50 protein-coding genes and 2 tRNA genes (1 of these 52 running past the window's edge) are annotated in these 57,671 nt (G+C 41.9%); 9 read left to right on the top strand and 43 right to left on the bottom strand.

From position 1 onward, the window contains the following. From JEQ21_RS02135 to JEQ21_RS02090, 10 genes are all read right to left on the bottom strand, one after another. A protein-coding gene (locus JEQ21_RS02135) for a response regulator transcription factor (protein ID WP_199363775.1) crosses the window boundary here: on the bottom strand, window positions 1-318 show its beginning. The gene continues 975 nt to the left of window position 1, outside the view; 318 of the gene's 1,293 nt are visible here — the first part of the coding sequence; it begins with the start codon at window positions 316-318; its stop codon lies beyond the left edge, outside the window. Continuing rightward, complete coding sequence (locus JEQ21_RS02130; RefSeq protein ID WP_199363774.1) at window positions 311-1,957, bottom strand: sensor histidine kinase; 1,647 nt, start codon at window positions 1,955-1,957, stop codon at window positions 311-313. Before JEQ21_RS02130 ends, JEQ21_RS02135 begins: the two co-directional genes overlap by 8 nt. Then, entirely contained in the window at window positions 1,954-2,559 is a 606-nt protein-coding gene (locus JEQ21_RS02125) for a DUF624 domain-containing protein (protein WP_199363773.1), read from the bottom strand. Before JEQ21_RS02125 ends, JEQ21_RS02130 begins: the two co-directional genes overlap by 4 nt. Before the next feature lie 266 nt (window positions 2,560-2,825). Continuing rightward, the gene (locus JEQ21_RS02120) at window positions 2,826-4,313 is read right to left on the bottom strand and encodes an ABC transporter substrate-binding protein (RefSeq protein ID WP_199363772.1); all 1,488 of its coding nucleotides are present in this window, start codon (window positions 4,311-4,313) and stop codon (window positions 2,826-2,828) included. Window positions 4,314-4,337: 24 nt separating this feature from the next. After that, the gene (locus JEQ21_RS02115) at window positions 4,338-5,261 is read right to left on the bottom strand and encodes a carbohydrate ABC transporter permease (protein WP_199363771.1); all 924 of its coding nucleotides are present in this window, start codon (window positions 5,259-5,261) and stop codon (window positions 4,338-4,340) included. Window positions 5,262-5,270: 9 nt separating this feature from the next. Then, window positions 5,271-6,200, bottom strand: a complete 930-nt coding sequence (locus tag JEQ21_RS02110; RefSeq protein ID WP_196091908.1) for an ABC transporter permease — start codon at window positions 6,198-6,200, stop codon at window positions 5,271-5,273. Between the two features lie 644 nt (window positions 6,201-6,844). After that, on the bottom strand, window positions 6,845-8,728 hold the full coding sequence (locus JEQ21_RS02105) for a family 20 glycosylhydrolase (RefSeq protein ID WP_199363770.1): 1,884 nt from the start codon (window positions 8,726-8,728) through the stop codon (window positions 6,845-6,847). A 9-nt stretch (window positions 8,729-8,737) separates the two neighbouring features. After that, the gene (locus tag JEQ21_RS02100; RefSeq protein WP_199363769.1) at window positions 8,738-9,604 is read right to left on the bottom strand and encodes an ROK family protein; all 867 of its coding nucleotides are present in this window, start codon (window positions 9,602-9,604) and stop codon (window positions 8,738-8,740) included. 1 nt (window position 9,605) lies between these two features. After that, complete coding sequence (locus JEQ21_RS02095) at window positions 9,606-12,254, bottom strand: alpha-mannosidase (protein WP_199363768.1); 2,649 nt, start codon at window positions 12,252-12,254, stop codon at window positions 9,606-9,608. A gap of 13 nt (window positions 12,255-12,267) precedes the next feature. After that, a complete protein-coding gene (locus JEQ21_RS02090) occupies window positions 12,268-13,545 on the bottom strand; it encodes a glycoside hydrolase family 125 protein (protein ID WP_199363767.1) in 1,278 nt (425 codons plus the stop codon). A gap of 243 nt (window positions 13,546-13,788) precedes the next feature. On the opposite strand from JEQ21_RS02090, the gene plsY reads away from it, so the two are divergent. Further along, window positions 13,789-14,448 carry a glycerol-3-phosphate 1-O-acyltransferase PlsY gene (gene plsY, locus JEQ21_RS02085; protein WP_199363766.1) on the top strand — a complete coding sequence of 220 codons (660 nt, stop codon included), beginning with the start codon at window positions 13,789-13,791 and terminating at the stop codon, window positions 14,446-14,448. Between the two features lie 238 nt (window positions 14,449-14,686). Here plsY and nt5e read toward each other — a convergent pair whose 3' ends face one another. The 5 genes from nt5e to JEQ21_RS02060 form a co-directional block, all read right to left on the bottom strand. Beyond that, on the bottom strand, window positions 14,687-16,960 hold the full coding sequence (nt5e, locus tag JEQ21_RS02080) for a cell surface ecto-5'-nucleotidase Nt5e (RefSeq protein ID WP_199363765.1): 2,274 nt from the start codon (window positions 16,958-16,960) through the stop codon (window positions 14,687-14,689). A gap of 141 nt (window positions 16,961-17,101) precedes the next feature. Continuing rightward, on the bottom strand, window positions 17,102-17,572 hold the full coding sequence (locus JEQ21_RS02075) for an NUDIX hydrolase (protein WP_199363764.1): 471 nt from the start codon (window positions 17,570-17,572) through the stop codon (window positions 17,102-17,104). After that, entirely contained in the window at window positions 17,569-18,225 is a 657-nt protein-coding gene (locus JEQ21_RS02070) for a uracil-DNA glycosylase (protein WP_199363763.1), read from the bottom strand. Before JEQ21_RS02070 ends, JEQ21_RS02075 begins: the two co-directional genes overlap by 4 nt. Further along, on the bottom strand, window positions 18,212-19,708 hold the full coding sequence (locus tag JEQ21_RS02065) for a hypothetical protein (protein WP_199363762.1): 1,497 nt from the start codon (window positions 19,706-19,708) through the stop codon (window positions 18,212-18,214). The genes JEQ21_RS02070 and JEQ21_RS02065 overlap by 14 nt, the downstream gene beginning before the upstream one ends. 68 nt (window positions 19,709-19,776) lie before the next feature. Continuing rightward, window positions 19,777-20,220 (bottom strand): flavodoxin, encoded by a 444-nt coding sequence (locus tag JEQ21_RS02060; protein ID WP_199363761.1) that lies wholly within the window; start codon window positions 20,218-20,220, stop codon window positions 19,777-19,779. Window positions 20,221-20,330: 110 nt separating this feature from the next. On the opposite strand from JEQ21_RS02060, the gene JEQ21_RS02055 reads away from it, so the two are divergent. Next, a complete protein-coding gene (locus tag JEQ21_RS02055; RefSeq protein WP_196967352.1) occupies window positions 20,331-21,278 on the top strand; it encodes a DHH family phosphoesterase in 948 nt (315 codons plus the stop codon). Window positions 21,279-21,376: 98 nt separating this feature from the next. Then, window positions 21,377-21,619, top strand: coding sequence for a type B 50S ribosomal protein L31 (locus JEQ21_RS02050; RefSeq protein ID WP_135036345.1), 243 nt, complete (start codon window positions 21,377-21,379; stop codon window positions 21,617-21,619). Between the two features lie 256 nt (window positions 21,620-21,875). Here JEQ21_RS02050 and JEQ21_RS02045 read toward each other — a convergent pair whose 3' ends face one another. Then, window positions 21,876-22,205: a helix-turn-helix domain-containing protein gene (locus tag JEQ21_RS02045; RefSeq protein ID WP_196967350.1), complete on the bottom strand. Its 330-nt coding sequence runs from the start codon at window positions 22,203-22,205 to the stop codon at window positions 21,876-21,878. A gap of 252 nt (window positions 22,206-22,457) precedes the next feature. Here JEQ21_RS02045 and JEQ21_RS02040 point away from each other — a divergent pair, with 252 nt between their 5' ends. Both JEQ21_RS02040 and JEQ21_RS02035 read left to right on the top strand, forming a co-directional pair. After that, the gene (locus tag JEQ21_RS02040) at window positions 22,458-22,910 is read left to right on the top strand and encodes a hypothetical protein (protein WP_196967349.1); all 453 of its coding nucleotides are present in this window, start codon (window positions 22,458-22,460) and stop codon (window positions 22,908-22,910) included. A gap of 185 nt (window positions 22,911-23,095) precedes the next feature. Continuing rightward, window positions 23,096-23,293: a hypothetical protein gene (locus tag JEQ21_RS02035; RefSeq protein WP_199363760.1), complete on the top strand. Its 198-nt coding sequence runs from the start codon at window positions 23,096-23,098 to the stop codon at window positions 23,291-23,293. Between the two features lie 1,347 nt (window positions 23,294-24,640). On the opposite strand, the gene JEQ21_RS02030 is transcribed toward JEQ21_RS02035, so the two are convergent. From JEQ21_RS02030 to JEQ21_RS02020, 3 genes are all read right to left on the bottom strand, one after another. Continuing rightward, window positions 24,641-24,979: a YlbF/YmcA family competence regulator gene (locus tag JEQ21_RS02030; RefSeq protein WP_199363759.1), complete on the bottom strand. Its 339-nt coding sequence runs from the start codon at window positions 24,977-24,979 to the stop codon at window positions 24,641-24,643. A 226-nt stretch (window positions 24,980-25,205) separates the two neighbouring features. Continuing rightward, the gene (locus JEQ21_RS02025) at window positions 25,206-25,907 is read right to left on the bottom strand and encodes a type I 3-dehydroquinate dehydratase (protein ID WP_199363758.1); all 702 of its coding nucleotides are present in this window, start codon (window positions 25,905-25,907) and stop codon (window positions 25,206-25,208) included. Further along, on the bottom strand, window positions 25,904-27,067 hold the full coding sequence (locus tag JEQ21_RS02020; protein WP_199363757.1) for a class I SAM-dependent rRNA methyltransferase: 1,164 nt from the start codon (window positions 27,065-27,067) through the stop codon (window positions 25,904-25,906). The genes JEQ21_RS02025 and JEQ21_RS02020 overlap by 4 nt, the downstream gene beginning before the upstream one ends. 404 nt (window positions 27,068-27,471) lie before the next feature. Between JEQ21_RS02020 and JEQ21_RS02015 the strand changes: the two genes are divergently transcribed. After that, on the top strand, window positions 27,472-29,667 hold the full coding sequence (locus tag JEQ21_RS02015; protein WP_199363756.1) for an LTA synthase family protein: 2,196 nt from the start codon (window positions 27,472-27,474) through the stop codon (window positions 29,665-29,667). A 155-nt stretch (window positions 29,668-29,822) separates the two neighbouring features. Here the strand turns inward: JEQ21_RS02015 and JEQ21_RS02010 are convergent, their stop codons facing one another. The 5 genes from JEQ21_RS02010 to JEQ21_RS01990 form a co-directional block, all read right to left on the bottom strand. Continuing rightward, window positions 29,823-30,587 (bottom strand): LytTR family transcriptional regulator DNA-binding domain-containing protein, encoded by a 765-nt coding sequence (locus JEQ21_RS02010; RefSeq protein WP_199363755.1) that lies wholly within the window; start codon window positions 30,585-30,587, stop codon window positions 29,823-29,825. A gap of 551 nt (window positions 30,588-31,138) precedes the next feature. After that, window positions 31,139-32,338: a 30S ribosomal protein S1 gene (rpsA, locus tag JEQ21_RS02005; protein WP_196091985.1), complete on the bottom strand. Its 1,200-nt coding sequence runs from the start codon at window positions 32,336-32,338 to the stop codon at window positions 31,139-31,141. A 152-nt stretch (window positions 32,339-32,490) separates the two neighbouring features. Next, window positions 32,491-32,562: transfer RNA gene (locus JEQ21_RS02000), tRNA-Gln, on the bottom strand. A gap of 10 nt (window positions 32,563-32,572) precedes the next feature. Then, a tRNA-Tyr gene (locus JEQ21_RS01995) sits at window positions 32,573-32,653 on the bottom strand. Between the two features lie 49 nt (window positions 32,654-32,702). Next, window positions 32,703-32,933 (bottom strand): DUF2969 domain-containing protein, encoded by a 231-nt coding sequence (locus JEQ21_RS01990; protein ID WP_196091984.1) that lies wholly within the window; start codon window positions 32,931-32,933, stop codon window positions 32,703-32,705. Between the two features lie 114 nt (window positions 32,934-33,047). Here JEQ21_RS01990 and JEQ21_RS01985 point away from each other — a divergent pair, with 114 nt between their 5' ends. Next, on the top strand, window positions 33,048-34,505 hold the full coding sequence (locus JEQ21_RS01985; protein ID WP_199363754.1) for an alpha-amylase: 1,458 nt from the start codon (window positions 33,048-33,050) through the stop codon (window positions 34,503-34,505). A gap of 35 nt (window positions 34,506-34,540) precedes the next feature. Here JEQ21_RS01985 and JEQ21_RS01980 read toward each other — a convergent pair whose 3' ends face one another. Further along, on the bottom strand, window positions 34,541-35,848 hold the full coding sequence (locus JEQ21_RS01980) for a nucleobase:cation symporter-2 family protein (RefSeq protein WP_199363753.1): 1,308 nt from the start codon (window positions 35,846-35,848) through the stop codon (window positions 34,541-34,543). 193 nt (window positions 35,849-36,041) lie between these two features. Between JEQ21_RS01980 and JEQ21_RS01975 the strand changes: the two genes are divergently transcribed. Then, window positions 36,042-36,623: a xanthine phosphoribosyltransferase gene (locus JEQ21_RS01975; RefSeq protein WP_196092001.1), complete on the top strand. Its 582-nt coding sequence runs from the start codon at window positions 36,042-36,044 to the stop codon at window positions 36,621-36,623. Window positions 36,624-36,838: 215 nt separating this feature from the next. Here JEQ21_RS01975 and JEQ21_RS01970 read toward each other — a convergent pair whose 3' ends face one another. The 11 genes from JEQ21_RS01970 to JEQ21_RS01920 all read right to left on the bottom strand — a co-directional run bounded on the left by JEQ21_RS01970 (window position 36,839) and on the right by JEQ21_RS01920 (window position 46,501). Next, complete coding sequence (locus tag JEQ21_RS01970; RefSeq protein ID WP_199363752.1) at window positions 36,839-37,729, bottom strand: SPFH domain-containing protein; 891 nt, start codon at window positions 37,727-37,729, stop codon at window positions 36,839-36,841. Window positions 37,730-37,966: 237 nt separating this feature from the next. Continuing rightward, complete coding sequence (locus JEQ21_RS01965; RefSeq protein WP_199363751.1) at window positions 37,967-38,563, bottom strand: GNAT family N-acetyltransferase; 597 nt, start codon at window positions 38,561-38,563, stop codon at window positions 37,967-37,969. A 1-nt stretch (window position 38,564) separates the two neighbouring features. Next, entirely contained in the window at window positions 38,565-38,945 is a 381-nt protein-coding gene (locus JEQ21_RS01960; protein ID WP_199363750.1) for a PH domain-containing protein, read from the bottom strand. Between the two features lie 39 nt (window positions 38,946-38,984). Next, on the bottom strand, window positions 38,985-39,680 hold the full coding sequence (locus JEQ21_RS01955; protein ID WP_199363749.1) for a TMEM164 family acyltransferase: 696 nt from the start codon (window positions 39,678-39,680) through the stop codon (window positions 38,985-38,987). Between the two features lie 3 nt (window positions 39,681-39,683). Further along, window positions 39,684-41,039, bottom strand: a complete 1,356-nt coding sequence (locus JEQ21_RS01950; protein ID WP_199363748.1) for a UDP-N-acetylmuramoyl-tripeptide--D-alanyl-D-alanine ligase — start codon at window positions 41,037-41,039, stop codon at window positions 39,684-39,686. Between the two features lie 134 nt (window positions 41,040-41,173). Continuing rightward, window positions 41,174-42,217: a D-alanine--D-alanine ligase gene (locus JEQ21_RS01945; protein WP_199363747.1), complete on the bottom strand. Its 1,044-nt coding sequence runs from the start codon at window positions 42,215-42,217 to the stop codon at window positions 41,174-41,176. A 9-nt stretch (window positions 42,218-42,226) separates the two neighbouring features. Continuing rightward, on the bottom strand, window positions 42,227-42,823 hold the full coding sequence (recR, locus tag JEQ21_RS01940; protein WP_196092127.1) for a recombination mediator RecR: 597 nt from the start codon (window positions 42,821-42,823) through the stop codon (window positions 42,227-42,229). A gap of 9 nt (window positions 42,824-42,832) precedes the next feature. Further along, complete coding sequence (locus tag JEQ21_RS01935; protein ID WP_199363746.1) at window positions 42,833-44,860, bottom strand: penicillin-binding transpeptidase domain-containing protein; 2,028 nt, start codon at window positions 44,858-44,860, stop codon at window positions 42,833-42,835. Window positions 44,861-44,995: 135 nt separating this feature from the next. Then, on the bottom strand, window positions 44,996-45,691 hold the full coding sequence (locus tag JEQ21_RS01930) for a phosphoglycerate mutase (protein WP_179924589.1): 696 nt from the start codon (window positions 45,689-45,691) through the stop codon (window positions 44,996-44,998). Window positions 45,692-45,795: 104 nt separating this feature from the next. Next, window positions 45,796-46,059, bottom strand: coding sequence for a hypothetical protein (locus JEQ21_RS01925; protein ID WP_199363745.1), 264 nt, complete (start codon window positions 46,057-46,059; stop codon window positions 45,796-45,798). A gap of 7 nt (window positions 46,060-46,066) precedes the next feature. After that, a complete protein-coding gene (locus JEQ21_RS01920) occupies window positions 46,067-46,501 on the bottom strand; it encodes a Fur family transcriptional regulator (protein WP_196092124.1) in 435 nt (144 codons plus the stop codon). Window positions 46,502-46,640: 139 nt separating this feature from the next. Between JEQ21_RS01920 and pepT the strand changes: the two genes are divergently transcribed. Then, entirely contained in the window at window positions 46,641-47,867 is a 1,227-nt protein-coding gene (gene pepT, locus JEQ21_RS01915; protein WP_199363744.1) for a peptidase T, read from the top strand. A 22-nt stretch (window positions 47,868-47,889) separates the two neighbouring features. On the opposite strand, the gene JEQ21_RS01910 is transcribed toward pepT, so the two are convergent. The 7 genes from JEQ21_RS01910 to JEQ21_RS01880 all read right to left on the bottom strand — a co-directional run. Then, on the bottom strand, window positions 47,890-49,083 hold the full coding sequence (locus JEQ21_RS01910; protein ID WP_199363743.1) for a chloride channel protein: 1,194 nt from the start codon (window positions 49,081-49,083) through the stop codon (window positions 47,890-47,892). A 50-nt stretch (window positions 49,084-49,133) separates the two neighbouring features. After that, window positions 49,134-49,646 (bottom strand): HdeD family acid-resistance protein, encoded by a 513-nt coding sequence (locus JEQ21_RS01905; RefSeq protein ID WP_199363742.1) that lies wholly within the window; start codon window positions 49,644-49,646, stop codon window positions 49,134-49,136. 72 nt (window positions 49,647-49,718) lie between these two features. Further along, window positions 49,719-50,021 (bottom strand): hypothetical protein, encoded by a 303-nt coding sequence (locus JEQ21_RS01900; protein ID WP_199363741.1) that lies wholly within the window; start codon window positions 50,019-50,021, stop codon window positions 49,719-49,721. A 260-nt stretch (window positions 50,022-50,281) separates the two neighbouring features. Continuing rightward, entirely contained in the window at window positions 50,282-50,467 is a 186-nt protein-coding gene (locus tag JEQ21_RS01895; RefSeq protein WP_233340707.1) for a TetR/AcrR family transcriptional regulator, read from the bottom strand. 433 nt (window positions 50,468-50,900) lie between these two features. Further along, entirely contained in the window at window positions 50,901-52,193 is a 1,293-nt protein-coding gene (locus tag JEQ21_RS01890) for an HdeD family acid-resistance protein (protein ID WP_199363740.1), read from the bottom strand. A 104-nt stretch (window positions 52,194-52,297) separates the two neighbouring features. Further along, window positions 52,298-55,660, bottom strand: a complete 3,363-nt coding sequence (locus tag JEQ21_RS01885) for an SspB-related isopeptide-forming adhesin (RefSeq protein WP_199363739.1) — start codon at window positions 55,658-55,660, stop codon at window positions 52,298-52,300. A gap of 152 nt (window positions 55,661-55,812) precedes the next feature. Beyond that, window positions 55,813-57,671 (bottom strand): mucin-binding protein (locus JEQ21_RS01880; protein WP_199363738.1); only part of this gene is annotated, 1,859 nt, incomplete at its 5' end.

Raw genomic sequence — 57,671 nt, 5'->3', positions numbered from 1 at the left:
AGGCTTCACCAGATAGTCCAAAGCTCCTAAAGAGACGGCTTGGCGGGCATATTCGAATTCCTGATAACCCGACATGATGATGACATGAATCTGAGGATAGGTCTTCTTCATGAGTTGAATCATTTCCAGACCAGTTAGACCCGGCATAGTGACATCTGTTAAAACGATATCGACTGGATTTTCTTCCATGTAGGCCAAAGCTTGCTCGGCACTCTCTGCTGTATAAACAATCTCAATCTGGTAGTCCTCATAAGGTAGAAGGTGCCTCATACCTTCTAAAATCATATACTCGTCATCTACGACCATCATTTTACGCATTCTGACCTCCTTCTTCAAAGACTTGGTCAATACGGATTTTGAACCAGGTTCCTTGATTCAGTTCTGACCCAAGTTCCATCTGATAGCGATCTCCAAATGAAAGAAGAAGCCGCTCATGGACATTGATCAAACCAATTGACCGTAAGCGATTTTCTTGGCTCAGTTGACGTTTACTAAACAGATCTTGGTATACCGCCAGGGTATCTTCCGACATCCCCTTCCCGTTGTCTCGTACAGATAAAATCAGACTCTGCCCCTCCTTACTTACCTTCAAGCTTAAGGCATTGTCATGTCTTCGCAAATCCAATCCATGTACAAAATAATTCTCCACCAGCGGTTGGAGTGTGAAACGAGGAATTTTCAAATCCTCACAACCTGCCTCAATTTGAAAGGCATAGGCAATGGACTTGGGATAACGCATCTGGCAAATATAGCTATGTTTCTCACAAAAGGCTAATTCGTCTGCCACGCTTGTCCAGGGAGTAGGTGAAACATTTCCCCTGAGTAAACTGGAGAATTCATAGATCATATCCCCTAGTTCTTCCATCTCCTTGCTGACTGCATACATGCGGAAAAACTCCAAAGTGTTATAAAGAAAATGCGGATTGATTTGGGCCTGTAAGGCCCTCATATTTGCATCTTTCTGAGCTAACTGGAGCCGATAAATGGCTTGTGTGTGTTGGTCCCGACTATCCAACATCTCATTAATTTCGGAAGCAATCATATGCATCTCTTGCTGCTTATTATCGGTTCGGATGCGCAAATCCTCCTCGCTAGAGGCAATGGCTTGGATACTAGTCACAATATCTTCTACCTGAATCTCATATTGTCGAAAGACTCGACGTAGGACCCAAAGCAAAGTACTTGCCAAGAACAGCCCACCAAATAGAATAACGGCAATCAGAGAACCAATTTCAGTCAAGGCAGCACTTTTAAGAAAGGCGACTGAGATTTCCAAATCACCACTGCTTCGGCGGGTCTGAGATAAACTCTGCCCTTCCTGACCATATTGATAGACCAATCGATCTAAGGAATCTTGGACGCGGACTCGCAAACCATCGCTACTTCTCCCCAGAACAATATCATCCAAGAGCTGCTGATCAACCGTTACATAGACAGTTGCCATTCCCTCTGTTGTAACTGGTGACAGCAGGGTCAATGTCAGACTATTTTCTGGTGCCTGGTAGTTTTCCAAAGCAAGCTTCCTTCCAGATTTCTGATCCTGATTGGAGACAAATACCGTCTCCCCTTCAACTGGTACCAAATCTAGTCCTTTAACAAAGGGATAATAAAGATAGAGGGTTCGAATCGCATCCTGTAGAGAAATATCTTCAGATGAGTTCCGATTTTGATCCAGTAACCAAGACTGATACTGGGATGGGCTTTCTTGAAAATACCGGTAATAGGCCTCCAAGTGCTTGCTATCCGTTAGATAATCTGCCAAATAATTGCCAACACGGCCTTGATAATCATCTAGCTCGACCTTTAAAATATCGGCAACTTCTTGTTGCAGTCCCAAGCGACTTTGTTCATATTGCAGCCAGGTACTGTAGGATAAGATACCGGTAAAAAAGATAACAATTCCTATGACGAGAACAGAGTAGCTCTTTAGTAATCGATGAAAAAACAAGGGTTTCATAGATAGCCCCTTTCAACTTTTTGAAAAAGAGGATGAAACACATCATAGACAAAGAACAACCACAAACACGGTAAAAAGAAGAATAACAAGAGGGGGAGCTTAAAGGTTAGCACCAAACAAATTAGGCTGCCGGCTAAAAAAAGTAAAGGACCTTTCCAATCCAGGAAGAGGGCAATTGTCGCAAGTTTCAGCCCGAGGAATAGTGGAAAACGTAAATGGGTCGCTAACTTTAGAAAAAGTGCATAAAGAACTAGAACAAAACAAAGGCCTAAAAAATTGGTGACCAGTACCACTTGCTGCAGCAAGGACGGTGGAAATTGCAGCAGCAACCATATACCACTAAACAAAAAGACCGATACAGCTAGTAAAATGGCCAAACAAGCATTATGAAGACGGAAATTATTCTTAAAAAGCTGAAATGCTTGGCCAAAGCGATACTGTTTCCCATCCCAACCATAGGCATCATAGAGTTGCAAGAGGGTCGCATTGGCCGGTGAGAGCCCCAAAAGAAATCCTCCGGACAAAACTAATACAAAATAGAGAGCACTGACTTTCATCAGGAAGAAAGATAAGTTGAAAAAAGAATCCATCCACTTTAACATAATAACCTCTCCTTATCTCTATTTTACCAAAATACCGCTGTTTTTGTAAGCGATTAACCAATCTTCTGACTCCTCCTTCACTTTCAAGGAATCTGGCTATTTTCCAAAAGATCAGAAGCGTCTCGACAACAAATAGAAAGAGGAGGCAGGCAAAAATCCAACCTCCTCCTCTAACCCATTAAAAACAATAGCGACTTATTGCCCACACAACGGCTAGTCTATTACAAGACCAATCTGCTGTTACTTGCTGTCTGGGACTTTAACCCCTATTTCTCAGCTAGGAAGGCGTCATATTGTTTTTGCATCTCATCCATAACTTTTTGGTAGGATGGTTCAGACTCTAACTTCTTGATCATTTCTGGAACTGCCTGATCTGGGTCGACAGTACCAGTATTGATGCTGGCTGCATATTGACTCATAATATTTTGAATGCTGGTAATTTCAGTTTTAACTGCATCAGCATTAAAGTTGAAACCTAGAAGTGGAGATTCTTGCGCACTAGCAAGCAATTGCTTAGATTTCTCAATATCCTTATCGGTTACCTTATCAGTGATATAGAGAATTTGGCTATTACCAGTGTTCCATGCTGACATCCGAGTATCATTCATGTAACCATCCAAGAGTTTAATACGATTTTCTGCACTTGGATCCTTTTCCCAGTTAACTCCTTCTGGACCAAAGACTAAACCATTGAGGAGCTCTGGATTGGTGTTCATCAAGGTTAAGACTTCCATAGCCTTTTCTTTATTTTTTGAAGTTTTGGAAATAACAAAATTGGCTACTTGTGTGGAACCATTGGTCTTGTAGGCAGTTGTAATGGCTTGAGATGTAATTGGATACCCAGCCACAGTTGAAAGAAGGCTATCACCATAATCTGCAGGACCTTGGGTTTCTTCGCGCACAAACCAGTTAGCTACATCCAAGTTAAAGGTCGCATCAGTTGTCGCTGCATCGGAAAGAATATATCCTTCCTTGTAATATTTATGAATTGTCCGAAGATCTTCCATTCGACGTTCTACTTGGAAAGGATTCACAATTTTTTTGGTATCCCCTTGCAAGTCAACCGCAAAAGGAAGTTCATTTCCTGCTGGGAACTCTAGACCATCGGTTGAGGGCTTGCTGGACTTAATCCAAGCTAACGGTGTCACATCTTTTTCTTTTTCCTTGATTGTAGCCAACATGGGTTCCAAATCATCGTAGCTATCAACCTTGGAAATATCAAAACCATACTTGTCAACCAGGTCTTGGTTAAAGGATAGCATTTGTTGACTAGCTACATTTCCAAAAACTGGTACGGAGTAAATTTTTCCATCAATGGTTGTCCCCTTGATATAAGCCGGATCGAGTGCGTCATAGAGGGCCTTTCCTTCTTTCTTATAGAGGTCAGTGAGGTCCACGTAAGCACCTTTTTGAGCGTTGGTCAAATAGGTTGGGCTGTCCGCGAAGGCAATATCAAATTCTTCTCCTGATGAGGTAATAATGGCCATTTTATCCTTGTAGTCACCCCAAGAAATGTATTTGATATCCAAGTGGGCTCCAGCTTCCTTTTCAAGAATTTTATTAGCGTTTTCAAGAAGCACATCCAAGTTCTTTGGTGCATCACCTATTTGATACATGAGGATATCGGTTACTCCATCTTTGCCACTGGCACTTTTTTCACTAGACTGATTTCCTGTCAAGGAGCCACAAGCTGCCAAACCAGCGACCGAGGCTAATGCTAGACAAGATAAAGCCATTTTCTTCCACGTTTTCATTGAAATAATCCTTTCTTTTTTCATTTACTCCTTTACTCCACCAATGGTTAATCCTTTTACAAAATACCGTTGGAAAAATGGGTAGAGGCAGGCAATAGGGAGGGTCGATACAACCACAATGGCCATCCGTGTTGCTTCCTTAGGTAGAGTCCCTGATACTGCGGAAGAGACTGTGGCCGCTGCTGCTGCATTTTCGGATAGATACTGAATATTGGCTTGGATTTTCATCAATAGGTATTGCAAGGGATAGAGATTGTCACTCTGAATATACAGGAGTGCATTGTACCAATCATTCCAGAAAGCCAAAGCCGTAAATAGGGCAATGGTCGCAATTCCTGGTAGTGTTAAAGGCAAACAGATCTGGAAAAAAATCCGAAATTCACTGGCACCATCAATCCGTGCCGATTCAATAATAGATTCCGAAATCGTTTTTCGGAAAAAGGAACGCATGACCATGATATTAAAGGGAGATAGAAGCATCGGGAAGATTAAAGCTACCACACTATCCTTTAAATTTAACAGCGAAGTCATGACAATATAAGTCGGGATGGTCCCCGCACTAAACAACATGGTGAAAAGGGCCATCAGGGTAAAAAATCGTCTGTACTTAAAGCTATTTCTAGAAATAGCATAAGCATAGAGTACTGTGAAAAAGACATTTAGACTTGTTCCTACAATGGTTACAAAAAAAGTAATAAAGAGGGCCTGAAAAATCTGATCCTTTAATTGGAAGAGGTATTGATACCCTGCTAAACTCCACTGCTCTGGCCAAAAAGAATATCCATTAATGGCCAAACTTGTTTCATCAGTTAAGGAAATGATGATCACAAAAAGAAAGGGCAGCATGCATGACAGAGCAAAAATCCCCAACAAAGTCGAAAAGAACAAATCCGTCTTTTTACTAAAGGAGTGGATGGAAACAGATGTAATTTCTCTTTTTTCTTTCATAGTTTCCTCCTAGAATAAGGCCGATTCTTTATCAAAACGCCGAACAATCAAATTGGTGGAAACCACCAAGAAGCATCCCACAATGGATTGATAAAGTCCTGCTGCAATCGCCATCCCAATATCTCCAGTCCCGGCAATACCACGATAGACATAGGTATCCAAAACTTGGGTCACATTAAAAAGGGGACCTGAATTCTTAGGAATTTGGTAGAACAAGCCGAAATCCGCCCGAAAGATATTTCCGACTGCTAAAATCGTCAAAATAGTAACTAAAGGCAATAGTTGCGGAATGGTAACGTACCGAATCCGTTGCCACTTACTGGCTCCATCCACAATTGCAGCCTCATAATAACTGGGATCAATCCCCATTATGGTCGCATAGTAAATAATACTGTTGTAACCCAATCCCTTCCAAATTCCTAAAAACAAGAGGATAAAAGGCCAGTAACCTGGACTGCTGTACCATTGGATTGGCTCCATTCCCATATCTACTAAGAGGTTATTAAACAAACCCTTGTCAGGGCTCAAAAAAGCATAGACAAAGAATGAAATAATGACCCAAGACAGAAAATAAGGAAAAAGGGTCGTGGTCTGGTAAAGCTTGACCAATCTCTTAGACCGCATTTCTGAAAAGATAATGGCAATTCCCACTGCAAAAATCAGACCTAAAAGAATAAAACCAAGATTATACAAGAGGGTATTTCGGGTAATGATGTAGGCATCTGAGGACTGGAAGAGAAATTTAAAGTTGTCCAAACCGATCCATTCACTTTTCAGGACACTGTCAATAAAACCTTCACCAGTATGCCGATAATCCTTAAAGGCAATCACATTCCCTAAAACGGGAATATAGAAGAAAAGTATCAACCAGAGGACACCCGGCAAAACCATCAGGAAAAATATGGCATTCTGCTTCAGATTTTTCAGCAAATCCTTCATAAAAACTCCTTTCTATCAAACATCTTCTTCCTTCCTCTTTAGTCTACTCTCTTAGGCCAGCTCTGTGAATTGCCATATTATAGCGAAAATTCTACAAATTATAGTTCTTACTATTTTTGGGGAAAAAAATAGAGGTTGAGACAAAAGTCTTAACCCTCCTATTTTGTTTGGTGAAATCACTTTGACGCAGTGCTTGATTCGCTCAAACAGCTAAAAGACTGTTTGAGGAACGAGATAAAATTTGCGAAGCAAATAACAATTGTTCACTTTTATTGAAAGAAAATTTCATGTTCTCTTATCGAGAAACTAAAAGAAAAAGGGTCAATTCCTAACTCTTTTACCTCCGAAAACAACCTAATCAACATTGACATGAACTTCGTTCATTTCATCTAGAAGCTCTAAAGGCATTCAACATGCCTTTAGACCGGAGGTGGGTACAAACAGTCTGGGAATAGACTGTTTGTACCTGAGCCTTAAATAAAGAAAGCGAAGACAGTCTGGGAAGAGACTGTTTGAACCCGAGCCTAACAATAAAAGAGCGAGGTAGGTTTGGGGAGAAACCGTTTCAGGTTACAACATGAAATAAAGACTTGTAACGAACGTTTTTTACAAATAAAATCGTTCTGTCTCACTCTCTATCTTGCTTAAGTTGTATAGAAGGTTGAGGCCGTCACCAGGGTATGCCACTGGTTGGCTGAGGTAGCCTTAAAGCCTTCTTTAATATAGAGGTCGTCAAATGGCAAGATTTTCTCTTCCAGCTCCTCTAGTTTGTCCAGGTTTCCTACCACATAATCTTGGAGTCTGTTCTGTGCCCGTTGAATCCGAGCTGCAAGCCCTCCCAAACGTAAGTCTAGGGTATCTAAGCCAAAGATTTTGTTTTCCCGCAGCCACTGTTGGCTAAGTACCTGATGGAAGTCTTTTAAATCCTGTTTCAACTGTTCTAGTTCAGGAATCTGTTGCTCCAATAACTCGAGATTCTGGCTTGCATAAGCTTGTCGCAAGACGTGAGTAACCCTCGTTTTTCTAGCCAACAAACGGCAAAGTTTAGCCTGGGTATTAAATAGATAGGACAGGTCATGAGCACTCTTAGCTAGCTGTTCCAACTTTGGAACCAGAGATTCAAAGTACAGAGCATCTGCTACTGCATCCGTATGAACTAGTAGGAGAGGACATAAGACATCCTGATAAAGCAGGTAGCGACTAGGGTTGAAACTATGGTGTTCCTGTCCTGGGTGACTCGGTGTTTGATTAGGGGTATCCAAGAGGAGAAAATCCTCTAAAGTCAGACCAATCAGTTGTTCAAAATGACTGGCGAGCTGCTCCGTGTTCCCTCGGTAATTCCATTCTGCCCAGGCTAAAAGACTGGGGAGGATGGAAAAGCTAGCCGCTTCTCCCCCATTATCTCCCCAAGCAGTAATGGTGACCTCTTGAACTCCAAATTTTTGACAAGCATTATGGGCCTGTCCAGCGATTAGAAGACTGAAGCGATTATCGGGAGTGAAACCAGTCCACTTCCAAGCTCCACTGGCGAAGGCAAGGTCTGTCCCCAGGGGCAGATGAGCTTGAAGTTTTTCGCTGTAACTGTCAGAGTTGGTTTGATAGTAATCCCAGTAGATGAGTTTCACGCGCTTTTTCAAGCCATCTATCTTCTTCTTGACAGCCTCATCCATTTCTAATTTTCCCGTATAATTCATTTGAGTGGATAGAAGTTGAAAGAACATATCACTCCACATGCTGCATTCGAAACCATAGGCATCCGCAAGATCCAAAACCCGTTCCAGGTGCTGACACATGAGCAGACTGCGATTCTGGAATCCATGCTCAATCAAATATCGTCCCAAGCCAAGCAGGTGGGCTTCATCCATACCTATATTGATTTTTCGAGTTTTAAGAGGACTAAGGGCTTGAAACATCTTCTCAATGAGCTTATAGGTCTCCTCTGATCCTACCAGTAAAATATTGTCAATGTCACGAATGGATTGGATGGAGGAAAGATTCCACTTTAGATAACCATGTAGATGGGCCAGAGTTTGGATACAAGGGACAAATTCCATTCCATAACGGTGGCATTCGGCTTCGATCTCCCTTAATTCCGCTGGCGTGTAGGCTCCACGGAAATAACCAAAATAAGGTTGATCTGGAAGTTGATAGGTGTCCTCCATATACAGTTGAAACTGATTGTAACCCATCAAAGCCAAGTATTGAATCATCTTTTTGCAGGAGGCCACAGTTAGAACCGCATTTCGGGAACAATCAAACATGGCCCCTAAATACTGGTAAACAGGCGTTTCCTCAAGTTCTACCTGGCTAGAACCCTGCTGCAGCTGGCTTGCTAAAGACAGGAGGCCACGGTAAAGCATGTGTTCTTTAGGTGCCTCTATCTGATAGCACCCATGATTTCCAGAAATGCGTAGGGAGTCATTTCCAGACAGCACCAATTCGAGGTCGGCATCTAGATGTAGTTGCTGACAAAGTTCAAGGATTTGCTCTGGACTTTGCCCAAGTCCTTCAGGAATGTTTAGGTTCATCTTTTCTCCTTATTGCAGGGTTCGCATATAGGCACCGACCAGATTGGCATTTTCTTTGTAATGACAAGCTCGAATTTCAGGCAAAACTGGAAATTCCTCTGGATACGCTTCTTGAATCAGATGGAGCTGTTCCCTAATCGCTTTTATAAATAGAGGGTTCTGGCTAATCGAACCACCAAAAGCAATCACTTGAGGCTCAAAGAAATAAAAGAGATTCAGGCAGCCAATTGCTATATTTTTAGCCATGGTCTCAATCGCTTGTTTACAAATCACATCTCCCTGATTCGCTTGATCAAAAATCTTCTTCCCGTTCCAGTTTTCTTCCGCTTCTCCAGATTGCTTGGCAACAGACCGAACCAGACTTCCAGTCGACGCTAATTGTGACCAGTTTTTCAAGGGTTCTTGACCCGAATCGATTAACATGTAGCCAAATTCCCCGCCAAAACCACGAGACCCCCGAACCAGTTGGCCGTTCACAAGGAGAGCACCTCCAATTCCTGTCCCCACCACAACACAGGCAAAAGTTGAAGGGGAATCATCTAAGGCCAGTTCACTTAGGCCAACGCAGTTTGCATCATTTTCCAAATAAACCGGACAGGCAAATTCCGCCAATAATTCATACCAGGAAACTCCGTGGATATAGGGAATGGCACTGAGACCCTGAATCACACCTGTCTCCAAATCAACGGCACCTGGAATGGAAAGCGAAATCGCTTCTAAGGACTCTGTGGCATGCATAAAATCCTTCATCTGCTCTAGTAAAATTTGCAAATTTTCTGGAGTAGCCCATTCCTGCCGATTACGCAACTGCTTATGTCCATCTATGAGAGCTGCCTTAATGCCAGTACCACCAATATCAAAACATGCAACTACCATATCAATCACCTTTCAATTGTTTTCCAACCACTTGTGTTCGTATTTCTTGAGCCCTCAAGATCCCCATTTCCTCTGAGAGGGGCTGCTCTAGTAAATCTGTCCACTCCCCATCATCCTGCCTCAAATCAATTGACTCTTGGCTTAAATTGAAATATCGAAGCAAAATCTGGTCTGAGGATTCTGCAACTTTTAAAGAAGTTACAGCTATCCGAGGATTGTCTAAAGCTGGATGTTGCAAACTCTGCCAAACAAGCGGCAGACTACCCGAATGTTTGCCCACCTGTTTTGTGAGGCAGGCACCTTGAAATGCAAAAGCTCTTTGGTAAGAATCATAGCGCTGCTCCACTCTTCCAAGCTCTAAAGCATACTCTACCTGCCAATCGCGCAAACACTGAGCGTCCGGGGTTGGAAAATAACCCCAGTCTCCCATTTCTCCAACTGCTCTTAACAAGGTTAAGGCAATCTTACCCGAATCCAGCACTTCATATTCATGAAGACCCTTACTGGACACGGTATAGAAGGTCTGTGAGTCTGCCATACTAATAAAGGTTCGATGGCGTTGGGGATTGGATGGATTTTCCCACATTTCCGAAGGTTGATTTGGCCGTCTTACCACCTCAAAGATCGAATCCGCTTCGTGTTCTTCTGCTTGGATTCCTAAATCAAATACCAGTCGAAGCCGGTGATCCTTCATCTCATTTTTAAAATTGGTTTGAAAACGGATTTGCGGATTATCTTGGAATAAAGTCAACCTGGTTTCAAGATACAGCTCCTTAACTTGCTGGTTTCTTTGAGACTTGCGATTTTTAAATTCTACCAGTCGCTGCTGCTCCTCCAAGAGGCTCTCTTCCATACCAAGGGGTAGTAGCAAGCGATGAACCATCCGCGCCTGAGCGTAAGTCTGGTCTTGATAAATCACTTGGAAATCCACCAAGTTTCCCAGCAGAGGCTCCTCTCCTTCCGGTGCCTTAAACACATATTCATTTCCGACATCCCCCGAATCCTCAAAATGCATCCAATGTTGATACTGCTCACCAGTCCTTTTATCCTCCAAGATCAAGTCCCCATCCGCCAACTCAAATCGATAATAGCGGTTTTCAAGAATTTTTTCATTCTTATTCTGGGAAGTTTTTTCCTTTTTGGGCAAAAGTTGAAAGGTTTGCCAAGAGAAGGGAGCTTGATTGGCTAAGGCAAAACGGACCCGAACCCTGCGAGCAAACTTAGCTGAACGAAAGGCATCTTTGGGTAAGTCATAGGTGAAGGCTACTCCCAAATCCTCAACCTGGGCCTCTAGCTCCTGCCCCTGACTCGTATAAAGCCCCAACGGAGGAAGCTTGATGTCTGCCATGTCTTGGAAATGGGCTTCTAATTGACCATCCCGAAAGTCTGCCGCATCTACGACCAGTTCTACATCCAGAACCTGGGATTGGGTGTAAGCACTTGGATTTAAAACGCTAAAAGCCAACCCTTGCAGACTCTGACTATCTAGTTTTGTCTCCCAACGATCCAAACTTCGTTGCGCTAAAAATTGGCCAACCTGCTGAACTTTCTGAAGACGAGTCTCCATTTCGGCATGAACAGAATCAACACTACAACCACAAATACTGTCATGGGGAGCATTTTGTAAGAGCAACTTCCAAGCATACCGCAATTCGTCCCTTGGAACCTCATCTCCTGTCAACACAACCAAGGGTTCGACCACCTGCTCCAACAAATGACTCGCTCGGTCAAAAGCCTGCTTGAGATACACTCGTGAGGAGGCTGTATTGGCTAGGGTGTACCAACCGTCAGTTTCCTGACTGGTTAATTCCCCCTTAACAGTCGAAAGATTGTCGGGTAGTTCCGCTCGCACAGCTTCTACGTAGTCTTCTAAAGTCGAATGAACAAAGCTAATCTCAGGATACAGTTTCCGAGCCACAGCCAAGGCTTGACTCAGATTTTTCTGGACCGGTTGATGGTCACAGCCATTCATCAACAGATACTGTGAGGTTGAAGCGTACTTTCTCACTTCTTCTAATTTTTGCTCCCAAAAAACACGCGCCTCTTCTAAATCAGCAGGAATCTCGTTGCCGTTGCTGTACCAATTGGCAAAAAGAATCCCCAAAACAGAGGTGCCATCTGCCCCTTCCCAAATCATCTCTGAATAAGGAGATTGGAAAGCTTCATCGCTAAGAACTTCATTAGCAAAGCCAACTGGCTTAACACCACGACCAAAAAAGGCCACATCAATACCAGCTTGCTGCAAGAGCTGAGGAGCTTGCCCCATGTTCCCAAAGGTGTCAGGAAAATAACCGATTTTAGGAGCCCGACCCCATTTCTTACTTTCCAAATGTCCGATTAAGCTATTACGAACATTGCTTTCACTGGAGATTAAAAAATCGTCTTGTAAGATATAGAAAGGACCAACTACCAAACGTCCTTCATCGATGTATCGCTGAAGTTTTTCCCGATTCTGGGGACGAATTTCCAAATAATCATCTAAAACAATGGTTTGACCATCTAAATGAAAACTCTTAAATTCTGGGTCACTTTCAAAGAGCTCCAACAAATCATCGAACAATTCCACCAAACGCATGCGATGCGCTTCCCAAGGAAGATACCATTCCCGATCCCAATGACTATGTGAAACAATATGCACCGTTTCTCTCATCCGAACGAACCTCCTACTCCACCTGATAATAATCTAAAACCAATTCACAAAACATCATATTAGCCCATGAAAACCATTCTCTTGAATAGAGAGTTGGATTGTCAACATGGAAAGATTCATGCATAAATCCCGTACCACCATCACAAGCAACCATCAAATCCAATAACCTTTCCTTTTCATCGCGATCCTCAGTTGTTAACCCCTGAATAGCCAGGGCAATTGGCCAAATGTAAGACTCAAAAGTATGAGTAGACCCCAGTCCTGAAGCCCATTCGCCTTCATAATAGTAGGGATTTTCAGGACTCAAGATGGTTCTCCGCGTCGCAAGATAGATGGGATGATTCTTGTCACAAAAACCTAGATAAGGTGCAGCTAACAGACTGGGAACATTCGGATCATCCATAATGGACTGGTTGCCTAACCCATCAACCTCATAGGCGAAAATAGGCTCCCCAGCCTTATTTTTTGTGATTCCATAAGTATAAATACCACCGATAATATCTCTAGCTAGCTGCGCAACTTTTTCAGCAAGAGTATTCTGATCTTCACTTGGAAATTCCTCTAAAATCTCTCCCAGATAGCCCAGCACAACCGACGCAAACATATTTGATGGAATTAAATAAGGGTAAACACAGGCATCATCACTTGGCCGAAAACCTGACCAAGTCATCCCTGTATAAGAACAAGCAGGCCCCTGACCGGAACGAGATAAAGTATCCTCTACCCGATCCGTATCCCTTTCAAACTGATACGGAGACTGGTCATGCCTCTGCTCTAAAATCCAAAGGTCAACGATGTTTTCAACCGCCTGATAAAAAGTCTGGTTCAAATGACTCGTCTCCCCAGTTACCTTCCAGAATAAATAGGCCAACTGTATCGGATAACAAAGCGAATCGACTTCATACTTGCGCTCCCAAATCCAAGGACTCATCTCAGTCTGATCCAATTGATGCCCCTGCCCATTTGCTTCCTGATTAAAAGCATTGGCATAGGGATCTAAAAGAATAAATTCCATCTGCCTTTGAATTAGACCTGCAATCATCTGACACAACTTCGGATCCCTCTTGGCTAACCCTAAAAAGGGCTTGACCTGAGCTGTCGAATCCCGCAACCACATAGCTGGAATATCCCCTGTCACGATAAAAGTTGTGCCATCCTCCAAAATCCGAATGGTTTTCTCAAGGGTATCACTGTAACAAGACTCAAATACCCGCCCCCAACTTGGATGATCCTTGGTTAGTTCACGAATATCCGCTAACCATTCTTCTAAAATTTCTTTTGTATAGACCATATAGTCGCTCCTCTTTTCATGTGTACTTCTTGTTTCGAATACCGACAATTTCCTATTCTCATTCTATTGAAATAGTTATCAAAAACCTATACACAAACTTAACCCATTCCTACACAAATATTGGCTATTGGGAGGAAATGGAACTAGAGTTCTTCGAAAAGATTGAATACATTCAAGCTTCAAAATATAAAGTAGGTCAAAGTTTTTTTCATCCAATGAAGCTAACTGTGCTATACTATTTCTATGATTATCTTATGCTTTTTAATCGCCTATCTTTTAGGGTCGATACCGACTGGTCTTTGGATTGGCCAGTACTTTTTCAATGTTGATTTACGGACCGAAGGTTCTGGAAATACGGGTACCACAAACACCTTCCGTGTTCTTGGCAAACAGGCTGGAATCATTACCTTTCTCGTTGATTTCCTTAAAGGTTCTCTGGCTACCTACCTTCCGATCCTACTCGGACTCCCTGTTTCGCCTATCCTATTTGGGCTAGCCGCAGTTTTGGGGCATGTCTTTCCGATTTTTGCCCAATTTAAGGGTGGGAAAGCCGTTGCAACCAGCGCCGGTGCTGTTTTTGCCTATTCCTTCGGCTTTTTTATCTACATGGCCATTATCTTCTTTGGCGTCCTTTACCTCTTTAGTATGATTTCCCTCTCTAGTATGGCAGCAGCTATCGCTGCTATCCTCGGTGTCCTCATTTTCCCAGCCATTCATTTTATGATTCCCGAATACGACACTGCCTTTACCCTAACCATCATCGGAATTGCACTCCTCATCCTGATCCGCCATCGCTCCAATGTCGTTCGTATCCTGGAGCGAAAAGAAAATATTGTCCCTTGGGGCATCAATTTAAGCCAACAAAAGCCTGAAAAGGCTCCCTCAGATGACGAGGAAGAATAATTCCCCTTTTACAAGCCTAGACCAGCTCAATCCAGCTGGTCTTTTTCTATGCAAAAAACTACCCCGTCTTATAGACGAAGGTAGTTTAACAGTTTTATACTCATTAAATTTCAAATGCTGACGTTGTCAAGCCTCTTCGGTGAACTTCAGTTCTACCATCATCGGCTTTCCTAGTCATCTCTTTGAAATCTTTCGAGTATTCCAATTTTGAAGTTAATTAATTATTACATATGTAAAACTAATTTTTACGACGTTTGCTTTGAACAAGGCCGAGTGTGGCGAGAATACCAAGTCCTAGAACAGCTGCTGCTGCATTGTCTTCTGTTCCTGTATTTGGAAGAGATTTAGCTTCAGAAGCTGATGAACTTGTAGCCTGAACTTTAGCTGGTGCTTGGTAACTTGGATTATGTCCCAAGGATACCAGTTTTGTAGCTGGCTTCTGCTTATCTTGTCCAGCTTGACCTTCTTGCTGGACTGGTTTATTTGGCTGGCTAGGGTTGGCTGGGTTAAGCGGCTTGCTTGGACGGCTAGGATTTGTTGGTTTGCTTGGTTGATTTGGATTCGTTGGATTTTCAGGTTGTTCTGGTTTGGCAGGTTCAGTTGGATTAGCCAATTCTTTCCAGTCTTCAATTCCATTTTTATTAGCATCTGCATCTTTTGAAACAGACACAATCCGTGAATTTGGATTCACCACTTCGTATTTGCTGAGATCAGCCGTTTTCAAGAAGTTGGCAAAGACTTCATCCATGGATGGTCCTTCTTCACGCGCACCACCGAGCATATCATAACCATCTCCGCCTGCTGCTACGAAATCATTGGTAGCTAGGTAGTAAGTTTTTTCCAAATCTAAATCTTGATACTTGCCAGATTCTGGATCCAAAATCTGGATCTTCAAAATACGATCCGCAGGTTCTAGGGATGGATCAAAGAAAACACGCGCCCCTGATACATGAAGGAAGTAGCCACTTGGCTCAAGTAGAGGCAAACCATTTTCATCCAAAACAACATTTCCATCCGCATCTTTCTGATGAATAGCAGAAATAGAACGTTTAAACATGTCTTGAATTTGTTGGCCCTTAACCGTGATTTGAGAAATCAAGTTCCCGAATGGAAGAACCGCGATGACATCCCCTTTGGTAATGTCTTTATCTTTAGCAATGGTTTCACGGAGTCCACCACCGTTGGTAACAGCTAGGTGACTTGGATGTTGGAATCCAGTTTGTCCATAAGCATAAAGGGCATCTGTTACAGCATTACCAAGGTTGGTTTCACGAACACGGACATTTTCACGTTTACCGTTGAGTTCTACTGTGTTATTAGCGCGAATGACCACTGCATTGTCCGCATCGTAGGCTTCTTTAATGCGGCTAACCACTGCAGCAATCTCAGGATCAGGTTGTTGATCCTTCAAGTCTGCCGCAGAAATCAAACTAGCTTCACCTAATAATTTATCTGATTTAAGAACGATTTTACCAATGTTATTGAGATAAGAACCTGTTTGATTATAGGTCACATTTTCACCATAAGTTGCTGTCGCAACGGTATGAGAATGACCGTCAATCAGGATAACCCGTTTCCCCTTCAAATTCTCATTCTTAGAAAGGGCCTCTGCAAGAGTATCGCCACGCCACTCTAGTGGAGTTGTAGCATCCACACCAAGGTGAGCTAGAATGACATAGTTCTTATAGGTCTTACCCTCAGCTCGAGCTTCAGATTCAATTTGAGCAATCACATTTTGTACTTCAGTGATTGGCTCAGTAAAGGTCACACCTACCACATTATTTGGGTGAGTTTTGGTCGCTGTTTCAGGTGTAGTTACCCCGATAACGACAAATTCATCTCCTTCAATCGTTTTATCTTTATCGACAATGGTGGATGCCTTAAATAGTCGAGCACCATCTACATAAGTGTTAGCAGAAAGGATTGGGAAGGTAAGCATTTTCTCATACTTACGAAGCTGATCCAAGCCAAAATCAAATTCATGGTTCCCCACAGCAATGGCATCATAGCCAACCATGTTGAGGATTTTCAAACGTTCCTCACCCTTGCTAGAGTTGGAAATTGGAAGCCCTTGAAAAGCATCTCCTGCATCCACAACCAAATCCGCTTTTGTCTCTTTGATAACAGCTGCGGCCTTGGCATCCCCAATAACATTCCGGTCTTCTACAATCCGGCCGTGAACATCATTGGTATGAAGAATCACTAAATCTTTGGACTCTTGGGCAGCCTCAGCGTCAAGACTAACTGCACGTGGTGCCACATCCGCATTTGCAGTGGCTGCACTAGAGTCTGCTGGAGTCACCTCTGGTACCTCAACTACTGGTGGCTGACTAGCCAAGGTTTCTGCGGTAGCGGCAGGTTGTTCAGCAGCAGGATTTTGAACCTGATTAACGGTTTCTGCTGTAGCAGCAGGTTGTTCTGCGCTTACTTCATCAGCCGCGACCCCTGTTGAGAGGAAAAATGGGGCCAAGAGGCCGGCAGATACAAGTGGGAGCAATGATTCTTTTTTCATTGGTACAATCCTTTCCTTTTACTGAAAACATTATAGCACAAGAAGAAGAAAAATCCGAACAAAATCAGAAAAATTTTTAGCAAAAAATACAAAGGTTCGGAAATTGCGAACAAATAAGGCGCAGAATGTGTTTTCTGCGCCTTATTTGTAAAATTGAACTGACCAATCCTGAAGATGATCGCCTTTATAGGCCATCTTAGCTGAGAACAGCGGTTTTTCTTCCAGTATCCACTTGAGAAAGAGGTGATCCCCTTCCCAACTTGGTTTCAAAAGTACTTCATCATAAGGAACCCAAGCCAAACTGCCCTCCGGACTCTCAATTTGCGTCCCCGAAAAATCTTGGATCCGGTAAACATAAGTATACCAATCTGTACCAGGTGTAAAAGCAGGAAAGGTAATCAGACCAACCAGATCCATGTCCCCGACGAGATAGCCCGTCTCTTCAAAGACCTCCCGCTTGGCACAGTCTTCCGGACTCTCACCAGCCTCGACCTTACCACCGACCCCAATCCACTTCCCTTCATGGACATCATTTGGTTTCTTGTTCCGGTGAAGAAGCAAAAACTCCTTCCCATTATCCAAATAACAAATCGTCGCCAGCTGCTGCTTCATGGTTTTCCTCCTAACCAATCAATCGGTTTTTCTAAGAATGCATTTGCTTTGGAAAAAGGCCGACTTCCAAAGAAACCTCGGTATGCCGACAGAGGACTCGGATGGACCGATTTCAAAATCATATGTCCCGGCCCAATAAGGGGCTTTTTCTTTTGTGCAAACTTGCCCCAGAGAATAAAAACGATGGGGTCTGTTTTCCTACCCAAGAGAGAAATCACAGCATCCGTCAAGACTTCCCAGATACGCCCTTGATGACTATTGGCCTGACCAGCCTCTACCGTCAAAACAGAATTCAACAAGAGCACCCCTGACTGAGCCCAATCAGATAAATCCGTCACTGATCTCGGTCCTATGTCCGACTCTAACTCTTTAAAAATATTCCGAAGGGAGGGAGGAGCCGGTACACCAGTAGGAACAGAAAAACTCAAACCATCCGCCTGTCCCTCCCCATGGTAGGGATCTTGTCCCAAAATCACCACTCGCGTCTGAGCCAAGCTGGAACATTCAAAGGCTCGAAAGACATCTTGCCTTGCTGGAAACACAAGTCCCTTTTCATATACTTCCTCCATAAAAGCCTCTACTTGCTCAAAATAAGCACTTCCTAACTCAGCTTGCAGAGCCGGATACCAGTCAGTCTCTTTAAATCTTTCCATGCTTGTCATCCCGTACCCATCCTAGACTTGATAAAGCTAAAATTTGTGGTAAAAATTGAATTAAATAGCGCGTTTTACCGCCTTCGAAAACCTGAAGGAAAAGGAAACCACCTAAAACTGCTAACAGGACAAATTGTAGATCGGTGCGTTCACCCGCATAACGCCTGCTAGCTCGGACAATGCCCCAAGCTAGAGCAATCCAAACTACCTGTTTGACCCAAGCATAAACTCCAAACTCGGGGCGGTCGAATGAAATAAAGTGGCGACGAATCCAAGTAAAGAAGGGCTGTGAGCCTACCTCTTCATAAAGTGGAGAAATGTAAGGTGTTTTTTCGCGCTCAACATCCTCATAGTAAATCCAGTTAAGGGTTCCACTTAGGACCGTCTGACTTTGTTTGTAAACAGTATGCTCCGTAAAGGTCCAGAAATTATACTCCCGGATGCGACGTAGAATTTCCTTTTTGACATTCTCTTCCGCAAACATTCCGTTGTTATACTCCTCTCGCACCTCCGGATCTAAATAGGCCAGCAAGCCTTCCTTCATATCTTCTTGGTCTGTCCCCGAGTAAGTCAAGCCCAGATTCACAAAGAGGAGGGGCGTTTTGGCCAAGCCGTCACCTTCCACCAAGTTGACCTCAGTTTGCTGGTCCATGGCACGCTGTAGAGGGACATGGACAACCGCAAAACTCAGACTAAAAAGGCTTAAGCCCAAGAGCAGCTTTCGCCAATCTTTGGTGAAAAAGAGAATTAAAAAGAGGGCTAAAACAGTCACCAACACGGTTGGACGTAATAGATAGGCTAGAGCTGTCACCAAACCCAATTGCAGTGCCATCCGCTTGGTTCGATTGGACTTGAGTAGGCCCATAGCAAAGAAAAATTGCAGGCTAATGAAGGGAAAGGCCAACATATCCGTATACATCGCCATAAAAAATGGTGAAGCCACCAGAAGAGCTGTGTAAAAGAGGAAGACCAAATCTGCCCGCTTACGTCCCCAGAAAGTCTCGGTTCCCTTAAACAAAATCAAAGCTGAGAGATTGGTAGCAAGGATATTGATTCCCTGCATCACCCAAAGGGCCGCTGGACCCAGCAGATTATAAAACCAGCGCTCATAGAGAAAAAGGGGCAGGTTGTTAGGATTTCGAGTCAGGTAACTGGCAATCGACAAGGGCTTAGATAGTTTGAAGGCTCCTAAGAAAACCACTGCCGCATCCCTTCGAATTAAGAGTTGAGCCGATAAAAGCAATAAAATCTGAAATACGGTTAGAACAACAATGACTGCTAGTTTGTGACGACAGAGAAAATCGTAGATTCGTTTCCAGAATGAAGGCTTACGATAAATCCAAAAACCTAACCCCAGTGCCGCTGGAAAAGTCAGCCACCAAGGTTGACCCAGTGCCAAAAATGCGACCAAGACCCAGTGCAAACTCAAAACCAAGAGTACAACCTGTAAAATTTTAGTTAATATTCCATATAGTTTGGTCAAAAAAACATCTCCTTACCATGCACAGATATACTTTAAGGCTGGGCATGGCCCAGCCTCTTCGCATTACCTTAGGTCAATTTCGCAGCAATTTCTTCCGCAAAATTCTCAAGATTTTCAATATCTTCATCTTCAGCTGCTAAGTCAACTTTGACATTTTCTGCAATCTTTTCAGCACCAATTTCAGAGAATACTTGGTCAAAGTCATCTACAGCCTTACAGAATTCATCATAGAAGGTATCTCCAGAGCCAATTACACCGTAGTATTTTCCTTCTAAATTAATCTCTTTCAAGTCCTCATAGAAGTCAACGATTTCGTCTGGTAATTCACCGTCACCATAGGTGTAAGATGCCACAATAGCCACATCCGCTTCAAGAAAATCCTCAGCCTCTACAGTGGTACATTCATCTACATCGACTTCCAAACCCAAATCACGTAGTTTATCTGCGACGATATCCGCAATTTCTTCAGTATTTCCTGTCATACTTGCGTAGACAATTTTAGCTAATGCCATTTTAGCCTCCTAAATAATTGTTCGCCTTCAATTATAACACAAACCATACCCGAAAGTTTGCATTGGCCTGCCCTTATGATAAAATGGAAAAAAAGCAAAAAGGATACAACATGGAAGAAATTTTTGAACAATTACTAGAAAAGATTCGCCAATACGACAAAATCATCATCCACCGGCATGTACGCCCTGACCTGGATGCGATTGGGAGCCAGGTAGGACTCCAAAATCTTCTCCTTCTCAACTATCCAGAAAAAAAAGTGCTCGTCACAGGCTACGATGAACCAAACCTCCATTGGTTAGCCGGTATGAACTACGTATCCGACCAAGACTACCAAGACGCTCTGGTTATTGTCTGTGATACCGCCAATCGCGAACGAATCGACGACCAGCGCTACCAAAACGGACGCGAATTAATCAAAATTGACCACCACCCAAACGATACCCCTTACGGAGACATCAGCTGGGTTGACCCACAAGCCTCCTCAACCAGTGAAATGATCACTCGGTTTTCTCGTGAAGCCAATCTTCTTATGGATGTTCAAACAGCCCGCCTACTCTATGCAGGCATCGTTGGAGATACAGGTCGTTTCCTTTTCCCATCCACAACCACCATCACCTTCGAGATGGCAGCCTATCTCCGTCAATTCCCTATTGACTTCAGCAGTCTCTCACGTGAAATGGACACTATCAGTCTTGCAGTTGCAAAATTACAAGGATTTGTCTACGACAACCTTGAAATGGACGGGAATGGTGCAGCACGTGTCATCATTACCCAAGAAGACCTCAATCGCTTTGGCCTTAAAGAGTCTGATAGCTCAGCTATTGTCGGTGCACCCGGTCGTATAAAAAATGTCAAAGCCTGGGGAGTCTTCGTCGAACAAGAAGATGGTAGCTACCGAGTCCGTCTCCGTTCCAAAACTATTCCTATCAATGACATTGCCAAAAACCACTCCGGTGGTGGCCACCCCCTTGCAAGCGGTGCAAACTCCGCCTCTTCCACAGAAAACGACCAAATCTACCAAGAAATTCAGGATTTGCTGAAAAAAACAGAGAAATAAGGCAAAAAAACTTGCCAAATACCTGGTCATTTGGTAAACTAGTTCAGTAATAATCTATGGCTCGCAAAGAGACCATGGCAGAAAGGATTTTTAAAAAAATGAAAAAAGATATCCATCCAGAATATCGCCCTGTTGTCTTCATGGACACATCTACTGGTTACAAGTTCCTTAGCGGTTCAACAAAGAACTCTAACGAAACTGTTGAATTTGAAGGTGAAACTTACCCAATGATTCGTGTCGAAATCTCATCAGATTCACACCCATTCTACACTGGACGTCAAAAGTTCACCCAAGCAGATGGACGTGTGGACCGTTTCAACAAAAAGTACGGCCTCAAATAAGAAACCGTATCAATTGCTCAAAACTGTTGATAGTAAACCATTTCCGAAAGATTGGAAATGGTTTTTTTCTTTTGTGATTGCCACATTATTAACTTCTCACAAAATCTTCAAATGTCTGAGCTGTTTTCTCCTTCCTCTGCTTATCTGTTACCTGTTACCTTAAAACTGTACCAATAAATGAGTATGTAAATATATTTGTTCCAAATCATATGTAATAAAGTAATAACCCTGCTTGGTTAATAAAGCAGGGCTATTTTTAATCTCTAAGCAATTCAATTACTGCATTTATCTTGCGTTGTTGTTCGTCAACAGGTAATTCAGAAATAACTTCCAGTAGTGCCTCTAACTCTGGAGTTTGAGCATGAATATTGAATTCAAAGAACTCACTATACGTCACATTTAAAGCATCTAACAATTGCTCTAAAGTCTCTAATCTTGCTGAATGTCTGTAATTTTCTAATTTATTCACATATTTAACATCTAGCTGTGAGGACTCTGATAGCTTCTCTTGTGTTAACCCTCTCTCTTTACGTAAAACTTTAATTCTATCTGCTACAAATTGAGACAAAGTTTTTTTATTATTCATCTGACTATCCTTTTCTTGTCTTTCAGAATAACACTAAATTCAAGATGCACACACCTAAAAATATAGAACTTTCTTTATAAAAAGTTCTATAAAAAGAACTTTTTGGTATAATAGATACATTACTAAAAAGTAATTATTTCTTATTCCCCTAAAAGCACAAGTTATTCTTAATAGAACATTTGCCATAATTGCCAAACATTAGAATTTCTATGAATCGGGGGAATAAAGTAAATTTAAGATTAAGGAGATTTTATGAAAAAACTAGCCAAAATTACTCTACTTTCAACTGCACTACTTACTATTTTAATTGGATGTAGTAATAAATCTAGCGAGAAAACAACTACAACTTCAGAAACAGTTAAAACAACACAATCTTCAGAAGAAAAACCTGAAACTGTTTCCTTTTTTGCTGATGGAGTATATAAAGTTGGTACTGATATTAAACCTGGTAGATACTATGTTGTACTCACTGAAATACAATCCAATAATTCAGAGGCTTATATCAGTTTTTATTATGGAACGGATGTTAACAACTATAAAGATTATGAGCATGAATCTTTGAAAATTGTTGGGAAACCTTATAAGTTAGATTTACAAGAAGGAATGGAACTAAAATTTGAAAGCGTATATGAAATTTCTAGTTGGAATGTCTCTTTCTTTACCGATGAAGATTATAAGGAGTACCAATCATCTGAAAAAAAGTAGTTGAAGCTAGTACACAAACGTCTACTAGCTCAAACTCATCGACTATCTCAAGTACAGAAACAAGCATACCTAGTGAAATTTCAATTACTCCAGATGAATTACTGACAAAAGCAAATTTTGGAGGACTAAAAGATGGAGAAGTTTATAAATTTACCGCTCAACCAATTTGGCAAGATATTTGGGGAATGAATGCGGATAATACAAAATACTTAATTTATGTTAAAGCATTTAATCAAGATAGTGGAAAAGAAGATGACCTTATGTTATATGCTTCTGAAAGTATAGCAAACAAAATCAAATCCTCAAGCAGCGTGAGTTTTACAGTAAAAGTAAGTAACGTAGCTACAACTGGAGGAGACTTAACTGTCTCAAAAGTTGAATAATAAAATACACTCCCAACAGATTCAGACTGTAGGCAGTGTTTTAACATATTTGACTATCCTTTTATTTACCGACAAGACTTATATTTTTGATCGTCAAATTGATTGCCACTTCTTCAATTGAATAGTATTTGATGACATTAATAAATCAATCAAAAACCATTATTCCAAGCTAACCAACAATATTAAGAATCTACAGCATATCAACCTGTAATCAGTACGGCCTCAAATAAGCCTCAAAAAACTCAGCCTCAACCGGCTGAGTTTTTATTTGAAAATAACACAGTAAAAAAGCGCAAAAAAACGCTATCTGTGTTATACTTAAGGTGAACATATTTAAAAATGTTTTAAGGGTGTTTTGTTGTGATTCTTGGATAAATCCAGATTGAAAAGATCAAGGGTAAGGCTATCCAGGCAGAAAAGGAAATGACAACAACTAGATTCATATTCAAATGTGGATAAAGCAATAGAGTCAGGAAAGAAACAGGATAGCTTAAATAAGCTAAGAACTGATGGGGGGCCTGCTAATTCCCCTCATCCGTTTCTAGTAGAGTCAATCTGAATCCCAATCCAAGGATTGTAGGGAATCTGATTACACAAACTACCCCAAAAGAAGAACAGGCTAAAAAGAAATACTACGAACAAACTTGCATCAGTCGAAACCTCTAGTACAAACAACTGACTGGCCGCTCATTGACCTAGTTGTTAAAGCACCTTGAACTCCCAAAATTAGAATCAAGCAGGCCCTGAAAATACTTAAATGGAATAAATATACAGAGAAACTACAGATTAAAAATAGGATAAAACTAAGAAAGATTACCCGCTTGTTGCTTTTAATCATATGCAACACTCCTTTAACCTTGTATATTTATAGACAGTATATACCTTCCAATACCTATTTACAAGCAAAAAAAAGACCTTCTGACCTCCTTTTTAAAAGACTAATCAAGATAGGCATGAGGGACTATTGCCTAGCCTTTATCAGAAATTCATACCCTTAAAGTGAACGTAGAATCAAATCACAAGGGCCGTGATTTAACTGTCCAAATCATAGCGGATGGCCAAATTGTCAAGGTCAAAGCCAAACCAAGAATTTTAATGAGGCTATCGAGAATTCCTGCAGGATTCAAAATATTAAACCCTCGCGGGAAATAACAATCACATCAAGTTTCACTAAGCTATACTACAATCGAACATTGCTAAAAGTTTCCAAAAGAACGACGATATACATAGCAAGAGAATCAGAGAACAAAATCATTTTCAATTGTTTTTTTCTCCGTAAACAAAACTCCCTGTTTCGACGATTTGAAGCAGGGAGTTTTGACTAGTTTTACGGTTTTAAAAAGTGGCTTATTGCAATAATTCTTGAACTGGCTCAAAAACAATCCGTTCCAAATCGCTAAGGTAAACACCTAGTTGCTGCTCTTTGGCAAAGAAATTAGACACCAACTCATTACCTTGAATTTTTTCAGAGAATTCACGCATGCGACCTTCAAGATCAGCTTCTGGTGCTTGACCAGTTTGGGCCATCCGTTGGAGCTCATTTTGAAAAGCAATGTACTCCTCAAAAATAGCCTGGGCCTCAGGATTTTTAGCAATCTCCTCCTTAGCCTGCACAACAGCTTGATATTCTGGCAAAGCCCGCAAACGGCGGTTTAATTCATTCGCAACATCATAAATATTCGACATAGTTTTCTCCTTCTACTTCAATTATAGCAAGTTTCCTAAAATTTAGCTTGATTAAGCAAAGAGAATTGAGCAGCCAATATGACTAAAAAAGAAGAGCGGCCAGTTGGTAAAGACGGTATTTCTCAGGAAAAAGAGAGGAGATGTTGACACGCGCATGATAGAAGCCCAACATCAAAGACAAAATCCCAAGCAAGAGAAAAATACCAAATTCCAGCACGCAAAACCTTTAGAAATCTGTTTGGTCAGAATCTGGATTTTGCACAGCTTCTAAAATACTTCTGGTTTTATGAAGGGAAAGTTGACCTGAAGCGCTTGGCACTTCCAAGGCCGCAAAGGTCCAAGAAGAGCCCGTTAAATCCCCAACCAAGCGAGACCAGACTCCTAACTTTCCGGTCGAAATCGTAACATATTCTTGCTCTGGATTCAAAGTCTTGAAACCACGCGTGAAGTTCATTAAATCCAAAACATCTTGCTCATGATTTGGTTTAACTGCAACCTTTACAATCCGCGGATTCAAGGCTGTCAATTCAGACAAAATTTCCATTAGATTATCAGGTGTCTCATCAAAATTATGATAGGTTAAAACCAGATTTGAGAAATCTAAAACCTTATCAAATTCCTCTCGATAAGCATAAAATTCAAAGTCAATGTACTCTGGCTGGTACAATGCCTGAATTTCACGCAAAATCTCCACATAATCCGGTCCACTTAATTCAATATGGCCTCCCTGACGGGTCGTGCGCAAGGTAAAGACAATTTCGCGGCCAGCAAATTTCTCAAAAATGGCTGGAGCCAAAGCTAAAATCTCCTCCTTATTTGCCAAATAATCCGCTCTCCACTCGATCATGTCTACCGAGTCAAAACGATCCCGATCTAGGTTTTCCACATCCTCCAAACTAGTTGGCATGATTGGTACAACTAACTTCATTCCTCTACCCTTATCTTTATAACTTTTAAGTAATTGCTAGTGGTCTCTTGTGCATAACTCGGAAAATCTTCCGGCAAGCGATAAACCTTTTCGATTTGATAGGCTTTCCCACTCATTCCAGCCGCAATCTCTTGCTTAAATTTCTCAAGCGAAAGCTGAGCTGCATTGGTACTTAAGATCAATTGACCTTTTGGAGCCAAAACTTTTAGAGCTTTGGCTACCAGACGATGGTAGTCCTTGGCAACAGAAAAAACTTGTTTCTTATTCCGGGCAAAACTAGGTGGGTCAATCACGATGATATCAAACTGTAAATCCTTCCGAGCTGCATACCGCAGATACTCGAAAGTATCCATCACAATAAGTGAATGCCCCTCCAAGCTAAATCCATTGGCCATAAAATGAGCCCGAGAAAGCTCTCTACTCCTCTTGGCTAAATCAACCGACACCGTCTCTATTGCTCCACCCGCAATTGCTGCAATTGAAAAAGCAGCCGTATAGGAAAAGAGATTTAACAGGCGCTTGCCCTCAGCCATTCCCTTAACCAAATCTCTCCGAACCACGTGCTGGTCCAAGAAAATTCCAGTCATCCAGCCGTCATTCAAAAAGACCTGATAAGACACGCCATTTTCAAGGATTGTAAAAACATCTGGTGCTGATTGTCCATAAAGATGACCCGTTTCATAAGGAGCCCCTTGAAAACGAAGCTTCTCATAAGCACCCAAGTAATCTGGACACACGTTCTGAATGCTCGCGACAATCTGATCACGATTCTGATAAATAAAGGAATTATACCAAGTAAATAAGAGAAAATCACCGTAAACATCGATAGTCAATCCTGGCAAACCATCACCTTCTTGGTTAAAAAGTCGAAAGGCGGTTGTCTCTGGATCTTTGAAATAGGCTTGACGCTTATCTCGGGCCAATTGAAAGCAATTCACTAAAAAAGAATTAGACCATTCAATCGGTTCCAAAGACAAGACCCAGCCAAGTCCTTTGTTTTGTTTGGAAAGGTAACCGGCTGCTACAAATTGCCCTTTCGCATTTTGAAAATGAACAAAACCATCATTCAGAGGTTTATTTTGGAAATCTTTATCTTTTAATAGAATTCTTCCTCTGGCAATTTCTTGCTGACAGCGAGTTGATAGAACGACATGTTTCATTCTTCAATTATATCAAAAAAGCTATCAAAATAGGACAAAATTGCAAAGTCTTACACCAGGTCTGCTCGAATTTTTCACCCCTTTGTTTATGAATTTCCATTTTTCAAAACATTTTTTAAGGACAGTTGACGGATTTTTCAAGGAAAAAGTTCATAATTCCCGTTTAATTTACAATGTGTCAGTTTAAAAATGAAAGTAGCTCGGATTTGAAAAAATGCCACAATTCCCTTAAAAATTTTAGATTAAACTTAAGTAAGCCTTAAAAAACAAGCGTTTGACTCCCTGTCGCTATATCCCCTCCTCTATTTTGTGATATAATCAAACTTGAAACAAAATTGGGACCAGTCCCAAAATACAATCTATTCTTCTTAAAGAAAAACAACTAGATAAAAAGGATTTATTCCGTGAAAAAAATAACACAATCACTTCTACAAACAATGAGTAGTCGATTGGGCTTGGTCTTTGTCCTACTCATCCTCTACTGGTTAAAAAGTATTGCCGCCTATTTCCTAAGTTTTAATCTGGATATTCAGTTGGGAAATATGCAAGGATTCTACCAATTGGCCTTAGCCTTTTTGAATCCATTACCTTTAGGGCTCCTCTTACTTGGACTGCCCTTCTATGCCAAACCAACCAAGGTGTTCTACCCCTTCTTAGCGGTCATGTACCTTCTTTTATTCGCTTGGCTCTTCTCAAATGTCATCTATTATAGAGAGTTTTCGGATTTCATTACCTTAAATACAATGTTGGCCTCCAGTAGCGTTTCAGCTGGTTTGGGCGATGCAGCAGTCAAGCTCTTTCGACCATTTGATATTCTTTATTTACTAGATATACCTCTTCTTGTTTATCTTTTCTGGAAAAAGAAAATTACATTCGACCAGAGGCCAATCAGCTTTAATGCCAGTTTTGCAATTACTTCCTTATCCACCATGCTCTTCTCAGCCAATCTCTTCTTTGCTGAAGTCGATCGGCCAGAGTTGTTAAGCCGGGGATTCTCCAACTACTATGTTGTCCGCGCTCTAGGACTGCCTGCCTTCTTTGGCTACAGCGCTAACCAGACTTATCAAGCGGATAAGGAACGGGCTAAGGCTTCTGAAACAGATTTAGAGCCAGTGCTTGAATATATGAAGGAACACAATGCAGCTCCAAATCCAGCAACATTTGGAATTGCCAAAGGACGTAATGTGATCTACCTTCATCTTGAATCTTTTCAACAATTCTTGATTGATTACAAATTGGAATCTGAGGGTCAAGAATATGAGGTTACCCCATTTATCAATTCCCTTTATCATTCAAATGAGAGCTTTGCATTCTCTAATATTTTTAATCAGGTCAAGGCCGGAAAAACCTCAGATGCTGAAACCATGATTGAAACCGGGCTCTTTGGTTTGAACCAAGGTTCTTTCATGGTTAACTATGGAGGTACCAATACCCAGCAAGCAGCACCGCATATTCTCGCCGAAACTGGTGGGTATACCTCCGCTGTCTTCCACGGAAATATCGGAAGCTTCTGGAACCGGAACACAACCTATAAGCAGTGGGGATACAACTATTTCTTTGATCAATCTTATATGAGTAAGGCAACCGATGAGAATTCCTTCCAATATGGATTGAATGACAAAATTATGTTTAAGGACTCCATTCAATATTTGGAGCATATGCAACAACCCTTCTATGCAAAATATTTGACGGTTTCTAATCATTATCCATACACAACCAGCCTCATAGGTGATGAACAAGGTTTCCCTTTGGCTGACACTAAAGATGAGACCATCAACGGATACTTTGCAACAGCCAACTACCTTGATACAGCAATCAAATCCTTCTTTGATTATCTCAAAGAAACTGGACTCTATGAAAACTCCGTGATTGTACTTTACGGCGATCACTATGGAATTTCCAATTCTCGGAACCCATCACTCGCACCTCTTATTGATAAGAATCCGGAAACTTGGTCCTCGTATGATAACGCAATGCTTCAGAGGGTACCCTACATCGTCGTTGTCCCTGGAATGGAACAAGGTTCTGTGATCGACACATTTGGTGGTCAAATCGATATGTTACCTACCTTAGAACACTTACTAGGCATCAATTCAAGCGACTTCTTACAGGTTGGTCAGGATCTTCTTTCACCGGAGCACGAGCAAATCGTCGCATTCCGTTCTAGCAATAACTTCGTTACACCCGAGTACACTAGCTATTCTGGTAGGACCTACTATACTGAAACCGGTGAGGAAATCACCACTCCGGATGAATCCACTCAAAAAGCGATCGATGAAGCTAGAGAAAAGGCCAATAAACAGTTATCAATCTCAGATATGATTCAGACCGGTGATCTTCTCCGCTTCTACAATGGAAATCGCCTTGGCAAACCAGATGTAAGCAAAATCAGCTACAACAAGGCTTTGGATCAATTGCTGAAAACTGAAAAAGACAAGGGCGATGAATCGACAAGTCTCTTTAGTCAGCGACAAACCAGTACAATAGATCTCTTCAATTCTCCGACCTATAAGGCCCTACACCCTGAGCAATTCCCTGAAGACTCTTCTTCTAGCTCATCAAGTAGCAGTACTGAGACCGGAGATCCCCAAACACCTTAAATCGGTCAGCATTGACCGATTTTTTTGTAGCTTTTATACTTAACTGATTTCAAAATCAGAATACTCGCGGGATTTCAAAAAAATGACGAGGACAGCTGATGATGATAGTTCATCAAAGAGGCTTAACAAAGTCAGATGTTGAAAATCAATGAGCATTAAAGCTTCCTATTTCTCAATTTGTCAGACTTATGAAGATGAATTCGATCCAAAAGCGGCTTCATCTTTTTTCGTGAAATTGGACAAGAGTAGCCTTTTGGAAAATAAGCTATCCGCAACATCCTATCTACCCTTAATATATTTTTCGGATTGACGAGTATGGATCGGTGACATGAAAATAGGTAGGGAGTCGCCTCTCTAATATCCTGTAAACTGCCAATAACAGACAACTCTTCCTCTGCACATATAATAGAGATATAATGAGCTTTTTCGCTCCTTTCTATAAAAAAGACCCGTTTAATTGGCATTTGAATTTGTACTTGAGCCGTCTGTAATAAAATCATCTCCCTCGGACCATCCATGATAAAGGTGTTGTGGATTTGGAGAAACAAACTCGCTAAACGCTGATGAAAAAGTACAGGATGAGTATCTTTCAAAATATAATCTAGAACTCCAATCTGAGTTCTATAAACCTCTTCCATAAACGCTAGTGTATCCGACACAATAATCAAGCTAGCCAGAGGATCCTTTTTCCGAATCTGACACGCTAATTCAAAAAAACGTTGCCGATTAACGTCTCCATAAAGAACCAATATGAAAACCTGATGTGTGCCACGAATTTCCCACTTTTCAAGCATTTGAGTAAAGCTTGAACGAATGTCAATTTCCTTCACTTCGATCCCACAAGAAAATAAAATTTGCATCAGTGTATCTTCCCACCAAAAATGAGACAGCAATCGCTCTTCATATACGTAGATATTCATTGAGGCTTCCTGCTCTTTCTCTCTTTACTTACTAATTCGTAGAAACAAAAAAGAATCTCCTATAGCTTAGCATGGAAAATCTTTGAGAAATTGTATTTGTCTTGAAAGGTTGTTATTTTGTCCTAAAAAGGAAAAAAAGAAAACGAACTGTCGTCAAAACGTCCTAAACGACTATATTGTGATTTAATTACGAGCTTAAATCACTGCAACTATTTTTAACACTGAGTGTCAATAATCTGGAGTACAATCAAAACCAGCAATATTTAAACGCATTCAAAAAATGGATAAAACAATATAGTGTATTAGTTTACTTTTAGTACAAGGCAGCGAGTCGAAGACAACACTGAAGTACGGCAAGACGAGCTAACACAGCAATAAAAGATAAACTAAAAGAGTATAAAAAAAGCTCAAGGCCTATCAATCTCCTCTATCTTTTTATACATTAGACTTAGAAGAGTAATGCAGTCATTTTTACAAAAAGAAATAAAGGAGATTCCATTCATAAATCCGACAAAAAAAGACAGGGATTACACCCTGCCTCATTTGTTTGATTAAAGTTCAATATCACCGAACAAGTCAGCCATTGAGAAACCAGTTTGTGTTTCTGGCAATTCGAAGTCACGTTTTTCTTGACGACGTGGACGACGTGGACGTGAAGCACGTTTCTCTTCCTGTCCTTCAGCTTGAGCTGGACGCTCTTCAAGAGCTTTGATAGAAAGAGATACACGCTCATCTGCAGCGTTCACATCAAGAACTTTAACGTTTACAACTTGACCTACTTGAAGCGCATCTTTTGGATTTTCAACACGTTTGTGTGAAATTTGTGAGATGTGAACCAAGCCATCAATACCAGGAAGTACTTCTACAAAGGCACCAAAGTCAGTCAAACGTTTAACTGTTCCTTCGATCACATCACCTTTAGCCAATTTTTGTTCTACGCCATCCCATGGTCCAGGAACAGTAGCTTTAAGAGAAAGGGATACGCGACCTTCTTCTTCGTTCAAGTCCAAAACTTTAACGTCAATTTCTTCGCCAACTGTTACAACAGATTTAGGTGAAACGTTACGCTCATGTGACAATTCAGTCAAGTGAACCAATCCGTCTACACCACCAAGATCGATGAAGGCACCGAAGCTAGTGATACGTGCAACTTTACCAGTTACGATGTCACCAACATTCAATTTACCGAATACTTCAGCACGTGCTGCTGCAGACTCAGCTTCTACAACTTCACGACGTGAAAGAATGAAGCGGTTTTCTTTTGGATCCACTTCTTTAATTTTCGCATCAAATTCTTGACCTACGAAACGCTCAGTGTTGCGAACAAAGCGTGTGTCAAGCATAGATGCAGGGATGAATCCACGAAGTCCTTCAAATTCTACTGCCAAACCGCCTTTAACAGCGCGAGTTCCTTTAACAGTAACAACTTCTTCTTCACGTCCAACCAATTTATCCCAAGCTTTGCGTGCTTCAAGACGTTTTTTAGATACAAGGTAGGTAACAGTATCAGTGTCTTTACCTACAACTTGACGAAGCACAAGCAACTCAAGTGTTTCACCTGGTTTAACCAATTCGTGAATGTCAGCGTCACGATCGTTAGTCAATTCACGAAGAGTCAAGACACCTTCTACACCAGTACCAGAGATTGCTACGTTAGCTTGTCCAGCATCTACAGTCAATACTTCAGCAGTAACAACATCACCTGGCTCAACTTGGCTAACGCTGTTTAGCAAATCTTCAAATTCGTTCATCTAAAAAATCCTCCAACAATCAAGTTCTAGACTTGATATACTTATAAAATTTCTTCCTAAGCACCGCATCGCTTCAACCGTCGCCTGGATATAAAGAAATAAAATACCCAAAGGATATTTTAGCGTCCTCTATCCAATAAGTAACCTAAGAACTGGGGTAGCTGGATTCGAACCAACGCATGAGGGAGTCAAAGTCCCTTGCCTTACCGCTTGGCGATACCCCAATAATGAGAATGGAGAGAGAGGGATTCGAACCCCCGAACCCTAAGGAGCGGATTTACAGTCCGCCGCGTTTAGCCTCTTCGCTATCTCTCCGACATCAACAAGAATTATTATATCACATTATCTTCAGAATGCAAGACATTTATTTGGATAAATTGTAGCTTTCGATTAATTTTTCAATTGCTTGTTCCAAAGTTTTATGAAATTCCTGTACATTTCCATTCGAAACCAGCGCGAATTGCTGATCTAGTTCGGCAATCTCACCTACAACCTGTTTTCCAATCATTAATTGATAACCTTCATAGCTATCTTTACCAATCTTTACCTGCTGATCGGTTAACTGTACTTCAATTTTTTTCTCTTTGCGACTCATTTTTTCCTCACAATCTTTTTTAAATTTTACACAATTCTTAAAAAAAAATCAAATGTGTTTCTTAGTTACTGGTAAAAATTTGACAAAAAGTATTCCGAGTTTTAGGATAGGGGTATGGAAAAGAATGAAACACTTATACAGTACTTTGAGTGGTATCTACCGAATGATGGCCAACACTGGAATCGTTTAGCTGGTGATGCCCCTCATCTAGCAGAACTTGGAATTACACAAGTTTGGGTACCACCAGCGTTTAAGGCTACCAATTCAAATGATGTTGGATATGGAATCTATGATCTCTTCGATTTAGGAGAATTTGATCAAAAAGGTACGGTTCGAACCAAATATGGAACGAAGGATGAATATGTCCAAGCCATCCGTATTCTAAAGGATCATGGCATTGCAACCATCGCAGATGTAGTCCTCAATCACAAAGCTGCTGCTGATGGGCTAGAATCTTTTGAAGTCGTTGAAGTTGATCCAGAAGATCGTACCAAGGAATTAACAGACCCGTTCCGCATTAAGGGGTGGACACACTTCTACTTCCCTGGGCGTCAAGGTCGTTACAATGACTTCCAGTGGCATTGGTACCACTTCACTGGTACCGATTTTGATGCCAAGCGCAATCAAAACGGAATCTATCAAATAGTGGGTGACAACAAAGGTTGGTCTGATGATAGTCTGGTAGACAATGAAAATGGGAACTACGACTATCTCATGTATGCTGATTTAGATTTCAAGCATCCAGAAGTCGTTCAAAACCTATATGACTGGGCCAATTGGTTTATCCCAACTACCGGAATTTCCGGTTTCCGCCTCGATGCGATTAAGCATATCGATTCCTTCTTTATGAAAAACTTTATTCGGGACATCAAAGCAAATTTCTCTGAAGATTTCTATGTGTTTGGAGAATTCTGGAACCCCGATGAAGAGACCAACACCAATTATCTTGAAGATACGGACCATCGATTTGATTTGGTGGATGTCAGACTTCACTATAATTTTCATGAAGCCGGCGAAAAAGGGGCTGACTTTGACTTAACTACTATATTTGACGGTTCTTTGGTTAAGAATCACCCTGATTCAGCGGTAACCTTTGTCGAAAATCATGATACACAAAAAGGGCAGGCCTTAGAATCTGTAGTTGCTGACTGGTTTAAGCCACTGGCCTACGGAATGATTTTACTCCGTAAAAATGGGAAGCCCTGTGTCTTTTATGGTGATTACTATGGTGTCCAAGGCTACCATGCCCAAGCAAGCTTCCAAGAAGACTTGGATAAACTCCTGCTCCTCCGGAAGTATTTAGCCTACGGAGAAGAGAAAGACTACTTTGCAAATGCCAACACCATCGGTTGGACACGAATTCCTGATGAATTGGATCGCAGTCCTCTAGCAGTTGTCATCAGCAATAAAGATGACTCAGCTATTTCCATGTACGTTGGAACCAAGTGGCAAGGCCATGTATTTGCGGATCAATTAGAACATCACCCAGATACCGTCACTGTTCAAGAAGACGGTTGGGCAACCTTCCCTGTTTTAGGTCGCAGCATCTCTGCCTGGACCCTTCAACAATAAACAAATGAGGTCGGACAAAATCCGACCTCATTTGTTTATTGTTCTTTTAAGACTTGATTCAAGATTAAGGCTACAATTGTTCCGGTAGAGATTCCTGAAGAGAAAATCATTTGAAGAGCTAGAGGCAAATTGCTAAGCAAGTCTGGTCGAACGGTTACCCCAATTCCCAAGGCAAAGGCAAGTGAGATAATCAGGAGTTCACGATCTCCCATTTTAACAGTCGCAAGTGTTTTAACCCCTTGTGCTGCCACTAAACCAAACATGATGACTCCTACACCACCTAGAACCGGTTGCGGCATAATGGAGATTAGAGCTGAAACCTTTGGAAAAACTCCGAGAATTGCTAACAAAATTCCTGCCAGTACCATGACTTGACGACTAGCAACCTTGGTAAGAGTAATCAGACCGACATTCTGAGAAAAGGCTGTATTTGGTCCCGCCCCAAAAACACCCGCTAAGAGTGAGCCAACTCCGTCAGCCAAAACTCCATTAGCAGCTCTTTCAGAAGTCATTTTTTGACCAGAAGCTTCACCGATTGCCATCATGATTCCAACTGTACCAATCAAAGATACCACATAGGCTGGGATAAAGGCTAAAATGGCTGATAATTCAAAACGAACACCAAAGCCAAAAACATTTGGAAGAGCAATCCAAGCGGCTTCATTCACAGCGGACAAATCTACCTTCCCAAGGAAAATGCAGAGGACATATCCGAACACCATTCCGAAAAAGACAGATGCAGTTTTCATCATCCCTTTTCCATAGTGGTTCAAGAAAAGTGTAAAGAGCATGACAACGAATGCAATGCTGACATTTTCAACAGAAGCATAATCACTAGCTCCTGCACCACCCGCAGCCCAGTCCATGCTGACTGGTAACAGGGTAATTCCAATCAACGTTACGACCGTTCCCGTAATTAAAGGTGGGAAAAAACGCATAAGGGGTTTAATAAAGCGACTAAGGATAATTTCAACGAACGATCCTGCAATGGTCGCACCAACGACACCTGCTAAGCCAAATTGGCTTCCAACACTAATGGCTGGATTTGCAAAGGTAAAGTCTGTTCCCATCATACCGGAAACACGCGCCCCGATGGGTCCCAATCCTTTGGATTGTAAAATCGTAGCCAATCCTGCTACAAAAATAGCTGCCGAAACGAGGGCTGAGGTTTGATCAACCGGAAGTCCAAGGGCTGAAGATACAACCAAGGGAACCGCAATAATACCTGCAAAAGCAGCTAAAATATGCTGCAGGGCTAACAGGATGGCCAATCCTTTCGGTGGTGTATCCTCAACACCGTAGAGCATGGTTTCCGATGATTCTTTTTTGATGTTCTGAGACATGGCTCCTCCTTCTGTTTTAAAAAAGAATAGTCTCAGTTTATCAAAAAATACACTCAAAATCAATACGTTTTATAAACATGTATGCTATAACGTTCGCCTTTACCTACAAAACCTTCATTTCTCTCTCCATTTCTTTCTTCTTTTCTTCTCAAAAACGTGCTATAATAGATTTCATCAATAGTTGGAGGAAATGATGAAATTATTAGAAGAACGTATTCTTAAAGATGGGAATGTACTTGGCGAAAATATTCTCAAGGTCGATTCCTTTCTGACCCACCAAGTTGACTATAAGTTGATGAAGGAGATGGGGAAGGTCCTGGCTGACGGATACCGTGATAAGGGAATCACTAAAGTTGTGACCATTGAAGCTTCGGGCATTGCACCAGCTGCTTATGTGGCTGAGAGCCTTGATGTGCCTATGATTTTCGCTAAAAAACATAAAAATATTACTATGACTGAGGGCATCCTAACGGCTGAAGTTTATTCCTTTACCAAACAGGTTACTTCAACTGTCTCCATTGCCAGCAAGTTCTTGAACCAAGATGATCGCGTGCTGATTGTAGATGATTTCCTAGCCAATGGCCAAGCCGCCAAAGGCTTGATTGAAATCATTCAACAGGCAGGAGCTACGGTAGAAGGCGTTGGAATTGTCATTGAAAAATCCTTCCAAGATGGACGGCAACTCATTCAAGATATGGGAATCCCTGTAAGCTCCCTCGCTCGTATTGAAAAATTTGAAAACGGTCAGGTTGTTTTCACTGACGCCGACCTATAAAAAATGCACCAAATTGGTGCATTTTTGTTTATAGTCATTGGATTTCAAAATATGTCTTTGTCAAGCCTTTTTGATGAACTGACTGATTGCGTGCCTTGCACGCTTAATGGATAATATTCAACAGGTCTCCCAGACCTGTTGAACGATCATCATCAGCTGTCCTCTTCATTTATTTGAAATTCCGCGAGTATTCTGATTTTGAAATTAGCTAAGCATTATTTGGCTTTAATAGCTGAGAGAAGTTGAGTGCGGATATCCTCCACCCCATCTGGTTGGCCCGGTAGGAAGATACTACTGTTACCATACATACCAAAATTATTTAGGGTATCCAAGTATTGGTTGGTCAAGAGAATAGACATAATCTGCTCCTCGCTAAGACTGATTTCAGCTTCCTTCAACTCTCGAATTGATTCTGCTAGTCCGTCCACAATGGCTTTCCGTTGCTGGGCAATCCCAACCCCGTGTAAACGATCTTTTTCAGCTTCAGCTTCCGCTGCGGTTACAATTTTAATCTTATCAGCTTCAGCCAATTCCTGGGCGGCAACCCGTTTGCGTTGCGCAGCATTGATGTCGTTCATAGATTGCTTCACTTCAGCATCTGGTTCAACCTTGGTAATCAAAGTCTTCACAATCACGTAACCATAGGTAGACATTTCTTCTGCAACTTGATTTTGAACTTCCAAAGCGATTTCATCTTTTTTCTCAAACAATTCATCCAAGGTTAACTTAGGAACTGAAGAACGAAGCGCATCCTCAATATAGGACTTGATTTGACTCACTGGTTTAATCAGTTTGTAATAAGCATCCGTAACATTGGACTCGTTTACACGATATTGGGTCGCAATATTCAAAGTAACAAAGACATTGTCCTTGGTTTTTGTTTCTACGACAATCTCACTTTGAAGCAAGCGCAGCTCAATCCGAGCAACCAGGCGGTCAATCCCCAGTGGGAGTCGCACATGAATACCGCTAGATGCGGTTTTTTGATAGCGGCCAAAACGCTCAATAATAGCTACTGATTGCTGGCGTACAACATAAAGAGAGCTTATGACTAAGAGACATACCACTAAGAGCAAAAGTCCGAAAAAAATAATCCCAAACAGCATCGTTACTTCTCCTTTTCATTAGGCAGCCATACCACCACAGTCAAGTTTATTTCAGTGATAGTTCGCGAGCATTCATACTCTATCAATTCGAAATACTTTCCGTATTGAAGCATGAAAAATTTATCTGTCTGTTTTCAATTATAACACGTTCTTAAAGTCAAACCAAAGAAAAAGCGGCTCAGCTATCCTACCAATAAATGATGAAGAAGAGTTGCAGCCCAACTCTTTTTCCCAACTCTATAGTGATTTTACCAAGTATGGATCCATATCAGACGTTTTTTCGAAACCTTGATTTTGAAAAAATACTTGATGGTATGTAATTCGAGACATGACAGTAATTTGCCTTATCTTTCCTTGTTTTACCAAGAAATCCTCGATGGTCTGATAAAACCGAGGACCCCAGCCCTGACCAATATATTTTGGCTTTAGGGCTAAGTAGAGAAGCATACCTTTGTCAGTCTTATCTAGTCGAAAATGCCCGAGTAACCGACCATTCAAAATGACCGCAAAATCTCTCCCCTCTCTCGCCTCAGCATCTAGTAACTCGGACTGAATTGGATCCAATAACTCAGTAAAACCTGGAGGGTATTGCCAGTCACTAACAATCTCCAAGGCCAGATCTTGCGGAAGTGACATCACAAAAGTATAGTCCATCATCCGGAAATTTTTCACCAAATTTTTAATGCGGCGCGCTTGAATCTCGGGCTTATCTGTTTGGTAAACATAATCGAGATACCCTTGTTGGTAGCTTGGAATCATCTCCCTTAAAATTAACTGGACATCTTCTGGAAAACGTTCTAGAAAGGCACTAAAAGCAGTATTTTCGAGCATCATTCTAAAGGAGCACAGCTGCAGCTAGTGCTTTTTGAATTTGAACCACGCTGTCGTCACTCTTGAATTGGAGAATTTCTGCTGGTTCCACAGCAGATGAAATCCAAATTTTCAATTCCGCATCCAAATCAAAATGCCCACTGGTTTCTACCGTAAATCGAGAAATGGAACCATAAGGAATCGATTTATAAGAAACCTTTTTCCCTGTCATTCCCTGTTTGTCTACAAGAATCAAGCGGTACTCTGTAAAGACAATTAAATCCCGAACTAAAGCAAATGCCATTTCAACATTCTCTTCTGAAAGAAGGATATTGTCCAAATCCTCCTTTACTTTTTGTGAATCCTTTTGACTTGCATTGCCCATCAAACCTGAGAAAATACCCATTTGTCACTCTCCTTTATGTTTTTTCCATTATAACACAGTTCAAACCAGTCCTTCTTCAGCTAACCTTTTTCTTGTTTTAAAAGAAAAGAAGCATTCTTGAATTCCTCTAATACCGAGCGCTAAAAGAAGGCTCAGAAACATCGTATTGAACCATAAAGATCTAGTATGCAAAATAGGCAAGTCCAGAAGAAAACCGTAGTTCCCTCCTGTCCAGACCACTGCAATAGCCATCACCACCGTCAAACTAAAAGAATAGATTTGAATCTCTCGCTTGGAAAGCGAGGTCACATTGTTTTGACGATAAAGGTAAGCTGCTGAGAGATAAAACAGGAGTTGGTGCAGCAATACAAAACTGATGTTCGTAATGTGAAAAAACGGATAATTATACAAAACAGGATAGGCAAAAGCAACTATGGGACCGATAATTCCTAAGTAAGCCCAGAACTGCTTAAATTTGGAGCCAGTTCTTGAAAACAACAAGAAGAGCATGGCTAGACGGCAATGATAAAAGGGCAGACTTGTTTGCCAAGAAAAATCCAAAAATATGAAAAATCCATATAAGGCAAGCAGTAAAATCAAGAAGATTCCTTTGACCATCAGTTCTCCTCTAGATTTACTCGCCAGGACAAACAAAAAAGCTAGACTCAATAATAAAGCTAAATGAACAAGCCAATTAATATGAGGTGGATGCTCCAGCGGAATCGTCGAAAATAACTGAGCAAACATGTCCTTCATGGCTTAATCTCCTTCTAAAGCCTCAACGATCTTAGCTAAATTCATGGAGTTACTTCCCTTTAATAAAATTTGATCGGAAGGCTGTACATCTTCACAAACGGCTTGCGACAAAGCCTCAAAGTCCTTTGTCGGATAATAAAGCACACTACCTAGTGGGAAAATTTCCGCTGCTAATTTAGCTAAGTTCTCAATCTCTTCGCCATAGAAATAAACTTTGTCTAGTTCCTCAGGACTCAGGCTGGTAATCATGGATACATGAAGTTGATTGGATTCCTGTCCCAATTCCTTCATATCTGCCAACACCGCAATCTTACGTCCCCCTTCTTCTCTTGATAAACTCGCAAAGGTTTCTAAAATCAAACGCATGGCTGTCGGGTTGGCATTGTAAACATCAGATAGAATGGCTGCTCCATTTTGAGCCGTCCGCCACTCAGTCCGATTTTTGGTCAATTTCAAGCTTTTAAATGCCTCAACGATAGCTTCTTCAGATACACCTTCAGCTTTTGCCAAATAAGCAGCTACCAATGCATTCGTAGCATTGTATTTTCCAGGTAGGGGAACTTGCAGAGTATTTCCTAGGAAGTTAGTGCGGAAACGAAGCCAGGTACGATTTTCTTCTAAATCAGATAGGTAAATATCTCCACCTTGACCGAAACGTTTCACTTGAAGATGGCTTGGGATAAACGCATCTAACATCGAATCTACTGGAGCCAGCAGAAGGGCTCCCTCAGGCATACCATCTGCAATCTGCAGTTTCCCCTGAGCAATCTCCTGCCGATTCTTGAAAAACTCTAGGTGAGCTTCCGCTACAATGGTCACAGCAGCAGCCTTGGGTTTGGCAATCCTAGACAACAAGGAAATATCTCCTAGGTGGTCTTGGCCCATCTCTAAGACAAGTTTCTCGGTACCTTCAGGCATATGGAGGATGGTATATGGCAAGCCAATTTCATTGTTATAATTGCCTTGCGTCTTATAGGTTGGATAAGTAGTTGCCAACAAATGAGCCAACATATCCTTGGTGGTTGTTTTGCCATTTGAGCCTGTTATTGCAAGCACATCCACTTGACTCTTTTCCAAAACGTAGGCCGCAAGATCTTGAAAAGCTGTTAAGACATCTTCTACCCAAAAATAGACCTGGTCTGTCTCTAATTCACGATCGGATAAGCTGGCACGCGCCCCTCTTTCAAAAGCCAAATCTATGAAATCGTGACCATCACGTGCTCCTTTTAGGGGGACGAAAAGGTCCCCTTCTTCAATCAGACGACTATCAAATTCAACCTTATTAAGCGACCAATCCTCGTCAAACTTTAGAGGATTCTTGGCTTTAACAACCCTTGCCACTTCACTAATTGTAAACATATTTTTCTCCTCTACCTTCTTTATTCGTAATGCTAAGAAAAAAGGCAGCCAGACAACCGTCTCGACCACCTCACCTTGTGTGATGTTTCAATGATTGGGCGCAAGCCCTTCCACTGGAGATCACCTACTATATTTTAGAAGAAATGCGCTTGCCGCTTTTCATAAACTTCCTTGGCTAAATCCACCAAGGTTGAAATTAAATCTGGATAAGAAAGTCCCATATTTTTCCAAAGTAAGGGATACATAGACCACTGGGTAAAGCCGGGCATGGTATTGAGTTCATTGAGGAAAACATCCCCTTCTTTAGTATAGAAGAAATCACACCGGGATAAACCAGTTCCTCCTAGAGCGTGAAAGGCTTTACGAGCAGCTTCTCTCATCTCATTAGCCACTGAATCTGGGATCTGAGCCGGGATGGCCATCTCAATCTTGTTGTCAATGTACTTAGCCTTGTAATCATAGAAAGCGACATCCTTTACCACTTCACCTGGAAGTGTTGTTTGAATGTCTTGATTCCCCAAGATAGCGACCTCAATTTCGCGTGCATCCACACCTTGTTCTATCAGAATTCGACTGTCATAACGAAGAGCTTCCAAAATAGCCTCTTGCAAACCAGCACGATTCTCCGCCTTAGAGATACCAACACTCGAACCCATATTGGATGGCTTGACAAAGATTGGATAACTTAGCTTAGCTTCTGCCTCATCCAGAGCTGCTGCAAGATTTTCCCCTTCGAAATAAGTTGTATAGGGAACCTGAGAGATCCCCGCACTTTCTAAAATCCGCTTGGTTGAGATTTTATCCATGGCCATGCTGGATGCCAGAACGCCTGTCCCTACATAAGGCATGCCTAGGATTTCAAAAAAGCCTTGAATAGTCCCATCTTCTCCCATGGGGCCATGGAGTAAAGGAAAAATGACAGCTCCCTCTTCATAGATTGCACCTGGGTTAAGGGATTCTAAATCTGCAATCCCATCATTGGTCATTAAACGAACCGTGACATCAGGCGTTTGGTCAAATTCTTGTGTCTTGTAAAAGGCTCCTTCACGACTAATAAAATAGGTCTTAACAGTGAAACGGTTATAGTCTACTGCCCGCATCACACTTTCAGCTGTGAGAACGGAAACTTCTCTCTCAGCACTACGACCTCCGTACAAAAGGATTAAGGTTTCTTTCATCATGTTCTCCTATAACTCTGTCCGGTTCTCAATCGCCCTCAGCAAGGTTACTTCATCCGCATACTCAATATCACTGCCGACAGCTAATCCACGCGCCAATCTGGTCACCTTGATACCAGCAGGTTTGAGGATCCGCGAAATATACATAGAAGTGGCTTCACCATCTGCTGTCGCATCCGTTGCCACAATGACTTCCGTCACCTTGCCATCCATCAAACGATTGATGAGGGATTTGAGATTTATATCATCGGGACTAATGCCATTCATCGGTGAAATCAAGCCACCCAAGACATGATAGCGTCCTTGATATTCTTGGATATTTTCCATAGCCGTTACATCTCGGCTATCTTCTACCACTAAAATTTGTGTTTCATCACGCGTCTCATCTCTGCAAATAAAACAGGGATCATCATCTGTCAGATTACCACAGATTGAGCAATAAGTCAATTCACGCTTAGCAGCTAAGAGGTTTTTGGCAAACTCCGCCACCTCTTCATCTTCCATACTAATGGTATGAAAAGCTAATCGTGTCGCTGTTTTTTTCCCAATTCCAGGGAGTTTCGAATAACTATCTATTAATTTTGCAATCGGTGTGGGATAGAGCATAGCTCCTCCTTAATTTTTAGAATAATAAAGATTAACAATGTCTTTGGTGATACTATGGCTTACGGTTGACAATAAATCGGTATTGTGTGGGAACACAACGGCCACGGCAATTTCTGGATTACTAGTTGGCGCATAGGCCACTACGTTGGTATTGACGGCGCGGACCATGCCATCACTCACAAACGTTTCTGCTGTACCGGTCTTTGCCGCAATCGCCACTGAAGCTCCCTCTCCCACGGTACGTCCAGTGGTAAAGGATGACGTTCCGTATACCACTTGGTTCATCCCTTCCTGTAGAAGCGACATGTCTTCCTGAGATATATCCACCTGGTTCAGAACTCGACCGGTTTTCTTCTCTATTTCTTGACCCAGCCCACCATTTTCATCGTTGTCATGAATTCCAGCGACAATATGGGGTTGGATGCGGCTTCCTCCATTCGCTAATGTGGCTGCGAACTGCGCCAGTTGCATCGGTGTGTAGTTGTCAAACTGACCAAAGGCATTATTCATATAATCACCTACCGTAAATTCTGTCGGTAAAAAACCAACTGATTCATTAGGGAGGTCGATTTCAGTCTTAACCCCCATTCCATATTGGCCGAAGGCCGTCCTCATTTTTTCCATAGCAGCTTTAACACTGGCACTGTCATCAATCAGAGCTGCCCCGATTGGACTACCCAGAATTCGTAGGGCTACTTGAACCATGTAGGTGTTGGAAGAATATTCTAAGGCTTGAACCGCTGAAATTTCCCGAACACTTCCTTCTGTAAACCAGGAATTAATCCCAAGAACAGTCTGATCTGCCAAAATCTCATTGCCAGACAAGGCTCCCGTTTGCCAACCCGCAGTTAGGGTTGCCGGCTTGACAACAGAACCTGGGACAAAGACATTGGTGATCGTTCCGAGCGAATCTGAAGACAATTCGTGTTTTTCGATATCCTGTTTGACACCGGCCATCGCCAAGACAGAACCGTCCTCAGGCCTTAATACGACTGCATAAGCACCTTCAGTCTCCAGAGCATTTCCCTTGTTGATTTCAGACTGGAGAGCATTCTTGAGAATGTCCTCAACTCCTTGTTGGAAATCCAAATCCACGGTTAGTTTAAGATTTTTTCCTTTTTCACCTTCAGTGGTTGTCACCACTTTTTCCAAGTTCCCATCCTTATCCAAATAAACCTCTTTTTCAGAACGCTTGCCTTGGAGAGCTTCTTCATATTCTTTCTCCAAATAAGAGGTTCCAACCCGGTCGTTCAAGGAATACCCCTTCTTCAAGTACTCCTCCACCTCTTCAGCAGGGATCCCTGTCTGCTCATTGGAAACACTTCCGACAATACTGGAGAGCGGAGTTTCTAAAACTTTACGTTCCCAACTTGTGGAGATGGATATTCCAGGAATTTCCTGGCTGGATGATGCAATTAGAGCCACTTGTTCGGGACTGAGGTCTTCTGTCCGAAGATTGCCGGTCCCGAAGTTTGGAATAGCATTTAATTGATTAAAGAGGAGGGCAACTTTTTTATCCTCTGGACTTAGCTCCTCCTGTTTAAGCTGAACTGTCTCAACTGCGTTATTGTAGATAGTTTTTTCAGGCAAGGCATTCCCATCACGATCGATTTTTTGATCTTTTGGAAGTTGGTCTACAACTTCCTTATAAACAGATGGATCCGCCAAATAATAATCCGCTAACTGTCGCTGGCTAAGGTCTTCGTCCTTGACATCCACCAGTTGAAGAATTTCCTTGGCTCTTTCTTTGAGAGACTCAGCTGTGTCTTGATTACTACGAGTATAGGAGACCACTTGTTTGCTTTCATTCTCAACCAAGGGCTTGCCTTGAGCATCATAAATTTGCCCACGAACAGAACTCCCCTTGATAATTTTTTGACTGGCTGTCGCCATTTTTGCCAAATAAAAAGCCTGGTTAAAGACCTGCATATATGCCAACCGAACTGCTAGGATCAAAAACAAGCTAAATACCAATCCCAAAATGAAATACAGACGTGCGGGGATGGTTTGCTGCTCGATGTGATTTTTCTTTCTCATTCCATGTCATACACTTTCTAGAAAACTCTCTTCATTTTACCACAGAAATTCACTAGATGACTCCCTCTAAACACGACTTCGATTCACTTTTTAGAGTTAAAAAAACTGGGATCTAATGTCCCAGCTTTCTATCTATTAGTCTTGACCTAGGTAGTATTCTTTTACGACATTCAATTTGTCATCCAATTCGAATACAAGTGGTGGGAAGTTCGGAATTTCAACATCCATGATTTCATCATCAGACAATTGTTTGATGTGTTTTACAAGAGCACGGATTGAGTTGCCGTGTGCTCCAACAAAGACGTTTTTACCATCTTTAAGAGCTGGAGCAATTTTATCTTCCCAAAATGGAAGCGCGCGTTCCAAAGTCACCTTCAAGTTTTCAGCATCTGGGATAACAGTGTCATCCAAGTGTGCGTAACGACGATCTGAGTGAGCTGAGTGCTCATCGTCACGATCCATATTTGGAGGCAATACGTCATAAGAACGACGCCAAATGTGAACTTGCTCATCACCAAATTGCTCAGCAGCTTCCGCCTTGTTTTTACCTGTCAAACCACCGTAGTGACGCTCGTTCAAACGCCATGATTTTTCAACTGGTACCCATAATTGGTCAGCAGCTTCCAAAGCAAGGTTGGTTGTTTTGATCGCACGTTTCAAAACAGAAGTGTAAGCTTGATCAAATTCGATTCCAGCTTCTTTGATCAATTTACCAGCATCGATGGCTTGTTGTGTCCCTTTATCTGACAAGTCCACATCAGCCCAACCTGTAAAGAGGTTCGCTTTGTTCCATTCTGATTCACCATGACGAGCAAAAACTAATTTCACCATCTTCAATTCTCCTTAGGTATTATAAGTACTGCCTAGCAGTCCACTCTATTCTACAATATTTCAACCTCAAAAACAAGAGGGCACGTGAATTCTATCACGACCCCTCAAGGATTCGATTCTTTATTAAAGTGGACAACATTGACCGAACTGCTGTAGTAGGATTTCCCATTTTTGAAGGTCACACGAATATTATCGTTATTACTATCATGGGCCCACTGTTCCACTTCACCCTCTATCAAATCTCCATTCGGCATCCGAATTTGAGCTGTATCAAATGTGTACTCCGAATCAAAGATATCCTTATTGCCGCAAGCACTTAGGCCAACCAATATTAAAAGAGCTAGGCCTGTACGAGTAAACGTTTTCATGGCTAGTTCACCCCTTTAATTTCTGACAATCCGGACAAAGACCATAGACCAATAATTCCTGCTTTCTAAGTTCATAACCCGTTTGTTCACGGACTGTTACAGAAATATCCGGCGGACCATCACCCTCAAAATCAGCAATTTTGCCACAATTTTCACAAACAATGTTGATGTGTTCATGCCCCATAAAATCATAGTACCGAGTCTGGTCATTTTTTATTTTAATCTCCGTTACCAACCCTTCCTTAAGAAAGAGGTTGAGGTTATTGTAGACCGTGGCCAGACTAATCTGAGGATAAACTTCCATCAAATCCTGGTATATCTTTTCAGCACTCGGATGCTCATGACTATTCATCAAGTATTCCAGCATCAAGCGACGTGCCTCGGTCACACGTATGCCATGCTCCCGTAGTTCCTCTAAAATTCCCTCCAACTTGTGTGCCATAGTAACCCTCTTTTTTCGAAATTCATAGCTCCATTATATCCTAAATCTTTCTTTTTTCCCATTGAAAAAGAAAATGTCTTGCAGTTCTCCCAGGACCGTTCTATAATAAAAAGGACTATTAGAAAGGTTGGAATTGATTATGAGTAAATACCCACAACTACTCCCCCACTTCCTAGACTATGTGCGCATCAATACTCGGTCAGATGAGCAAGCTGATCGCACACCATCCACCCAAAGTCAAGTAGACTTTGCTCTGAATGTCCTCAAACCAACCATGGAATACATTGGACTAGTGGATGTACACTACTTAGACAATGGTTTTGTCGTTGGCACCTTACCCGCAAACAGCGACAAATTTCCTTATAAAATTGGCTTCATTTCCCACATGGATACAGCTGATTTTAATGCAGAGAATGTTACCCCTCAAGTCATTGAAAACTACCCAGGCGGCAGTATCCCCCTTAGCGATAGTGGCTATGAGCTCAGTCCAGACCAGTTTCCACAACTGCAAAACTACTTAGGACAAACCCTCATCACTACAGATGGTCGCACGTTACTTGGAGCCGATGACAAGGCTGGAATCGCGGAAATTCTTTCTGCAGTGGAATATCTCGTTGCTCATCCCGAAATCGAACATGCTGAACTTCGCATCGGTTTTGGACCTGATGAAGAAATCGGAACTGGAGCGGACAAGTTTGACGCAGCTGATTTCAATGTAGACTTTGCCTACACCGTAGATGGTGGCCCTCTTGGCGAACTTCAATACGAGACCTTCAGTGCTGCCGCAGCCCACGTAACCTTCAAAGGTCGTAATGTCCATCCAGGTACAGCCAAAGCCCAGATGATTAATGCTCTCCAATTGGCCATGGACTTTCACGGAGTTGTCCCAGATGGGGAACGTCCTGAGTATACCGAAGGTTATGAAGGCTTCTACCATCTGCAAAAACTCTCTGGTACTGAAGAAGAAGCTCACGCTGACTACATTCTTCGGGACTTTGAAAGCCAAAGTTTAACCAACCGTAAGGAAACCCTTCAGCGAATCGCTGGTCGTATGAACCGAAGCTGGGGGGAGGAACGTGTCATCGTTGACATCAAAGACCAGTACTCCAATATGAGGGAAGTCATCGAAAAAGATATGCGTCCCGTTCAATTAGCTGAAAAAGTCATGAAATCGCTAGACATTGCCCCCATCATTGAACCCATTCGTGGGGGAACTGACGGCTCCAAAATTTCCTTCATGGGTATCCCTACCCCCAATCTTTTTGCAGGTGGTGAAAACATGCATGGGCGCTACGAATTTGTCAGCCTACAAACCATGGAAAAAGCCTGTGATGTCATCGTTGGTATTGCTAGCCAAGAACTATAATGTGAAAAATCAGCGCTCCTTATTAGGAATGCTGATTTTTCTTATGGAATCGGGCCATTAGTTCATAGACTACAAATACCAAAAGGGATACAGGCCACAAGTTAACCGGGAAAAACAGAGATACAAATATCAAGGCTAAAATTCGATTTTCCATCAGTTGCATCGCCATTGCTATTCCAACAACCAGGACCACAAAAGGGGTATCTAATCCTTGTGTCTCAAGTAATTTTGCCATCGCAAAACCTTGCAAGAGAGAGGCGAAGGTTAGAGGGAAAATATCTCCTCCTGTCCAACCGGCCCAAAGATTGATGTCCAACAACAGTAATTTTCCGATTGCTAAGAGACTGAGAACAATCGCAGAAGCTTCTAGTCCCATGTCAAAAAGTGTATGCATGGAATGTTGCCCCGAAAATAATAAATCAGGTGCCACTTGCGACGTAACAAAAATCGACAGCCCCCCCATTGCAATCTTTCTCGGGAGAGAAAGTTTGTCTCCCAGTTTCAACCTTCCGACTCCCTTTTTCACTTGTTGATAGATCAGGGCAAACAGAAAACCTGAAGCTAGGAGAGGCAAGAAATAAAGCAGTTCCTCTAATCCCCAAGCTGATTTTCCAATGGTTGTGACAAAAGAAGGCTGGTCTGACAAGCGCATCAAAAGCCAGAAAACAAAGAGCCCATTAAAGGCATAGAGACTGACGAGGAGTTTCTTCTTCTGTCCTTCTAAAACAGCTTGATCTACTTGATAGGACTGTAAGTAACGTCGTGGATGGAAAAGAACTGCAAACCGCTTACCAGCACTCAGCTCCTCCCAATGAACATAGAGATAGCGCATTTTATCAGCCTGCCAGATAGAATAGGCAATGACCGCCCCTAGCAAAGGAGCTTCCGGACCCACACCTGCTCCTAGACATAGGATGAGCAAAGCAACTAAGAGGCTTTTCCAAGCCTGACCATACTTTAAGGTCCCCTTTTCTTGCAAGACGTGCAAGACTTGGTGACTGGTGAAGGGCAGAGAACCCCAGTTACGTTTGAGCGCATATAAAGCAATACTTCCAACCAGAATTAAGACTGCTTGATAGAGGGTGGAATGCGAGAAGTCCGAATGCCATAACCAATGACTGCTGGTTTTTTCAGCCATGATGAACAGATAGGAAATCCCTGCGATAATGGAACTTAAAAAGATTCCGTAGAGGAGGACTACAAATTTTTTAACCATCCGAAAACCTTTCTTGAAAAAAGGCTGGACTCATGCCCAGCCTCTAGTCCTTATTTTGCTTTGAAATAAAGAACAATGGATGCAATTCCTTGATAGATAAAGGTAAATCCAATCATGTAGGAAACCATCAAAGCAGTAAATAAAGGTGTCATCATCATAAGAGCTCCTGCAAGAATGCCAAGGATCCCTGTCCACATCAAGGTAGAACCTGTAGAACGGTCAATTTTCTTAACATCAAAGCTCATCATGAGACGAGTGATTCCAGAGAAAAGAACCCAGAAAGCAATCAGGGTTGACATGAAGAGTGTACGAGCACCGAATCCGTCAGTCAAGAGCATAAGGGCTAGTAGCGCTGTGATAATCCCATTAAAGAGGGTCCAGCCACTTCTGTATTCATTGGTAAAGTATTGAACCACATTCACAATTCCATCAACTAAGAAAAAGATGGCAACCGCTGTTCCAATACCAGCTAAGGTCATACCAGGGTTAGCAACAACCCAAAATCCTGCCAAAAGACTAAGAATCCCTACTACTAACAACAACCATGCGTAACGTTTAAACATCGTCTACTCCTTTAAAATATTAAAATCAGAACCGATTAAAGATTGATACATCTTTAAAAATCGTCCTGTAGGTTAGTCTATCTTTGATGGCTTTTGATCGACTATCCCAAAAACCATATGTCCTAGTATTTCCTGCAAGTAATCTTCATAGGCTTGGCTATTCACAAGTTCTGAGTCTAATTCTTGGAGTGTTAAATAGTAGGCACGAAAAAGCTTTTGAATGACATCCAAATAAGCTAAGGCTTGCTCTTCTGTCACACCCTCTTTTAGCTCATACTCTGTAATTAAACGCCTTGCTACAGCCTGATTAAAGCGATCAAATTCATCCCGAAATCTACAAATATCCTCTTCTACTTGACCTCCCCTATAAAGCAAAGCTTCCAAGAAAACCTGGGAATGGTGAGGATAGGACTGGTAGAACCGTAAACGAATTTGAAGGTAGTCCGCTAAACTTGGAACAGACTCTAAATCCGCTTTTAAAAACTGGAATAATTTCGTAAAACTTTCCTCGACACAGGCTACATATAACTGATCCTTGTTCGGAAATAGATGATATACTCTTTTAGTTTATCTTTTATTACTGTGTTAGCTCGTCTTGCCGTACTTTAGTACTGCCTGCGACTCGCTGCCTTGTACTAAAAGCAAACTAAAAGACTATAAAGACTTCCTTTCGAAAAGCCATACTTCTTACACAGTTGATTGATGCGGAATCCTTGGTAACCAGAACCCGAAATTTCTTGAATGGCGCCCTCGAGAATCCGCTCCTTCATCAACTGTGTTTTTTCTGCTTTCTTCAATTCAGCCTCTTTATCTTGAACCATTATAGACCATCTGGTCTATAATGGCAAGGGCAACCGATGAAAATATTTGTGAAAGTTTCAGAGAACGAGGTTGAATAATTCTATTTGTAAAAATCGTTCATTACAAGTCTTTTTTTCAAGTTGTAAGCTGAAATGGTTTCTCCCCAAACCGACGTCACTCCTTTATTGTTAAGCTCGGGTTCAAACAGTCTCTTCCCAGACTTTCTTCGCTTTCTTTAGTTAATGCTCAAGTATAAAGTCATGTTGAATGCCTTTAGAGCTTATAGATGAAATGAACTCCGTTCATGTCAATAAAAGCGAGCAATTGTTATTTGCTTCGCAAACTCTATCTGATACCTCAAACAACCTTTTAGCTGTTTGACCGAATCAACCCCTGCGTCAAAGTGATTTCACTAACCAAAATAAGAAGGTTGAGACTTTAATCCCAACCTTCTTATGCATAAACATTCTTAGCAATTACCATACTGTGTGGTTTCTCAAATTCTGTATCCAGGTATTCCTGATAGGTTCCTGGTGCAATAAAACCTTTAGGACTAAGGATATCTGTTCCCGCTTGTCCAACAATCGTATCCGCAAGAAGTGCACAGTTGGTGCTTAATACAAAATAGGTTTTAAACTTGGATTCAGTAAACTTATAGAGGTCACCATTCGTTTCATGGCGAATTTTGTAAGCATAAGTATGATCTTCAGAACCATCTTCTTTCTTCACCAAGTTCGCCTCAGGTTCCCATGGTACCAAGATTTTATCCAAATCAGCTAAGTATGCTTGAACCGCCTTTTCTTGCTCCGCTGTTAAATCAATTTCATAACCAAATAAGGTTTTCTGACTTTCTCGCTTACACAAGTCAATATAGGCCTCCCGGTCACACTTGTAGAGTACCCCATCACCGACCATTCCAAACAAGCGTTCAGAAGATGGGTCATAGGAACCATACGAAATGACACGCCCTTGGTAACACAAGTCCACATGACCCACAGCCGCAAAGAAATTGGTCTGAGCTGTATGGATAAAAACTTCAATTTGACCAGATTTCTCCTCTTTGGACACGTTATATGCTTCTGCTGCAGTTTCCTCAGTATTCTCTTGTAAAAATTCATTAAGCCTATTGAGCGTCGCAGCTGGAACCAGAGCGGTAATGAAAATGGGAAGAGTTACCCGTACGCGACGTTTTAAATTGTTCTGCTTCATTTCTTTTTCAAAGAAAAGCCCATCCCGCAAACGAGTTATCCCCAATGTCACCAAATACCAACCTAAAAGCAATAATTGAAATTCATTGGCATCATGGTAAGGGGACAGACTCCATACCCCAAACCCAGTCATTATGATACCATCCGTCAAATAACGGAAACGTTTTGGAATTCCATTTTGCCGATAAAGCCACCAGGTGACCAGGTTGACTACACCTGTAAAAATTTGATAAAAGGCAATTGCATACACCAAGAGGTAAACAGCCATATCCTCCAAAATGGCTATCTCTCCAAAAATCACGGAAGCGACCAGTTTTCCCAAAGTAATCCAAAGATTCTCCTGAATCTCCTTACGTCCGAACCACCGACTTATTAGCGTCCAGAGAGCTGATAGAAAAATATACAGGAAGAAGAGCTGATAGCCCACCTTCGGTACAAGCTGCCCCCAGATAATCAAAAAAAGTCCTAGTAGGATCACCACAATCCCTTCTATTAGGGCTTTGCGGCCTCCTCGACCTAAATCACCCAAACGATTCATACTTCCTCCACTCAATTGAAAATATGCTCCATTATAACATGATTCCTAAGCTGAAGAAAGCGCGAAAAACCAGGGAACTCAAAAGCTCCCTGGTCTTAAACTCCCTACGATTTATTTTTTTTCAGTGCAACGATTAAGGCAGCAAGCCCCATCATCATATTTCCGATAAAGGACAGATGATCTCCTTCTGTTCCAGTGTTGGGAAGTGTCTTTTCTGGTTTCTGAGAACCATTCTCAGGGAACTCAGTATTCACTGAATCTGGTGCAGATGTGTGGGTTTGAACAAGCTGGGAATCCACAGGATTGCCATTCACTACCAGTGTGTATTGATTTCTGACTGTACCACTCGCAATCCGTTTTACAGTTAGGTAGACATCTGCCGCAAATGGACTCTGGTCAGATAGAGTTTCTAAGAAATCTTTTTTAAAGGCTAAACTGTAATGCCCATCTCTACCTTCATAAACTTGATCCACAAACTCCGTTAAATCAGTACCTGAAGGGATCATTCGCCCATCCTGCAAGGTCAAGGTGACTGCTGACACTACCTGTCCTCTAACGAACGTATCATGATCCTGGTCTAAATTATCCAAGAAGCGGTATTCCTCAAGTTTGTAACCACGGTTTGCGGGTACTTCCCACCCTTTTAAGCGGTAACTGAATAGTTGACCCATGGCAACTTCTTGCCCGTTCAGATCTTGTTCACTTTCTTGATCCAAAACTTCTTTCTGCACCTTCAAAGTTGGCACTTCATTTCCGACGTGATTGGAGGCATAGCCGTTTCCGAATTCAACTTGGAAAGCTTGGTTGGTAAAAGCCCCACCTTTAAACTTTTTATCTAAAGAAAAAGAAAGATCATAGGTCACTGATAAACCAGCTTGGACATAGCGCTCAAAAAAGGCTTGGGGATCTTTGGCCGACCACAGCAAATAACCGCCATGCGGACGAACTCCAGACTGCTCAAGGGCCTTCTGAAGCTTGCTATCAATCGAGTGGGGAGTTAAAACGTGGTAATAGTTCAGCAACTGCGAGAGATCCTCCCCATTGCTCGATTTAATGGCAGTGACCTTCAAGCTAGTTGGATCCAAACGATCGTCAGGATAATCCTCCACAAAATAGAAACCCTTGGAAATATCAGCTGGACTTACTTGAATCCCCTTGTACTGGTCAAAATCCTGTGTCAAACGATAATGTATCTCGGAGTTGGGTAACAGTGACCGCCCGTTTAGGTTTTGACCTGTTGCTGGATCGAAGACCTCTTTTTGAGGATGAATAAAGTTGTCTTCAGGTGTCGGATTGTCCCCATTCGGACCTGTACGAGGATGCTCTGGATCTTGACCAGGTGTATAGATAACAGGTGTGTTTGAAACTGTTACAAAGGATCCAGAAGGAGTCTGAATTTTCGTTTTAAAGGTGTTCCGATAGGATCCGCCGTCATTTTGAGGGCGACCAATCACATAGGCTAGAGGCAAGGAAATCGATTGATGACGATTCCTATTAAGTAAGGCTAGTGTTTCTGCTTTTGCTTCAAAGATTAAATGACCAGCTGATTTTTCTGTCACAGTCCAATGAACTTGGTTCATTTCCTTGGTTTTATCCCAGTCAACCAAAAATCCCGACGGCAGCGGATCTTCCAGCTGGTAAGAAAACACTTGCTCCCGACCTGCTTTCAAGGGCTGATTCTGAAGTTCCCAGATTTGCAGTGACCCCTTGGGCACCAACTTACCATCCACATCCGTTTTTGCCTGGTTCACAACAGTCTTGTGATTGCTTGGTTTTTGAATCACGAAGACTGGATGAACACTCTCCTTTTTCGCTGGTAAATCTGGAACAGGATGTAACGGTTTTGAACTTGGGATTTTGGGAGTGAAGGCTTTAAAGTTTGGAACTAACAGAGTCGGCTTGTTAGGTTTTTCTGGTTTGGGTGGTAGTTTGGGGATGACTTGAATCTGAACTTGTCCTGCTGCTCCAAAATCTGCCCGTGCCACAGATGATCCAGCCCCTCCGGGACTATTGCGGATCATAGACTGATACTCAGATGTGTACTGGGCTAGGAGGACTGCTCCGTCAGGTGATGAAGCGCGTGCATTTAGGGCATTGACATCTCGATTGAGTCCATAGGTGTTTCCTAAATTTTCATCCGACACGATTTTCGAACCTTCTACTTTCAGGCCTCCACCAATACTTAAAATTTGACTAGTTTTTGGATCCACTTCCAGAAATTGCCCCAGATCCAGGTCATAAATCGTAGTGGCCCATAAATAAGGGTTCGTGTTCTCAGGACTATCCAATCTCACACGCAAGCGAATGCCATCTGATTTTTGATTAACAGTTCCTAGAGTAAAGCCATTTAAGGTATTGATAGCACCATCCTGATTCCAGAAGACAAAATAAGTCCCATCCGTTTTAGTTCGATCACTCTCCTTGTAGAGTCCGCTACTATCAATTTCAACTTGAATATAGGCATCATGAATTTTTCCATCGGCTGTTTTGATGGCTTCAGGTATTTTGTACCAATTTCCAATTCGCCCTGTCCAAATTTGAGTTGTCGTTCCATTTTGGTTGTAATTGTAGGCTGCATCCCAGTAGCTTTTGTCTCCATAAACTCCCTTGGTCAATTCTGGCCCTTCTGGTTCTACATTCTTCCAAACAAAACTAGTCACAATTTGCGATTCCGGAATTTCCCCTTCTACCAAGACCTGTGGATTTTTCAAATCACCTTTTGCAATAAGTTTCATACCTTTCAAGGGAGCACTAAACTTGAGGTGTTGTGTAGAATTGCTTTTAGTATATCCGTTACTGCCATAGGAAATGTCATCCGGTCGCACTAGCATTCTTTTAGCCTGTTCGACTTCTTGTTGACGAATTTGTATTATCTTCAAAATCTCTTGTCGATCATTTCTTAATCGCTCATAGTTCTCCAAGTCTTGTTTGTATCGATTCTGCAGTCTGGTATTTTCTAGGTCAACACGATCTTGTTCCCTTTGATTTTCAATTTTGATCTGTGCTTCATTTTCTTGATTTTCCAATGATACACGCTCTATCTCTGCTTGATTCTCTTGGAGAATCTGCTGATTCTGTGCTTGAATGGATGTGATTTCCCTTTGTCGGGCTTGCTGACTAGCTGTTTTATTCAGTAAGCTCTGAGCTTGCTGTTGCAAGTCTTCTTGCGCTTTTGCCAAAGAATCATAAAACTGAGGAGCCTTCTGCTCAATTACGACACCTGCTGCTTGTGCTTGAACTTGTGCTTGCTCCAACTCCTCAGATACTATTGGTTGCATTAATTGTCCAACATCTTGGCCAGATTCCTGAATAAATTCACTGTGAGCCGAAGAAGCCTGAGGCTGTAACTCCTTCAAATTTGTTGCTGCGGTCTCATCCGCAGCTACCCTTTCCATACCCAAGCATAAACTAGCAAGTACTGCACCACAAAAAACATAAGTCTTAGATAATTTAAAATTCGAATTCATTCATAACCTCCTTCAAATTAAGAACGTAAGGGCAACACAATATCCTCCTTTCAGCTATTATTCTATTTATTCGATATTCGACAACAAAAAAAGCCCCCCGAAGGGGGCTAAAATCAGAAAAGTATTTCTAGGGCTTTGTTAAGCCTAAGAGCTTAATCTTTCTTCCGTTTTGCAAATCCAACTACTGGAACTGCTCCAAGCAATCCGAGTCCAAGCAAGGCCATTGCAAGATTATCGGAGTCACCAGTTTCAGGAAGTGTTTGTCCAACATAAGATTCTTTCATCTGTGGTTTTTCAGCCACGGATGGTTTAACTTTTTCTGGTTTTGGTTGAGGTTTTGGTTCTGGTTTAGGTTCCGGCTTTGGCTCAGGTTTTGGTTCTGGCTTCGGTTCCGGTTTTGGCTCAGGTTTTGGTTCTGGCTTTGGTTCCGGTTTCTCTACTGGAGTGTAGATCACAACAACTTTAGAGTCTTCGGAATCCACTGTCACAACCATTTCCGAAACCTCTGATTTATCAACGGTATAACCATCAATCTCAGGCGAAACAACTAATGGGAAGGCATTATTCTCACTAGTCCAATCACCATAAGAAACCTCACCAGTTACGCGATCAACAGTTGCTGTTCGTTTAAAGGTTGCCGTTTGAACAACAGTTTCAGCAGCGGTTTCTCCATCTGCAGTCAGGTATTTATACTCAATGGTACGAGTGATTGTCTTAGTCAACTCAACTGGTTCACCGGTATTTGGATTCACTGGATTTTCTGGATCGATGTCCTCAATCTTGTGTTTCAAGACAACAGTATAGGATTGATCAGTCGCATCATCACGGTCATAGATAGCTCCATTAACTGGGAAGTTATCTGATACCAAGACATAGCCTGCTTTTTCATAGGCTGCGATACGGTCTGCAGTCGTGTATTTGATAGACTCATCTGACTTACCTGTCACGGAATCTACTGCATCCAAGGTTTCACCTGTGGTCTCATCCACATAAGTAATGGTTGCTTTCTGATCGTTTGGTGTGTAGACAACTACAACATCCACATCTTCATCATCTGCACTTGGTTTCCACTCAGCTACACTTGCTTGGTCTGGGGTGTAACCTGCGATAGTTGGAGAAACTACTGCTGGTACAGTTCCTTCTTCTGTAGTCCAGTCTGTGTAAGTGACTTCTCCTGTTACACGATCCACTGTCGCAGTACGGGTGAACTCAACTGTTTGAGTGACTGTAGCGGATGCTTCTTCACCAGTTGATGTGAGGTACTTGTACTCAATGGTACGAGTCACAGTCTTAGTCAACTCAACTGGTTCACCGGTATTTGGATTCACTGGATTTTCTGGATCGATGTCCTCAATCTTGTGTTTCAAGACAACAGTATAGGATTGATCAGTCGCATCATCACGGTCATAGATAGCTCCATTAACTGGGAAGTTATCTGATACCAAGACATAGCCTGCTTTTTCATAGGCTGCGATACGGTCTGCAGTCGTGTATTTGATAGACTCATCAGATTTACCTGTCACGGTATCCACTGCATCCAAGGTCTTACCTGTTGTCTCATCCACATAAGTGATGGTTGCTTTCTGATCGTTTGGTGTGTAGATAACAACGACATTTGCATCTTCATCATCTGCACTTGGTTTCCACTCAGCTACAATTGCTTGATCTGGTGTGTAACCTGCGATAGCTGGAGAAACTACTGCTGGTACAGTTCCTTCTTCTGTAGTCCAGTCTGTGTAAGTGACTTCTCCTGTTACACGATCCACTGTCGCAGTACGAGTGAACTCAACCGTTTGAGTGACTGTAGCGGATGCTTCTTCACCAGTTGATGTGAGGTACTTGTACTCAATGGTACGAGTCACAGTCTTAGTCAACTCAACTGGTTCACCGGTATTTGGATTCACTGGATTTTCTGGATCGATGTCCTCAATCTTGTGTTTCAAAACAACAGTATAGGCTTGATCGGTCGCATCATCGCGGTCATAAACTGCTCCGTTAACTGGGAAGTTAT

The organism is Streptococcus sp. 121 (assembly GCF_016458205.1).
Classification (GTDB): domain Bacteria; phylum Bacillota; class Bacilli; order Lactobacillales; family Streptococcaceae; genus Streptococcus.
The sequence above is the reverse complement of the archived record's forward strand: the minus strand, read 5'-3'. Positions and strand labels throughout refer to the sequence as shown.

Bases quoted from the DNA above. Each gene is read 5' to 3' on its own strand.
- JEQ21_RS02090 (WP_199363767.1), bottom strand. From the start codon at position 13,545: ATGGTCTATACAAAAGAAATTTTAGAAGAATGGTTAGCGGATATTCGT.
- JEQ21_RS02055 (WP_196967352.1), top strand. From the start codon at position 20,331: ATGGAAGAAATTTTTGAACAATTACTAGAAAAGATTCGCCAATACGAC.
- JEQ21_RS01895 (WP_233340707.1), bottom strand. From the start codon at position 50,467: ATGGTTCAAGATAAAGAGGCTGAATTGAAGAAAGCAGAAAAAACACAG.
- rpsA (WP_196091985.1), bottom strand. From the start codon at position 32,338: ATGAACGAATTTGAAGATTTGCTAAACAGCGTTAGCCAAGTTGAGCCA.
- JEQ21_RS02115 (WP_199363771.1), bottom strand. From the start codon at position 5,261: ATGAAAGAAAAAAGAGAAATTACATCTGTTTCCATCCACTCCTTTAGT.
- JEQ21_RS02050 (WP_135036345.1), top strand. From the start codon at position 21,377: ATGAAAAAAGATATCCATCCAGAATATCGCCCTGTTGTCTTCATGGAC.
- JEQ21_RS02070 (WP_199363763.1), bottom strand. From the start codon at position 18,225: ATGGAAAGATTTAAAGAGACTGACTGGTATCCGGCTCTGCAAGCTGAG.
- JEQ21_RS01890 (WP_199363740.1), bottom strand. From the start codon at position 52,193: ATGAATCGTTTGGGTGATTTAGGTCGAGGAGGCCGCAAAGCCCTAATA.
- JEQ21_RS02100 (WP_199363769.1), bottom strand. From the start codon at position 9,604: ATGGTAGTTGCATGTTTTGATATTGGTGGTACTGGCATTAAGGCAGCT.
- JEQ21_RS02125 (WP_199363773.1), bottom strand. From the start codon at position 2,559: ATGTTAAAGTGGATGGATTCTTTTTTCAACTTATCTTTCTTCCTGATG.
- JEQ21_RS02045 (WP_196967350.1), bottom strand. From the start codon at position 22,205: ATGAATAATAAAAAAACTTTGTCTCAATTTGTAGCAGATAGAATTAAA.
- JEQ21_RS01935 (WP_199363746.1), bottom strand. From the start codon at position 44,860: ATGAGAAAGAAAAATCACATCGAGCAGCAAACCATCCCCGCACGTCTG.
- JEQ21_RS01920 (WP_196092124.1), bottom strand. From the start codon at position 46,501: ATGGCACACAAGTTGGAGGGAATTTTAGAGGAACTACGGGAGCATGGC.
- JEQ21_RS02110 (WP_196091908.1), bottom strand. From the start codon at position 6,200: ATGAAGGATTTGCTGAAAAATCTGAAGCAGAATGCCATATTTTTCCTG.
- JEQ21_RS01975 (WP_196092001.1), top strand. From the start codon at position 36,042: ATGAAATTATTAGAAGAACGTATTCTTAAAGATGGGAATGTACTTGGC.
- JEQ21_RS01905 (WP_199363742.1), bottom strand. From the start codon at position 49,646: ATGTTTAAACGTTACGCATGGTTGTTGTTAGTAGTAGGGATTCTTAGT.
- JEQ21_RS01885 (WP_199363739.1), bottom strand. From the start codon at position 55,660: ATGAATTCGAATTTTAAATTATCTAAGACTTATGTTTTTTGTGGTGCA.
- JEQ21_RS01965 (WP_199363751.1), bottom strand. From the start codon at position 38,563: ATGATGCTCGAAAATACTGCTTTTAGTGCCTTTCTAGAACGTTTTCCA.
- JEQ21_RS02020 (WP_199363757.1), bottom strand. From the start codon at position 27,067: ATGAAACATGTCGTTCTATCAACTCGCTGTCAGCAAGAAATTGCCAGA.
- pepT (WP_199363744.1), top strand. From the start codon at position 46,641: ATGAGTAAATACCCACAACTACTCCCCCACTTCCTAGACTATGTGCGC.
- JEQ21_RS02035 (WP_199363760.1), top strand. From the start codon at position 23,096: ATGAATGCGGATAATACAAAATACTTAATTTATGTTAAAGCATTTAAT.
- JEQ21_RS02075 (WP_199363764.1), bottom strand. From the start codon at position 17,572: ATGAAGCAGCAGCTGGCGACGATTTGTTATTTGGATAATGGGAAGGAG.
- JEQ21_RS01945 (WP_199363747.1), bottom strand. From the start codon at position 42,217: ATGAAAGAAACCTTAATCCTTTTGTACGGAGGTCGTAGTGCTGAGAGA.
- JEQ21_RS01960 (WP_199363750.1), bottom strand. From the start codon at position 38,945: ATGGGTATTTTCTCAGGTTTGATGGGCAATGCAAGTCAAAAGGATTCA.
- JEQ21_RS01990 (WP_196091984.1), bottom strand. From the start codon at position 32,933: ATGAGTCGCAAAGAGAAAAAAATTGAAGTACAGTTAACCGATCAGCAG.
- JEQ21_RS01950 (WP_199363748.1), bottom strand. From the start codon at position 41,039: ATGTTTACAATTAGTGAAGTGGCAAGGGTTGTTAAAGCCAAGAATCCT.
- JEQ21_RS02105 (WP_199363770.1), bottom strand. From the start codon at position 8,728: ATGAACCTAAACATTCCTGAAGGACTTGGGCAAAGTCCAGAGCAAATC.
- JEQ21_RS02120 (WP_199363772.1), bottom strand. From the start codon at position 4,313: ATGAAAACGTGGAAGAAAATGGCTTTATCTTGTCTAGCATTAGCCTCG.
- JEQ21_RS01970 (WP_199363752.1), bottom strand. From the start codon at position 37,729: ATGCTGTTTGGGATTATTTTTTTCGGACTTTTGCTCTTAGTGGTATGT.
- JEQ21_RS02060 (WP_199363761.1), bottom strand. From the start codon at position 20,220: ATGGCATTAGCTAAAATTGTCTACGCAAGTATGACAGGAAATACTGAA.
- JEQ21_RS02040 (WP_196967349.1), top strand. From the start codon at position 22,458: ATGAAAAAACTAGCCAAAATTACTCTACTTTCAACTGCACTACTTACT.
- JEQ21_RS01955 (WP_199363749.1), bottom strand. From the start codon at position 39,680: ATGAAGGACATGTTTGCTCAGTTATTTTCGACGATTCCGCTGGAGCAT.
- plsY (WP_199363766.1), top strand. From the start codon at position 13,789: ATGATTATCTTATGCTTTTTAATCGCCTATCTTTTAGGGTCGATACCG.
- JEQ21_RS02030 (WP_199363759.1), bottom strand. From the start codon at position 24,979: ATGTCGAATATTTATGATGTTGCGAATGAATTAAACCGCCGTTTGCGG.
- JEQ21_RS01930 (WP_179924589.1), bottom strand. From the start codon at position 45,691: ATGGTGAAATTAGTTTTTGCTCGTCATGGTGAATCAGAATGGAACAAA.
- JEQ21_RS01985 (WP_199363754.1), top strand. From the start codon at position 33,048: ATGGAAAAGAATGAAACACTTATACAGTACTTTGAGTGGTATCTACCG.
- JEQ21_RS01925 (WP_199363745.1), bottom strand. From the start codon at position 46,059: ATGAAAACGTTTACTCGTACAGGCCTAGCTCTTTTAATATTGGTTGGC.
- JEQ21_RS02025 (WP_199363758.1), bottom strand. From the start codon at position 25,907: ATGAAGTTAGTTGTACCAATCATGCCAACTAGTTTGGAGGATGTGGAA.
- JEQ21_RS02010 (WP_199363755.1), bottom strand. From the start codon at position 30,587: ATGAATATCTACGTATATGAAGAGCGATTGCTGTCTCATTTTTGGTGG.
- nt5e (WP_199363765.1), bottom strand. From the start codon at position 16,960: ATGAAAAAAGAATCATTGCTCCCACTTGTATCTGCCGGCCTCTTGGCC.
- JEQ21_RS01980 (WP_199363753.1), bottom strand. From the start codon at position 35,848: ATGTCTCAGAACATCAAAAAAGAATCATCGGAAACCATGCTCTACGGT.
- recR (WP_196092127.1), bottom strand. From the start codon at position 42,823: ATGCTCTATCCCACACCGATTGCAAAATTAATAGATAGTTATTCGAAA.
- JEQ21_RS01910 (WP_199363743.1), bottom strand. From the start codon at position 49,083: ATGGTTAAAAAATTTGTAGTCCTCCTCTACGGAATCTTTTTAAGTTCC.
- JEQ21_RS02130 (WP_199363774.1), bottom strand. From the start codon at position 1,957: ATGAAACCCTTGTTTTTTCATCGATTACTAAAGAGCTACTCTGTTCTC.
- JEQ21_RS02095 (WP_199363768.1), bottom strand. From the start codon at position 12,254: ATGAGAGAAACGGTGCATATTGTTTCACATAGTCATTGGGATCGGGAA.